A 57,671-nucleotide genomic window follows, 5' to 3' on the forward strand; every position below is an offset into this window, starting at 1 on the left:
CTCTCTATACCGCTGAAGGCTCTCTATACCGCTGAAGGCTCTCTATACCGCTGAAGGCTCTCTATGCCGCTGAAGGCTCTCTATACCGCTGAAGGCTCTTTTTTCGCCAAAAGAGCCATACCATTGTCCCCTTCCGGTAGGACAATTTTCACTTCGTAACCGCTGCCTAATGCCTCTTGCAACGGAGCTCCGTGCATATCCAACATGTGCTCCAGCACGAATTCGCGGTTACCATCGGGTCGAATCACTTCTATTTCATCCCCCAAACACAGTTTGTTTTTAACCGCCACGTGAGCCATTCTGCTGCCGGCGTCGTAATCCAGCACTTCACCCACAAAGCGCTGTTTACCGGTATTGGAGTAATTCTCCAGATAGTTTTGATACTCCTGGTCTGCATGGCGTTGATAGAATCCATCCGTATAGCCCCGGTTAGAAAGATTTTCCAACTGTGACCACAATAGCGGGTTGAAAGGCCGACCGGCCACCGCATCATCTATCGCTTGGCGATACACTTGGGCAGTCCGGGCAACATAATAATGAGACTTGGTCCGTCCTTCGATTTTGAGGCAATCCACACCCATTTCCACCAAACGATGAATATAGTGTACAGCGCGCAGATCTTTTGAATTCATTATATAGGTGCCGTGTTCATCTTCCATGACGGGCATATACTGTCCCGGCCGGTTCGCTTCCTCAATAAGATACGTGGCATCCGCCAAAGGATGACGCGCTTGCGGCTTCTCTTCGAATTGCGGAGCCGGTGCTTGCATCTGTGCCATAAAATCCACATTGAGTTTCTGGACATCATGACAGTCGTCGGTTTCACCGCTATGTAGATTGTACTGCCAACGGCAGGCGTTGGTGCAGGTTCCTTGGTTTGGGTCTCTATGATTAAAATACCCGGATAACAAACAACGCCCCGAATAGGCTACACATAACGCGCCGTGGACAAACACCTCCAATTCCACATCAGGACATAGTTGGCGAATCTCCGCGATCTCATCAAAGGACAACTCTCTGGACAATATGATTCGAGTCAGCCCCAATGACGCCCAGAAACGCACAGCCGCATAGTTCACCGTATTGGCTTGTACAGACAAATGAACAGGCATGTCCGGCCAGGTTTCGCGGATCATTAAAATCAAACCCGGATCGGCCATGATCAAAGCATCCGGTTGCATCGCAATAACCGGCGCCATGTCGCCTAAATAGGTTTTGACTTTGGCATTGTGCGGCATAATATTACTGGCCACATAAAACTTTTTCCCATGGGAATGGGCGTACTCAATACCCAAACCCAGGTTTTCCATGGTAAAACTGTTGTTTCGTACTCGCAAGCTGTAGCGCGGCTGCCCCGCATATACGGCATCGGCACCGAACGTAAAAGCATATTTCATGTGCTTAATGCTGCCCGCAGGGGAAAGAAGTTCTGGAACTTTCATGAGTCTATCTACACAGGAAGGGGTTTGCACCCGAAGGCGCTTAGTTTACCCTAAACAAGGGCGGGGGAGCAAAAGGACTATCCAGCCCGTTTAACCGGGGCTTTATCCATATAATGTAGTGCAAGAAAGTTCTCAAAATCCCTATACGGCAGAGGTTTACTGAACAAAAACCCCTGAACCAAATCACAGTGATTATCCAACAGGAATTTATATTGTTCTATGGTTTCTATGCCTTCGGCGATAATTCTTAAGTTCAGACTTTGTGCCATAGCTATGATGGTTTTTGCTAAAATGCCGCTATGTTCTAAACCATCGATTTCCTTAATAAAGCTACGATCAATTTTTAAGAAATCCACCGGGAGTTTTTGCAGAATACTCAACGAAGAATGCCCGGTCCCAAAATCATCGATATAAGTCAAAACACCCATTTCCCTGGCCTTACCCAACACGGCTAAAGTGTTATCGATGTTTTGCATGGCCAGACTTTCAGTGATTTCCAAACCCAAGGAGCTTGGTGGCAGACCTGTAGCGGCCAGCACTCGTTTTACATCCTCCAGAAAATCTTTCTTATTAAACTGAACCGGCGATACGTTAACACCAATGCGCAAGTGATCATAACCCATCGCATGCAGCTTTCGTGTTTCTTCGCAAGCCGTTTGCAACACAAAGTGGCCCAATGAATGGATCAGGCCGGTTTCTTCCGCCACCGGAATAAATTCCAGAGGTGAGACCAGACCCCGCCGCGGATGCTCCCAACGCAACAAAGCTTCCATACCCGCAATATCTTTGTCTTGTACCCGTATCTTCGGTTGATAGTAAACTTCAAATTCACCGCGCTCCATACCGCGACGCATTTCCGCCTCAATGGACAACCGATTACGCGCCAAGGTGTTCAATCCGGGAGAAAACATCAAACCCATGTTTCCACCCTGACGTTTAGCCTCATGACAAGCAGCCAATGCATCTTTTAACAGGGAATGCGCTGTCGTATCCGCCAGCGGAAACAGACAATGGCCGATGCTAACACTGGCAAAGATGTCAAATCCGTTAACGTAATATTGTTTATGTAACAACCCTAGAATTTGCTCCACATACCCGCTCACCGTATCCACATGGTCTATGTCTTCCAACAACACAGCAAAAGAAGCGCCATCCACATACGCCACTTTCACCCGCTCTGATTGCAATAAGTTTAGGTCTTCCGACACCAGTTTCAAAAGCCTGTCAAATCCCTGATGCCCCAGAACCGCCGTGTGCTCGCGAACGCGATCCAACTCAACAACTAACAGCGCATGCAAGTTTTCATCATCTTCCAGTTGCTCTAACATCATTTGAAAGTGATGACGATTGGGTAACCCGGTTACGCGATCATAGTTGGATTGATAATCGATGGTTTCCTGAGCCCTTCGCCTTTCGGTGATATCTTGTATGACACACGCGACACCTATGATATTGTTATAACTATCGCGCAAAGGCTCACCAAAATGGTGAACATAGCGTGTCTCCGCACCCACTTGCATCTCATGTTCCATGTGAAATTCAGAAGCATTGTGAATGGTCTGGCGCAAATGGGATTTGATACTTCCTGCATCTGACTCAGTAAAAAATGTCAAAAATTTTTCCAACGATTCGCTGTGGTTCAAACCCAGAATTTTTTCCAGGATTTCGGAAAAAACCAACTCATCGGTTTGCAGAAAGTATTCATAGTACCCCAGTTTTGCCAGCTTTTGGGCCCGAAACAACTGTGACTGTTTTTTTATCAGCTCTGCATAGAGCCGCTGCGTGCGTAAGGAATACTTCACCCGTTGGGTCAGTAACGACCAATTAACCGGTTTGGTGATAAAATCTGTTGCGCCGCATTCAAACGCCTTTTCCACTGATTGTACATCATTCAACCCGGTCAACAATAAAATGGGAACATGTTGCGCTCCCAGGGTATCACGAAGCTCTCGACATGCCGTATAACCGTCCATCTCGGGCATCATGACATCCATCAAGACCATGTCCGGTTTAAACTGTTCAAACTGGGACAAAGCTTCCACTCCAGTGGAGGCTTCTATGGTGTTGTAACCAACCTTCCCCAGGGTTTTAGCCAGCGTTTTTCGGGTAATATTGTCATCGTCAACGATTAACAAAGTAACCGCAGTCGGCTCGCTGATAGACTTGTCTAAAGGGGTACTCATCGCCCGGAACTGATTTTCTGCATCGCTTCTTTGGCTTTTTGAAACTCTGTTTCTACACTATGGATCAAGCCATCGAGGTCCTGACCCTGCTCCGCTTTGACCGTATCTTCCAGAACCTGGCAGGCGGCTGCGAAAGAACTGGCTCCCAAATTACCACCACAACCCTTGATTGTGTGGGTCACCATTGCCATTTCCTGCCAACGTTGACTCTTGGCCATTTCATGCAGACTTTCCAATTCCAATTGCACATCAGTTACAAATTCATCGAACAATTCAAAAACTTCATTTTCCAATGCCGCCACGAGCGCATCAATGGTATTGGGATCCAAAACAGGTAATGTGTTTTCACTCGATTGCATACGAGCCTCCGCTAAACTAGAGTTCCGAACGACGCGAGGTCCAAACCCCTAACGTTTGTTTCAGAAGATCCATCCGTACAGGCTTGGCCATATAGTCATCCATGCCTGCATTCAGGCATTTTTCTCTGTCCCCCATCATGGCGTTAGCTGTCAGAGCCACCACCGGAATACTTTGTGCTGTACCCCCTAATTTGCGTATTTGTCGGGTCGCTTCATAGCCGTCCATTTCCGGCATTTGGCAATCCATCAAAACCATCGCATAATCGTTGTTTTGTATTGCAACGACGGCGGCTTTGCCGTTTTCCACCAGATCAGCTTCATAACCCAGCTTTTTCAGCATACCCAGCACGACTTTTTGATTAATTCTATTGTCTTCCGCAACCAGGACTTTGCATGCCTTATCGCTCTTTACGTCACTCATAAATTCCACCAATTGACGCACTAAAACACTCCCACACTTTCCACGAATTACGATGTCGGTTGCACAATATGTTTGTGCTGCCTCTCAACGCTTATCGGTAAACCACCAAACCCTTTTATACTTTATTGAAAACAGTTTGTTAATTCGTGACCGATTGTAACAACAATGCAAAGAGTAGGACTTATCCCGACGTTTGTCGGCTATGTTGATCCAAAATGTGTACCACACAGGCAGTAAGTTTCTTCGCATAAGGGATATGTAAAAACTCATTGGGTCCGTGTGCGTTGCTCTTAGGACCCAGCACCCCGGTGATTAAGAACTGTGCTTCGGGGTAACTCTCCCCCAACATTGACATAAAAGGAATACTGGCACCTAAACCGGTATACGCGGCATCTTGCCCATAAAACAATGTCGACGCTTCAGAGTTGGCCTGCTGCAACCAGGGAGCCAATTCAGGAGCATCCCAGCCTTTACCCCCTTGATCAAATTCCACACTGACACGAGCGCTATAAGGCGAGTCTCGCGACAATTGCTGCTCGATCGCCGTTTTAGCCGTTTCCACAGTAACATTGGGAGGTAATCGAAAGGAAAGTTTAAAACGTGTATACGCCCGCAACACATTGCCTGCATCTTTTACGGCAGGAATACCATCCTGCCCCACCACACACACGGTGGGCTTCCAGGTATTGTTAAGCAACCTTTGCACAGGATCATCACTGACCGGCTCTAAACCGTCTATGCTACTAAACCCACCCAGCGCATCATTGCCGATCAAAGCGGCTGTTTGTTGCGCCTGATGCAATCTCGCCTCAGGTATCGGGCCATGCAACTCGGTGAGCAGTACTTCACCTGTGCGGGTGTCTTCCAATCGCTCCAATAATTCACGCATGATGCGCATGGAACAGGGCACAATGCCACTGGCTATGCCGGAATGGGTAGCCTCCTTCAGCACCTCCACCGTGACATTACAAGCCAACATGCCGCGTAACGATGTGGTAGACCATAAACGCTCATAGTCTCCCGTCCCCGAGTCCAGCGCAATCACCAAAGCCGGCACTCCGATGACGGATTCATAGTGGTGCAAATAGTCCGGCAAATGGGGTGAGCCACTTTCCTCGGAAAACTCTATTAAAATCACGATTCGCGCATGAGACCGCTTTAACCGCCGCAAGGCCTTAACCACCGCAACGGCGGCAAACAAGGCATAACCATCATCGGCGCCACCGCGGCCGTATAAGCGTCCTTGCTCGATAATAGGAATCCAGGGGCCGAAGCCCTCGCGCCAACCTTCCATCTCCGGCTGCTTATCCAAATGGCCGTACAGGAGCACAGTCTCTGTGTTGGCAGGATCACCGGCCGGTGGAATTTCCACCAGGATTAAAGGTGTTTTATTCGGAAGTGTCTCGGCATGCACTGTCCAATCGGCTTCAGCCTGATGTTCTAACCATTGCAGAGCCAAAGACCGCACATCTTCCATGTAGGGATGGCTTCGCCACTGAGGATCAAAGTCTATGGATAAGCAGGGAATTTTAATGTAATCCACCAAAGTGGGAACAATGAACGCATCCCAGAAGGTCTCTACAAAATCCAAAATGGATTCCTCGGGTTTATGGACCATAGCTATCCTTCAATACTGTTTCGGTACACACTTATCCACAGATGGAAAGGAAAAGTATATACCACAAGCGGGCTTGGCGACATTGCCAGTCGTGTAATAGGACAAATCGTGTTCGCTAATATCACAGCATGTGTGGTGATATCGAATCGAGGGCGGTTTGTACTTTTTGCACCGTTTCATAATCCACCGCGTGTTCCTGCGCCAGTTCGTTCCAGGCGGACACCGCCATGCGAACCTGGTCCACCACCTCCACTGCCGCGGCTTTTTTAATTCCATGCTCTTTGGCCAAGGCCAATACTGCCTGTAATTGCGGATGTTTTTCACCGCTAATGTCCATCGTATGCCATCCGGCAGCTCCGGCGGAATACACCACATCGTACGCCGGCGACAAAGACCAGCTACCGTTTGCATCCATAATGTAAGAAAAATTCTTGGCGTGATCGTCGCGATTGTAGGCCAAAATATTGAACACCATACGCCGAAATGCCTCTAACACCTCCTCGTGATTATGAGTCAAATGCTGGGTCACTTTCAGAAAATGTCCATAACTGATCTCCGGCTTGCGAAAATCGGAGTGCAACAAACCCGCCAAGGTATGTGTATGGACCCGCAGGTTACCCTGTCGGTCAAAACGCTTTATTGCAAAAAATTGATCCTGGCCGGAGCGTAACAGACGGGTTTCCGGCATATTGATCCCGGACTTTCTTGCCATGATGGAATATATATATTCCACAATTCCGACGCTTTTCGGTTCGCGAAAACCTCTAAACTTCACCACATAGTGTTCGTAGCCAGGCCCGATATCATAAACACCATACACCGCTGCATCGGTGCTGACATTTAAACCGATGAGCGCCTTAGGCCTGGCTCCACCCGGGGAGCCGCCTGCAACCACCACTTCTTTGACAACATGTTCTGTCTCCCCCTCCAAAATCAATTCCGACTCCCGCGCCAATTCCGCCAGATCCAGAGCCAATGACTGCCCGGGTTCAAACAGATCACTTTGCGGCTTATAAGACAAAGCGCCGATGGCGCGATCCCCCACATAGGCCAAGCGGGACAAAGGCGATATGGAATCGGGATCCAAGCCCTTACTGCGAAACACCCGATCCATCACCAACAAACCCCACCCATCGGGCAAGGAATCGTAAAACACCCCGGGCAAACCAAATAATTCCGATCGGCTGATTTGCTGGAAAAACTTTTGTCGCAGAGGTAATTTAAATGGGGAAATTTCCAAATTTCTTTGCCGAAACGACTCGTCGTATTCAAAGTAAATTTGACCCCGACTTTCCGCAAGCTCTCCCACCGGAAGTGATTCACCCCCCCGGCGCAATACCACACTTAATTTACTTATTTCGGTTTTCTTAGGCATGTTTTAGCCGGGTTTCCTTGGTAATTGCCAGCTCAGTCATTGCCAGGCCTGGATCGCCCCCGTTGCCGTCGCACCGCCCGCTGCTCCAACTCGGCAATTGAGCCTGTTTCAGGTAAAGGAAATAGTTTTAGAAAATCCTGCTGGCATTGCATGGCCATGGCCAGTAACAATATATTTTCAATGGTTATTTGGCCCGTGTTCTCAAATCGTTTGATGGTTGCCTCAGTAACACCGGATTGGTCTGCCAAATACGCACGAGACCAATTGAAGTGATCCAAGCGTAAACGTCGGAAACGTTGCGCCAACAATTGCATCAGTTCTTTATGCGAAATCATACTTACAGGTAATATATTATCCATAACATACCTTTTACTCTATTAATAGATAATATACTATCCATAAAAAAACCTGACGTCAAGTTGGGGAAATGTCCAAAACGCGCATCTGTTCACAAATCTGAAGCAAAACCTTTTGTAGACTTTTGGAAACGCCGTTATAGACGTTAACGGCCAAACCCATTTGTATTGAGAAACGCCATGCAAACGATCCTAGTACTCAACTCCAAAGGTGGCAGCGGTAAATCTACCGTAGCAACCAACCTTGCCAGCTATTATGCCGGCCAGGAATTTAAAACTGCCCTAATGGATTATGACCCTCAAGGTTCCAGCTTGCAGTGGTTAAAACTCAGACCGGTTTCCGCCAACTCGATTCATGGCGCTAATGCCGCCAAACAAAAAACCGGCATAATCCGTAGCTGGAAAATGAATGTCCCGACCGACACAGAAAAACTGATCATTGATGTCCCTGCAGGAGTAGAAGGTCTGTTATTGCAGGAAACGGTTCGCAAAGCGGATTGTATTGTGATCCCTGTGGGACCTTCCAGCATTGACGTTCACGCAACCGCAGATTTTATCCGTGATTTGCTCTTAATTGGCAAAGTCAGACAAACCAAAACCCAGCTGGCCGTATTGGCGAACCGGGTTCGCGCTTCCATGCCCATTTATGAACCTTTAGAACGGTTTTTAACCTCGTTGAAACTGCCGTTTGTTACGCGCTTATCCGATTCCGACAACTATATTCATGCGTACGCGCAAGGATTGGGTATCCATGAGCTAGACCGGGATACGGGCAAAGAACGGGAAGAATTTCAACCACTGATTAATTGGCTGAGCAACCCACTGAATAAATTAGTGTCGCCAAAATTGACCACCGCTCCCCGCAGCATCAACAAAGTGGCTAAAATTCAACCGCTACCGGGTATCCGTCTGTAATTCTGATACGTATTTAGCGCCCGAAAACTTTCTTTAGCAAATCCGTCGTCCGAGCCAAAGGCTCGGTTCGAATTTTTTTCTCCTGAACCGCAATTTTCGTAAACAACCCGTCCAGGGTTTTCTCCGTTACATACGCATCAATATCCGGCAAGTCTTTGGATAGAAAAGGATTGATTTTTTTCGCACGTTTTACCAATTTCTTGTATTTGGCAGTGACACCCGTCTGCCTAGTCGCATTTTGGACGATAGGGGAAATCAGTATGCGTAAACGAGCGCCCTTTTTTTCCCGAAAATACTCTGTGGCTTCATTATCTTTGCCTTTTAAAATACGCAAAGCATCACTCACCGTCATTGCCTGAATGGCATCCGCAAAAACCTTAAACGTGGTTGTCACCGCCGACTCCGCCGCCCGGTTCATGGTTTTCACAAAATCATCCGCCAGTTTTTCCTGCCCCAGCTTGCGCAACAGCTTTTCCGCTTTCTTCAGCTTTTCAGGCATTAAAATTTTCACACTGGCATCAGCAAAAAAACCATTATTTTTGCCCAAAACATCAACGGATTTACGTGCGCCAATATGTAAGGCTTGTTTCAATGCCTGGCTCACTTCTTTTTCACTGAGTGCAGCGGGTTTATTACGAACGGTTTCTTTAACGTCTTTAACTTCCTTTTTTACGCTATCAACCAAATCGCGCCACCCGGCATTGGCATCCATGGCAAACCATATCCCAAAGATCACGAACAACACCCGAACCGACACCATTGAGTCCTCCATTTATCCAGTTAAGCGCAGCACAGACGTCGGGCTGCAATTCGCGGGCCACCCCTACCACACATGAGCGGCTCCCATTCCAACAACAGCAATGGTAAACTGGGTGTTTTCGATGCAACACCAACCCTATGGTCAAACTACTCCGTCTAAAGCATTTTCCGCCCCCGCTATTGGAAAATGCTATCCATGTGTTCACTACCCAGATCACCGATCTGGCGCAGGAACCCCGGTTAAGTCAATACCTCAATGAAACAGAACAACAACGTGCCGCGCGCTTCTTAAATCCGGAACACGGTCGACGTTTTTCGCAGGTACGAGGATTATTACGAATGTGGCTCGGCACTTATTTGCAACAAAGCCCGCAAAGCGTTCAATTTAATTACAACCGCTACGGCCAACCTTCGGTGTCAGACAAGGACCGGCAAACACCCTTGTATTTCAATATTTCCCACTCCGGTGATATGGCAGCGTTTATATTTGGCACTGTAAGAGTCGGTATTGATGTTGAACAGCACAAACCCATGAAAAACCTGAACGGCATGAGCCGTTACATATCCCACCCGAAAGAATTGGCTGAATTTGAACAATTGGATGAGGAAGCCGCGTACACTGCGTTTTTTCGTCTCTGGACCCGCAAGGAGGCTTACATAAAAGCCAACGGACAAGGCCTCAGTATGGGTTTACGTTCCATATATATTGGCACACAGCGCGAGCCGGAAAGCCGGGTTGAATACAAGGACCGCATCCAATCCAATTGGCTTATAAAAGATTTGGCAATTCCCAGCACAAACGGTTTACCCTACCAACTGGCTGTAGCCATAGAACACAACATCTGATCACTTTCCACCCACACTACGGATACTGACAGCTTCACCGTATGCAAAATGTAAACACACAGCACCAAAACGTCTTATGCAAAGTACCGTAAGGATGAAACGCATTAGTGTGACCACCGCTTCCAAGCGATTAAGGTATTTACAGTATTGTTACCGCTCTTACTCTTCCCAATGATACCGTTGTTGAGTTATTGTTGCGCTACATTAGTGAGCATTTGTTTGATATGCATAAGCAGTTAGATCATCCCCAAGCCCTGCCCTCCGGCGTTGCGACTTTAGAGGAACCCGCGTTTACTCCTTCGGCTTTGATTCAGTGTGCCAGGCGTTTTCGACAAAGCTGTTGCGTGTTACAGGACGTACACAGTGGACACATGGGGGCCGCCTTATTGCGCCAATCCAGTGAAACAGGTTTTTCTAACGTGCAGACAGGTGCGCAAGATCGCTTTCAAACCTTGGGGCTTTTACCACCGTTGTATCCGGAATGGCTGGGAGATCGTTCCTTTAACGAGTTTCACAACGTACGTTTCCCCTATATCGCCGGGGAAATGGCCCAAGGTATTGCCTCCACCGATATGGTGATAGCTATGGCGCAGGCCAATATGCTGGCAATACTGGGGTCAGGAGGAATGGAGCTACACAAAATGGAACACAGCATTAAAACTTTAACAACCGCATTGGGCCCGAAAAAACCCTGGGGAGTGAACCTTATTCATTCGCCGCAAGAATCTTACATGGAACAACAAGCGGTTGACTGTTTTCTGACGCATCGGGTCCATACCGTTTCTGCTTCAGCCTTCATGCGTTTGAATGAGCACATTGTACGCTATGCTTGCAGCGGGCTGCACCGCGATCCATCCGGCAAACTGGTAAAACCCAACAAAGTGATCGCCAAAATATCCAGACCGGAAGTCGCATCGCAATTCATGTCTCCCGCACCGGATGTACTGCTTAGTAAATTACTGAAAAAAGGCTTGATCACTCACGCGGAAGCCACCTTAGCTCGAACCATTCCTATCGCCGAAGACATTACGGTGGAAGCCGACTCCGGCGGACACACAGATAATCGGCCCTTGACCAGCCTACTGCCCACAGTAGCCCTACTGCGCGATGAACTGACACAACGTTACGGCTACAGTACAAACATTCGCATCGGTGCAGCCGGCGGTATCGGTACCCCGACCGCAGCTGCCGCTGCATTCAGCCTGGGAGCCGCTTACATTGTAACCGGCTCCATCAATCAATCTTGCCGTGAAGCAGCTCAATCCGATTTGGTTAAACAAATATTGGCCCGGCAAGGCATAGCGGATGTCGCCATGGCACCGGCAGCAGATATGTTTGAAATGGGTGTAAAACTACAGGTGGCGAAGTGCGGCTCTTTATTTGCACCACGGGCCCTAAAGCTGTATGACTTATATCGCAGATACAACAGCCTGGAAGAACTTCCTGAAAAAGCTGTGGTCGACTTAGAGCAAAATATCTTTCGTTGCACGTTACAAGACGTTTGGCAACACACACAAGCATTTTGGCAACAGCGCCATCCCGATACATTAAGCAAAGCGTTACAAGATCCAAAATTTAAAATGGCATTGGTGTTTCGTTGGTACCTCGGTAAAAGCTCCCACTGGGCCAGACGTGGGGATATCAACCGGCAAACAGACTTCCAAATATGGAGCGGTCCTGCCATGGGCGCTTTCAATCAATGGTGTAAGCACTCTTTTCTGGAACACCCGGAGAACCGCACCGTTACACAAGTCGCCTACAACCTGATGGAAGGAGCGGCGGCAATTACCCGAGCCCACCAACTGCGCTGCTATGGGGTCCCCATGCCGGCACAATCCTACCAATCCGATCCCGTAGAATTAAAGTAGTATCGAGAAAATGTAACAGTAGAGCTTACGCATTAGCACATCTGTATAATCCAATAAATGTAGAGAACCGCAGGCACAAACATGTCAGGACGTGACCGTACTCGAACAAATGCAACCCACAAAACATCACCCGCGCAGGAGCCCATAGCGGTTGTAGGGATGGGAGCCCTATTTCCCGGAGCGCAAAACCTGGAGCAATATTGGCAAACCATTTTTTATGGTGAAGACCACATAAAGCGTGTCCCCGAAGAATATTGGCGACCCAGTGACTTTTACTCCAAAGACAGGCGTGATGACCGGGTTTACACCGATCGTGGCGCTTTTATAGACCCGATTGACCTGGACGTCTTGGCCGGTGGCGTCCCCCCCGCCAATCTAAACAGTACCGATGCCAGCCAGCTGTTAGCCTTACATGTGGCGCAGCAGTTAATTAAAAGCGCCCGGCTGTTTGACAAACAACAAGAACTGCGGCAACGCACCAGCGTTATCCTGGGCATATCCGGTGCGACACAGTTAATGAGCGAAATGTCCGGTCGGTTAGGCGAACCTATCTGGCGTAAAGTATTGCTGGAAGCCGGGCTGCAAACAGAACATGCAGAAGAATTAGTACAACGCATGTTAGAGCACTATGTACCGTGGCAGGAAACCACTTTTCCCGGCCTGCTGGGTAATGTGGTTGCCGGGCGCATAGCCAATCGACTGGATTTGCATGGCACCAATTGCGTGGTGGACGCCGCATGTGCTTCCTCATTGTCCGCACTTTCCATGGCCCTAAGCGAGTTGCACTTGGGCCATTCCGACTTGGTCCTGACCGGGGGGGTAGATGCGTTGAATCACCCTCTTATGTACATGTGCTTCTCTCAAACCGGTGCCTTATCCCACAGTGGCGATTGCCGGCCTTTTTCCAACCAAGCCGATGGAACCATGATGGGCGAAGGTGTAGGCTTGCTGGCTCTGCGACGCCTCAGTGATGCACGGCGTGACAATAATGCCATCTACGCGTTAATTAAAGGCTGCGGCTCATCATCTGATGGTTTATCGAAAAGTGTTTATGCACCCAGAGCCGAAGGCCAGAGTCTGGCTCTGCAGCGCGCCTATGATTCGGCCGCTTATGCACCCCGAACAGTGGAGCTGCTGGAAGCTCACGGCACTGCCACAAAAGCCGGGGACGCTGCCGAGTTTACCGCTTTAAAAACCGTATTTACCCAACCCAATAACCATGACCAAAAAGAGAAACGACAGTGGTGTGCGCTAGGCAGCGTCAAATCGCAAATCGGGCACACCAAAGGTGCGGCAGGTGCTGCCGGCTTGATCAAAGTCATCATGGCTTTACACCACAAAACCTTGCCCCTTACTATAAAAGCGCAGCAGGAAAATCCGAAACTCGGATTGGCAAACAGTCCCTTTTACCTTAACACTCGCACACGTCCGTGGATCCGATCCAAACAACACCCACGCCGCGCCTCCGTGAGCGCCTTGGGTTTTGGCGGCAGCAATTTTCACGTCACTTTGGAAGAGTATACCGATCCCAGGCTGCGCCCCCCATTAACACGGCAAAGCCCGGTTGAAGTGGTTCTGTTGGAGGCAAACACTACCACCGATTTAATCAACGAATGCCATACTCTGGCAAAACGATGTCCGGCGGCCACTTCGTTAAGCAGCATAGCCTTTGATACCCAGTTCGCTATTAAGACCGGAGCAGATGCGCCCAAGCTGCGTACCGCCATTGTTGCCGCCGATCTGGAGTCTTTGCAGCACAAGCTGGCACGAGCCGCTGCCTTATTGCAAGACAAAACCGAGTCGGAGTTTGAAATCGAAGTTGATGGTATTTATATCGGCGCAGGAATCGCCCCCCAAAAAACAGCTTTTCTATTCCCCGGCCAAGGCAGTCAGTATGTGAATATGGGAGCGGATCTGGCCATGTTTCATTATGCTGCACGGCAGATCTGGGATAATGCAGCGGACAGCGGCCCCAATGGACAGGGTCCCCACATCAGCACATTTCCCCCGCCGGCATTCGACCCCCAAATTCAGCGCCGACAAGAATCCTATTTACAACAAACCCAGCAAGCGCAACCGGCATTAGCGGCCCATTCGCTGGCACTTCTGGAATTGCTAAATCTGGCGGGTTTAAAAGCAGACGCTGTAGCAGGACACAGCTTTGGAGAAATACCGGCCTTGTGTGCCGCAGGAGTGATGGAACCCGCAACGGCGATTCGTATTGCCTGGCATCGGGGCAGCTTAATGCAACAGTGTGCCGAAAACACCCCCGGTGCCATGACGGCAGTCATGTTGGATGCAAAACAGACCGAAACCATCCTCTCAGACGTTCCAGACTGCAGTATCGCCAACTATAACAGTCCACAACAGACCGTTATCAGCGGTACCGTGGCGGCAATAGAGCAAGCGGAAAAATACTTGGAACAAAATGGAGCTCACTACATACGCTTACCTGTCAGCAGCGCATTCCACTCACCCATTGTTGCCGGGATGGTGGAACCGTTCAGCGAATACCTGCAAGGCATGCGCATATGCAAAGCCAAAATTCCCGTGGTGAGCTGCAGCGATGCGAAAACCTATCCCGTCGGCGCCAACGCCATGCGAAAAAAATTAGCCCAGCAACTGGGCAAAGCCGTTTATTTCGAACAACAAATACAGCACTTATATAAAGAAGGTGTGCGCAACTTTATAGAAGTAGGCCCCGGGAATGTATTGAGCAAATTGACCCACGCCTGCCTGCAAGGAAAACCCCATCGCTGTATACCTTTGGATCAGAAAAAGGAACACGGTGTCACTGCGTTCTTCCAGGCTTTGGCCCGATGCCATGCGGCAGGCTTATTTATCCATTGGCGCCATCTGTGGCAAGGTTATCAACCGCCCGAAGCTATGCAGACCCATACCGCCAAATCCGGCACCCCAAAACTGACACAAAAAGTCAATGGCACCAATATTGGCCGCCCTTACCCATCGTCCAAAACCGCACCCATGCACGAACCACTGATAGAGAAAATTGTGACTGAGGCTGCAACGAAAACTGTATCTGAAACTGTACTTAACGAAAGAGCGACGCAATGCCCGAGCCAATCCAAGGAAACGCCATGGACACACGCCAATGAGATCCCGAGCAATGGCCCCGTGCCGACCCGAAACTTAGACTCGAAGAAGTCAACCCCTAACGACACGACAGCGGCAAACACGCTTCAAGAAATGCTGCAACTGGCCACCCAGGCACAGCAAAGCTACCACGAGTCCATCACCGCATTGCAACAATCCATGAGCCAGGCTCACAACAACTACCTACATACCGTGTCACAATTATTGGGACAAACACCGGCGCCAACTTTCTTAAGCGAGTCGCATCATGGCACCGCTCCACCACAAAGTGAAACCTTGTATTCTTCGACCCTATCACAGGTAAGCAATACGTATGGCCAAACTACACAAGAATTCCAAACGGACGGCGCTAGGGCTCACGGAGCAACGCCCACGTTTACGCAAGCCCTGGAATCGGTTCCCGCACTCGCACCAACCGCACCCGAACCAACACTATCCGCAATGCAGGGGACCTCTGGAGCCGACCTTAACCCTGACCTGATTCCCAATTCCACCACTCAACCAAGACCGGATTTTAGCATTAAAGATTTGTTTTATGATGTTGTCGCGGACAAAACCGGATATCCCCGCGAAGTACTACAGGGCGACATGGAATTGGAAGGGGGGCTGGGCATTGACTCTATCAAGCGGGTGGAGATTCTGTCTGAGATGCAAAGCCGATTACCCGGCCTGGAAGAACTGGACGCCTCCCAGCTGGCTGAGTCACCCACCCTGGAACAGGTATTGAGCAGCATTGAGGCTTTGCTGGAAACGACACAGACGCCACCAGTACACAACATGGACACAGACCAGAAATCCGAACAAGGCATCAGTGAAACTGTATTCCTGCAAGTTGTGGCAGAGAAAACCGGCTACCCTCTGGACGTCTTAAACCTGGATATGGACATGGAAAGCGGTTTGGGCATAGATTCTATAAAGCGAGTGGAAATTCTATCTGAGTTACAAACGTTGGCGCCGCAGCTGGGCCGACTGGAGAGCCATGCGCTGAGTGAAGCCCGTACTTTAGGGCAGGTGTTACAACGGGTTTTGGAGTCAGACAATAGTTCCGAAGCTACGCCATCCATGCCGACAGCCTCCTCCATTTCGGCTGAACCCGCTAAAACTCCGGGACTTACTCCACTTCCTGATCTTGATCTTGATCCTGAACCAGCATCCATCCGGCATCCTGAGATTGATCTTGAAGAACTGTTTTTAATGTCCGTAGCGGAAAAAACCGGATATCCCAGAGAAGTGTTACGCCCTGATATGGACATGGAGAGCGGCTTGGGCATTGATTCCATCAAACGAGTGGAGATTCTGGCGCACATGCAACTACAACGGCCGGAACTGGAACACCTGGATGCTGACAAACTCAGTAACGCAACCTCCTTACAACAACTCATTGACGTAATGAAGTCCACAGAAAATGGATTCAAACAAAAACCGGAACATACAAACCCAATTGAAGCAACAACCGAGTCAACTATTGACTTAACAGAACCGGAACCTGAGTTACCACGCAACATACCCACCCCCATACCTACAGACCCCTGCCATATTGCTGTACCGGGTTTGTTTGCAGAAGGCACCATTCTGATTCGCCCCGGGCTGGGGGACCAGGAGACACGTCTAGGGGAAACTCTCAACCACCTATTGCAGAACCGGGGTTTACGCACACAGTTAGCGCAGAAAAAGCATGACATTCCCGAAGACGTTATCGGTTTGATACACTTGGGCGCTTTACTACCCAGCAACGATGCTCAACACGGAATCGAACAGATTCAAGACGCATTTATGTGGCTGCAAACCTTGGCCGAGCCGTTACGACAAAACCAGGGCTTTGTCGTGCTTGCGCAAGCGTGGCACAACAGCAACAGCAACAACAACAGCAACAACAACAACAACAACAACAACAACAACAGCATACCCTGGTCTTGCGGAATGACGGCATTGAACCGCACCGTGGCCATAGAGTGGCCGGAGGTTTATGTACGCAGCCTTGATATCGCCTGCCAGGGAATGACCGCACAGCACCTTGCTGAACTCATTACCGAAGAATTGCTATCCGGCGGCCCGGAGTCCCATGTCATGCGAGACAGCAGTGGTGGCCGCTACACGCTAATAGATGTTGCCACGCCGGTCACGCAGACCCACACCACACAACCGAACAACAAACCACCCACCCAATCTGTCAAAGACGGCGATGTCATCGTTGTCAGTGGCGGCGCCCGTGGTGTTACCGCCGCCTGCCTGCAAGCCTTAACTCAATCACACAAATTGCGCATTGCCATACTGGGACGAACCCCATTGGCGGAAGAGCCCGTTTACTGTCACCCGTTGGATTCTGAACCCGATTTAATTCAAGCCCTGCTACAACACTGCGACCGGACTGCCCCGGAAAACCTGACACAGGCAAGACAACACGCCAAACATATTCTGGCCACACGCGAAATCCGGCACACACTGAGAACTCTGCAGCATCACGGTTCCGAGGCAACCTACTTCAGCGTGGATATTACCGATACCAACGCCACCCGAGACGTGCTTACAAAGATCCAAAATCAATGGGGATCGATTCAGGGTGTAATACACGCCGCGGGTGTGATTGCGGACAAGGCCATTGAATCCAAAACAGCGCAGCAGTTCACCCATGTTTTAAATACCAAGTTGTTGGGATTGCAAAACCTGATACACAGCTGTGACATGAAAGCCTTGCGAATGCTGTACTTATTCTCCTCTGTGGCATCCCGCTACGGCAATCGTGGACAGTGCGACTACGCAGCAGCTAATGAAGTACTCAACCGTGTGGCGCAACACCTATCGCAACAACACCCCGGGTGCCAAGTCAAATCCTTGATGTGGGGCGCCTGGGATGGCGGCATGGTCAACGCGGCACTGAAGCAACATTTCCACAAAGCCGGAGTGGAACTCATACCCTTGCACAAAGGCGCCCGAGCCTTTGTGCAAGAACTGCACTGTGCTGACCGGCAAAATAATGTCATACTGGCACCCGCGGTTTCCTTACCACCAACCCAAGCGAACCAAAACCAGGATGCCCCACAGCGGCAAAGCGAAAGTAAGCGACTCTATCGGATCGCGCTAAACAGACGCAATTTCCCTCAGTTACGCCATCATGCGATTAATCACAATGTCGTAATTCCAGTCGCCCAAGTGGTGGAATGGTTTTGTCAGATCGCCAGAGAAGAACTACGCTGCCCTATTATGCTGGAGGATGTTGAAGTATTGGCAGGTATAGATCTGCGAGATTTCAAACAAGAGCGTTTTTTCCACATCCAAGCCGGTACCCAAGGCAAGCACTGCGATTTACGTCTGCTTGACGAGCAACACCGGGAACGCTATCGCGCCCACGCATTCGCAGACAGCGCCTTGAAGCTGAAGTCAGGTTTCGGCCGGTTCGACGTCACGCAAACAAAGTGGCCTGTGAGTATAGATAAGATCTATCACGACCGAGCGCTATTCCATGGTAAAGACTTTCAAATCATTGAAACCTTGGAGCAATATGGTGACAATGGCGGTAGCGTAACCGTTAACACTGAACTGGAACGCCATTGGGCCGGCAACAGCCATCGCAATTTGTCCAGCTTACTGGAAGGTTGTTTGCAGTTGACCGTCTTATGGGGCCAGTGCAATAGCCATGACCGCGCCTTACCCACCAGTATAGGTCGAATCCGTTGGCACCGACACCCGGCCCCAGGCGAAACATTTCTCTGCCAAACGGCAATCCGCAGAAGCAAAACGCAAATAATTGCAGACATTGCCGCCTACGACACTCAACAGCGGCTGGTATTGTCATTGGAAGGGACGCGCTGTCATTTTATTCCCTTTCCTGTCAACACCCGCAAGAACCAACCCGCATGATCAATGCTGTTGCCATCGTCGGCCGCGGTTGTGTACTACCGCAAGCCCTGAATGTGGAACAATTCAGGCAGTTTGTATTCGCAGGAGAATCTTCGCTGAGTCCGGCCAGTGCTCAACAATGGGACGCCCTGTTGCATAGAGTGCTACTGCCACTATCGGACTATAGAACCGATGTCACCTATTCCGGCATCGGCTCCCGAGTACAGGGCTTCGACTTTAGCGATCAGGGTTTACTCCTGTCACAACAGCAGTTACAGCAGTGCCTCAGCGCCGACCCGATAAACCACTGGCTTATTGATGCCGGTCGCCAGGCCTTAACCGATTGCGGCTTCAACGACTTCTCCACCCTACCCGCAACCGGCGTGGTGATGGGAAACCTGTCTTACCCAACGCAGGGACATAATTTTTTGTCCATGCAATACTGGCTTAAACAACAAGACCCCTTTTTACAAGAAGCACTTGCCCCGCTGCTGCAACAACCCATGCAGCACCGGGACCGTTTTTCCACCGGCCTACCGATCGCCACCATGGCTAAAGCCCTTGGCTGTACCGGCGGCAGCATGGCCTTGGATGCGGCCTGCGCCTCCAGCCTGTATGCCATCAAATACGCCTGCGATGAATTGCAGTCGGGTAGAAGGGATTTTATGTTGGCCGGGGCGGTGAATCACGCGGACAATTTGTTTCTGCATATCGGTTTTGCCGCTCTGGGTGCTTTGAGTAAAAGCGGCCACAGCCGCCCTTTTCAAACCGAAGCGGATGGACTCATCCCTGCCGAAGGCTGTGTGGTGTTTGCCCTTTGCCGGGTGGAGGAAGCGTTACGCCGTGGTCTGCACATACACGGACTTATCCGCGGCGTGGGGTTGTCTAACGACGGAAATCGCGGTGGTTTTTTGAACCCATCCCGACAAGGCCAACTGGCCGCCATGAAAAACGCGTATCGTATGTCGGGAGTAGATCCGGGTATTGTCTCCCTGCTCGAATGCCACGCCACCGGTACACCCGTCGGTGACACAGTAGAGTTGCAAAGTATCAGACAATTCTTTAAACCTAAAAAACCCATACATATAGGCGCCTTGAAAGCCAATATGGGACACTTAGTCACAGCTGCAGGCGGCGCGGGGCTACTGAAACTGCTCTTTGCCATGGAACAACGTACTATCCCCCCCACACCCGTTAGCGGCACACTGTTGGATGAGCTGCACTCAGGTCACTTATTGCTGAATCAAACCAGTGAGCCATGGGAAAGCGAAACACCATTCACTGCCGCTATCAATGCCTTCGGGTTCGGCGGAAACAATGCGCACTTGCTGTTGCAACAATGGCCCCGGAACCCAGGCAGTGATTCCGGCTTTGCATCCGCGAAACCACCGGCACTTCAAAGGGAAAAAACCGTAGCCATTACCCAAGTCGTTGTTCGTAACGGCACCGCCGGCACATCGGACTTCGTCAAACATCTATTCAACGCCGCAGAACCAGTAACACTCAATCAAAAAGTGGAACAGTTTCAGCTGGACTTGACTCGCCTGGGCACCCCACCCAAAGATTTGCAACAGGCCCTGGGTCAACAATTAATGGTATTGCTCGCCACGCTGGAGGCGGTAGATGGCCTGAACTTAATTCCCGAACGTAGCGCCATCTATGTGGGCATGGGCTGCGATACCGAAGTCAGCCGGCATAACGGCCGCTGGCGACTGCAATCGTATTTGGAAAAACATCTGGACACCGCAGTGGATGAGCACTGGCTGCAGCAGGCATGTGACGCCTTTATGCGACCCTGTGATGCATCACGCGTGGTGGGAGCCATGCCCAACATCAGCGCCAACCGAATCAGCCAATTGCTCGACCTACAGGCTGGCGCTATCACGATAGGCGCCGAGGAAAACTCAGGGCCTGCCGCTCTGCAGCTGGCCCAAAATGCTTTACTCAATCACGAAGTGGATGTAGCGATTGTGGCCGCAGTGGATTTGAGTTGCGAACCCTTGCACCAGGAAACAGCAGCAAAACTGCTGCCGTCCAACCGACAAACCCCGGCGGATGCTGCAGTGGTGTTGGTGTTGCAACGCAGTGAAGACAGTAAATCCGGCATTGCCGTACTCAGTACTTCCGTAGATGCAGACACAACGCAATTGAAATTGGAATTGGGCCCCACCCATCCCGGTTTGAGTGCCCGCTTTGGCCATGCCCACGCCGCTTCGGGATTGTTACATGTAGCGGCCGCAGCCATGGCTCTAAAACATGGTGCCATTCCCAATGTCGATGCCGCTGCCATCCCCTGGTTGCCCGGCCCCAAACCCCGCAGCGCCTTGGTTCGAGTCACCGACCTGGGAGGCGAAACCCGTCAAGTGGTGTTGCGTGAATGGCAAGGACATACCATCACCGGTACATCCACACAAACACAAGGCTACGACCCCAGCCAACTTCAACTACATTACTATGCTGCACAAAACCAAGCGGAGCTCCTGCAGCGACTGAAGCATCGAATCCACGGAGGCCAGGGGCCGGTGAAGCTGGCCTTTTGCAGTGATGCCGGCAATCCCGAATTGACAGCCGAACGACAACACCAACAGCTAACCCAAGCCTTAATCCACGGTGGCATCGAGCAGCTGCCCCACTGTCATTTTTCCACCAAAACCATCCATGGCGAAATTGCCATGGTTTATAATGGCACTGCCGCTGCCTATGCAGGGATGGGCCGGGAATTGTTTTTGGCTGTACCTCAGCTGGCAAGCATGATGGCGCAACGCACACAGTCCTTAAATGCCTACCCACATTGTCTGGACCCGCGCACGCCAATGTCGCAGTTGTCCTCCATGGATCTTATTTTCTCCAGCACGCTGTTCAGTCTACTCCATTCCCACTGGACCATGGGAATCGCTCAAATCCAACCACAGGCAGCTATTGGTATTAGCGCCGGCGAATCCAACGCCTTGTTTGCCTTGGGCGCATGGGACGATCTTGATGTGATATTTCAACGCATTCATGACAGCGATTTTTACGGCTCGGCACTGGGTGCACCGTATCAAATAGTGAGTGACGCATGGCGCCGGGCCGGGTTGAGTCAGGCCGCAGAATCGGTGAGCTTCGGCTCTTGGCGCGTATTGCATTCGGTCGTTGAGTTGGAAAAGTGGATTGCCGATAAAATTCCCTTAATACGCATCACCATTATTCATACCGCAAACGATTGCATTATTTCCGGTGACAAACAAAGCTGCCTGACACTGATTCGCCACCATAAGCTCAATGCGGCACCTTTGGTATTTACCCTGTCAGTACACACACCGGACACTCAATCCTATTACCAGGGCTGGTATGAACTGCATAATCTCAAAACAACACCCGTACCCGGGGTGCGCTTTTATACCCATGCAGGCAATCGCGCCTATAAACCAACCAGAAAAAGCGCGGCCGCAGCCATTGCCCAACAAGGGGTGAACCCGGTAGACTTTCCAGCGACCGTGCATCAAGCCTACAAAGACGGATGCCGAATTTTCATTGAACACGGTCCGCGTAATTTGTGCAGCCAATGGCTGGACACTATCCTGGTAGACAAACCGCATGTTTGCGTTCCACTGGACGTGCCCGGCACCAACTCCCTGTATCAAGCCCTAAGTGCCATTGGGCAGTTATGGAGCATCGGCGTACCGCTGGATATAGAAGCGGTGTGTAATGCGTTACCCACCCCTCTCAAACAACAGGATGACAGCAGCGAGGACCTGCGTACCCGCATTAGTGTTGCGGCACACCCCCCTGCCGTGATACTTCCACCCATGCCTCTGTCGCCCACAACCGCAACAAAACCAACTGCCATTCCTGAATCGGTCAGCGCCCTATTCATGCAACCTGCTCCCATATTACCACCCACGAGCACATACCCGGATTCGGCAATCGCTGCCGCCAGTGCACCCACATCCGCACAAACACAAACACAAACACAAACACAAACACAAACACAAACAGTCGACATAAGAAAAACGCTGCTACAACAAATCAATCACATGCATACTCAATACTTACGTGGGATGCAAGCAGCGGCAACTGACTTAACCCAGTCCACGCGCTCCTATCTTAATCTGCTGCAAACCCAGCCCCGGTCTGGGCAACAGGTGAAGTCTCCAGGCGCAGCAAAGACTATTACCGAACCAACACCAACACCAACACCAACACCAACACCAACACCAACACTGGACGCCACAAAACCCGGAGAATCCGCAACCGGGTCGCGGCCCATAGCGGCGCTACCCGGGCCCAAGTTCAATCGCGAACAATTGGAAATACTGGCCGCGGGGGAAATTTCATCCGTTTTCGGCGAAATATTCCAACAACAGGACTCCTACATGCGCCAGGTGCGCATGCCCATGCCACCTTTATTACTGGCAGATCGTGTAACCGGCATAGACGCCGAAGCCGGAAGCATGAAAACCGGCACCATCTGGACGGAGACTGACATTCACGAGGACTCCTGGTATCTACACCACGGGCGCATCCCCGCCGGTATTATGGTGGAGTCGGGACAGGCTGACCTGTTACTGATCTCCTACCTTGGTGTGGATTTCATTAACCAGGACCAACGGGTATACCGTCTATTGGGCTGCGAACTTACATTTCACGACCGCTTGGGCCAAGCCGGTGAAACCTTACAGTTTGACATTCACATCAACGGCCATGCGGTTCACGCCGGCGTGCGCTTGTTTTTTTTCCACTATGATTGTCACATTAACCAAAGCCTGCACATGAGCGTACGCCATGGTCAGGCCGGTTTTTTTACCGACCGGGAATTGCAAGAATCCGAAGGTGTGTTGTGGTCTCCAAAAGATATACTCTGGGATAAAAACTCAAACCACGATGAAGCCTTGATATCAGACTACAAACACTGTTTAAGCACAGAAGAACTACAACACTTTGCCCAAGGCAAAGTGGCGGAATGTTTTGGTCCAGCCTACGCGCGCGCCAACACACACACTCGCAGCCCTGCAATCCCGTCGGGCAAAATGCGTCTACTGGACCGTGTCACCCATATCGACCACGAAGGAGGCCCCTGTGGCCGCGGCTATTTACGAGCAGAATTGGACTTAAAACCGGACCACTGGTTTTATCAAGGACACTTTAAAAACGATCCTTGCATGCCCGGCACATTGATGGCTGAAGGTTGTTTACAAGCTATGGCGATATACCTCAGCAGTCTGGGTTACACACTGGACAAGGATGGCTGGCGGTTTGAACCACTGCCGGAAAGACCTTTTAAACTGAGCTGCAGAGGCCAGGCAACACCGAGCAGTCGACTGCTAAGTTATGAAATATTTGTCACACGCGCTGACCGTCAGGGCAAGCCTTATCTCATCGCCGATGTACTTTGCAGTGTTGATGGCAAAAAAGCCTTCCATGGGCAAGGCATGGCCCTGGGTCTAAGTCCCGGCTGGCCCATTGAGTCCACCTTAGACCTGAACATGGAAACCAAACTCGAATCCGATTCAAGCACACCCCGCCTCACCGCTGCCCGGAGCGGTGATGTAAGGGCTGACGCAGCCGCCATTCTCAATTGCGCTTTAGGCAAACCTTCCGCTGCCTTCGGGTCCGCTTATGACTATTTCGATGCAACGGGTATACCCGTACCCCGACTACCCGCTCCCCCGTATTTATGTATTACCGAGTTAACCCAAATTCCACCCTCGCCCGGTTCATTGGCAGCCGGTGGTGTCGTTGAAGCGCAATTCCACATTGACCCGCACGCCTGGTATTTTCAGGCCAATCCAGCCGCCGTTATGCCGTACTGCATACTATTGGAAGCGGCCTTGCAGCCCTGTGGCTGGTTGGCCTCTTATTGCATCGCCGGCACTCGAGAAACCGCTCTGTGTTTTCGCAATCTTGATGGTAGCGGTACCGTGTTGGGAGAGGTGCACCAAGATAAAGGCACACTCACAACCCGCGTGAAACAAACACAATACTCAGAATCGTCCGGCATGATTATTGTCGCTTTTGACGTAAAATGTCATCAACAAAATCAGCCCATTTATGAACTGCAAACCGTTTTCGGTTTTTTCCCGCCCCATACCCTGTTAAAACAACAAGGCGTGGGAGAAGACCCCGAGCTTAAACAACTGCTACAGGCCAAGCAAAGCAACTGGGATCCTGTGGACCTGCAATGTGAACCATTACGCTATTTTGACGGCCCATGCGCGCTACCGCGCAAACCCCTGTTGATGCTGGACCGTATCACCGGATTTTGGGACCAAGGTGGTCGCCATGGTTTGGGCGCACTACGCAGCGAAAAACAGGTAAACAGCAGCGAGTGGTTTTTTAAAGCCCATTTCTTTCAAGACCCGGTTCAACCCGGCTCACTGGGACTGGAAGCCATGTTGCAGTTGTTACAGTTTTACATGTTACACACTAAAATGCATCAAGGATTCAAAGCTCCGCGTTTTCAAGCCATTACCTTGAACCAAACCATGTCCTGGAAGTATCGCGGTCAAGTAATACCGGAGAATCAACGAATCCATATTACAATGGAAATCACTGCAAAAAATACCATAGAACAAGGAGTCACTGTCAACGCGGATGCTTCTCTTTGGGTAGACGGACTGCGTATCTATCACGCCACTAACCTGGGCATGAGCATAGTCGAAACCACCACTGCGAACAGTCACCATACAGACTTACCCAAGAAAGAAAAAGCCCAAACAACTGCAGCAAAAGTAACTGACAGCAGCAGCATCACAACGGTGCACACGGTAGTTAACCCGCATCAGGAAACGTGGCTGAAGGACCACAAACCCACCTACTGTGCTTCCACCATGCCCTTAATGAGCATATTGGATCTCATTGGTTCAGCCGCAGCGCAGTGGAAACAACGGCCGCTTGTGGGTGTGGAGGAACTACAGGTTTTTCGCTGGTTGTTGTGTGATCGAGAGCGGCACCTAAGCATTCGATTGCAGCATTCGCAACCCCTATCGTCCGAATCAATGCAACCCAATTTACAACAACAAGATAGCTCCTTCGTGGCTGCAAAGCTTTTCACACTGGACAACGACGACCAGGGCACCGAACTCATCGCCCAGGCCCGATTAAGGTTGGCGCCCCAGTGGCCTCAGGCCCCGGCGGCCTTGCCGCCCCTGTGTGAAACCATACCAAGGAACAATCCCTATGCTGAGGGACACTTGTTCCACGGCCCGGCGTTTCACTACCTCACCGCTTTGTATATTAACTCCGAGGGCAGCAGCGCCCTCATTGATATTGACGCCGGCAATGTATCCTTCGGCAGTTTAAATCAAGGACTCTTGGATACCGCACTGCATTTTATACCAAATGACCGCATCTTTCTTTGGTGCGGCGACCACAGCAAAGAACGTGTGGCTTATCCGGTCCGCCTTAGAGATCTGCAATTTTTCCAAGCCCCACCACGTCACGGGCAATTGCGGGGGGAAGCTCGCTTTGCGGGGTTGAAACAAGCGCTGCTTTGCACTCGAGTACAACTGATCTATAACAACAAGGTATGGATGCAATGCATCATCGAATCGGCTCTGATGCCGATGGAAGCGTTAAATCGGCAAGGACCCGTCAAAAGACGCGAATTCCTCCGCGATCTTACCTTTGTTGAGAATCTACGTTACAGCCATCCAGATAATCATAGCGAGGGATGTAATGACAAAAAGGAAAGTATTAACACACAGTATAGCCACCTGACATGCAGCGAGTTAAAAAACATTACCTGGCTACACGGAACCATCGAAAAAATATTTAACACGCCTGAGTCCCAGCCGCAATTATGTGAAATTGTTACCGCCAAGGAACATATCGCCCATCAAATCAAGATTCATCCGGCCTACATACGCATAGACTTAGAACATTCCCAAGCGCAGTGCCCTCAATACCCCCTCACAACGTTTCCACTACACCTGAAACGCAGGGGTGCTCGGGTCAGCGTGTGTAATGGCGAAGCCATTCAATGGAATCAACAACGTTTAAGCCAATTCTGGCATCAACACTGGCACCTCCAAGACACCGCGGTTGAAAATATCCTGTGGGCATTACTGCAGCAAACTCAAGTCTTTTTGCGCCTAAGTGAAAGCGAACAAAAGTACCGCTGCCCGACTTTATACGTCTGCGACTTCAACGACGCACAGGATAATGTGGCAGCCTTGTGTTTTACCATTGGCATGAACGTGATCAGCGAGACACCCTTGGCGTTCAAAGCCCACCGAAAACACCACATTCATTGGGCCACTAAACTGTTACAGTTATGCTATCAGTATCCGCAAATACAGCTGCCACCGCTACACAGCCACTGCCTTGCAAGAGACAAAGTTGCAATACGACATCACGCAACAACCTTATTCCAACAAGCGACCAGCATAGCCCTGCCGGCCTCTGACCCAGACCTAAACCTGTATTTTAATCTGGCACAAGAGCAGCAATGGGCTGTTGTGCCCGTTAGTTTCACTGCGATGAACCCCCTCAGCAACCTCGCCACCGCTCAGAGCCGTTGGCACTGTTGTGTAGGCAGCCCTACAAACGCCGCAACTGCTACGCTTACAAAAGTATTCAAACAACACTACATTAGCAACTGGGAATACGTCGATAGCCCTGACGGGTTTATTCAACTGGCATCAAAAGCAGACAATTGGGTGAAGCAATACCCGTGTGACCGACCCTATGCCGCACTGGCTGTGACCTTACTGGAAACGGCACCGGGAAAACTGCACCCGCACTTGTTACAATTACTGAACGGTAAGCCGCTAAAACAGATAGCACCCAAGGAGAAGTACTTTTACAACACCCTGCGAGACTTCTTTTTTAAAAGTACCGCCATCGAGCCTGAGTTATCCTAAACAGCCAGGTTACGCGCTGCACACCCTAAAAGCTCTCTACTCAAAAATTGGGGGCGCCCATGTCGGATCATATTCACATTAATACCAAACACCGCCAAGATACAGTTTCCGGATATAACTGCTGACATTCCACTGTATCGCTTCAGTGACTCAATGTTTCCATTTGTCTCAAAGAGATTGAGGCGAGCTAGACTGCTTTCTACCAAATCGAAAAAACAGAATAGTCCTACCGAACAATATCTCCAGACACCGCCGCCACGTATTCACAATTCGCCTTTGAAGAATATTTGTCCGATTCACTAGATGACACAATAAATATGTGCTAAAAATAGATACCATAAACAGCTGTTTCTCGGGCAATTGCAACTGATTTCAGCAGCTGCAGGCGGCCACCAGCATGGACCCGGTCGACAGCTGCTGCGCAACTAAGGCCGCACAGGCCCGTGCGTTATGGGAACGAAAGCCAAACAGGTAGGAATTTATGTATCAAGGCGGGTGTCAATGCAAGCAAGTACGCTATTTGTTTAATGGTAAGCCGCTGACATGCTACGCATGTCACTGCACTGAATGTCAAACATCCTCAGGCTCAGCGTTTACTTTATCGATGATACTTAATCGTAAGGACATAAAAATTATTCACGGTGAAGTCGCTATAAATAGATTCGATCATAATGGCGCCATTATTGACCGGTATCATTGTGGCAATTGCGGAACAGCATTTTGGTACGGCGCTGTCGATTATCCAGACATAATTGCGTTCAAACCCGGCACCTTTGATGATACCAAATGGTTCAAGCCTGTTGCGCATTTATGGCTTCGCAGTGCTCAGCCTTGGGTCAAATTGGACCCTGAAATTGCGCACTATCAAAAGCAACCGGATTTAACCGAGCTTATCCAATTGTGGGGAAATAGTGTATAGTTTTTCCAGTCAAGTCGCTCTTTTTGGCAACCGGATCGCACTTTAAATGCGCGCATTTTTTGTATGAAAGATATTGAACTCGCTACCAATCAGATCGAATCGATTCTCGGGAAAGTGATATCCGATGCGTCCGCAGTGACCCCTTCCCCGGAGAGATACTTTATAATCAATGACCAAAACCGAGATGATCACTGGGTTCTTGGGTTCTCATTTAAAAGCAAAGAGGATCTCCGCTGCGCATTGGAAAATGGAGTTTGTTACCAGATCCACAATTTTGTATTCAATAGGATTTCCCAAACAAATGAACTGGCTGAAGAGAAAGCCTACATTGTATTTGATTATGGCAAGGCACCAAAAACCAAACTCGACTATCGAAACTTACATAACAAATTTATCGAGCAGCTGAGCGCATTGAATAACGAGCAAAATAGTGGAGCGCTTGATACTTGCGGACTCTGTGGGCACAGCGTTGATGAGCACTTATTGATGGGCCCCACAAGGAATGGTGAATCCGCACCAACAAAAGGCTGGATGATTTGCCCAGACAAGGAATGTGTTTGCTTTAGGACCTGGGCTCTGGGAGGCGACGGCACTGACAACGAATCATTCGACACTGACAGACATTAATATGTCTTGGACGACCCTCTCTACTTTGCTGGGAAATATGAACACTTGGCATCACCACAGGCATGCTCGACACCATTTTTACTGAACGGACAATTTCATGCACAGAATAAGATGGCTGTATATTCTCATTGGTTGTTTATTTAGCGGAAAATCAAAAGACCCTCTGGCGGTTGAAACATGCACCTTCTGGATTACTCCTTTTGATGTTGAGTTTGCAAGCGCATTTTCCCATACCTACTTTTCCTTCCAGGCTCTGGGTCGTTGGAAACATATAATTAAGAATTTTCCAATGCGCCGCCTAATTCGGGAAGCATGGTCACCTTACACCTATGCAGAGATCATTCGGTTCCAACGCGCCATGAAATTGTTTTCAAAAGTACAGGTGGTCACCGGATTGTACTATTGGGATGAAAAGATGATTTATTATGAACACAGAACAATCATAAACGGTGAACTTGCTGCCCGTGGATTTTCCAGAGGCGCCATGTGGAGTCGCAAAGGACGTGTCAACCCCTACAATTTAGTAGACTTAGGGCCTTATAAAGGAGACATACCGGAAGTCGTAGTGAATTGGTGTAAAACTGACGATGCTATTAAAGAATAATCAAATCAAGGGACGACCATGAGACAGGGTAATTATTTCAATGTGAATCTTTATCCGGCGGACCCCCGTTTTGTCTCCAATCATTGGATGACCGACTACCGAACGGGTTCAGCAGTAGTTTTCCTTGTTACCCGGCAACACGCACATCGTGCCTATCCTTTTTCACCGCCCTCTTCACTGCATCGCACACATGAGACGCACTACCCCAACATTGAAAGTCATACATTGAAGGATTATAAGTGCAAGCAGGTACATTGATATTGTTTTCGGGTAAAATGGGCGCAGGCAAAACGACCAAGTCGAAGCAGGTTTCCCTGGATCGCAATGCCGTTTTAATCTCTGAAGATGAATGGCTATCCAAGCTTTACCCAAAGCTAATCACGTCATTTTCCGATTACCGTTACTATTCGTCTTTATTGAAGCCGTTAGTAAAATCGCATGTTCTTGACATATTAAGAACCGGTACGAGTGTGGTTATGGATTTTCCTGCAAACACTGTAACTCAACGCAAGTGGTTTAAAGGATTAATTACCGAAGCCAACGCGCCAAACGAGCTTATCTATTTGAAAGTAAGTGATGTTGTTTGCTTGCGACAAATTGAGAAAAGGCGGATAGAACAGCCGGAGAGGGCGATTTTTGATACTGAAGCCATGTTCATTGAAGTCACCAAATATTTTCAAGAACCCGAACAAGGTGAAGGGTTCAATCTACAAGTTGTCGATGAAAACACATAATGTGGCCCGCTTTTTTTGCAACCGACAGAAACTATGAAACCATAACTATTTTTCAGAGGATAAGCCAAGCTGGCAGAGAATGTCGCAACGAACGAATCCGGTACAATTCCGGCAATTTCAGCCTATCCAAACCTCGCTGTGCTGACCCACGTACTCGTTGCTGCGTGAAAGATATTTTGATAAAAGAAGGATACTATTGTCATACCCGCCCGCTTTCAGGCGCTGCAAAAAATCCGGAGCGAGAAAAAGATGGCCGCGGATGGGCTATTGTCGAGTGCGACTGCAACAGACGACAGGCGGCTGGATCGATCGGACCGACGACAGCGGTTTATTTCTACTATAGTTGGTGAAAAGCATGTTTGGGCTACCTAAACCGATAAGATGGATATTCATTTTTCTGGGTGGAGCTATTATTCTTCTCGATATAGTGAATCAAAGGGATATGTTAAGTGACCATCCGGCAGTTGAGAATTTTTTGTTTCCGCATATTTGGGTTGTGGGGTTAGCTCTTATTTTTTTGGGTTATGGTTTTGAGAAAGATAATAACAAGCATAGCGGCAGCGGGGGTGTTGACGGCGCACCCGGAATGGGTGAAAAAAAGAATAGTCCTTTTGGGGATCATTCTTCATCAGATGGAGGGGACTGAAAATCGATCTACACAAACCAAAATCTTCACCCATGGACCATCAGACTGAACGCTTTCGGCAAATAGTATTTACCACACCATCCGGGCGTTCAATATTGGGAGTGAATTGAGTTGACGATCGTCACCAAAGCAGATTTGGTAGATCACCTTAATGGTGGCAATCAAGTAAGGTACCTGTTCTTTTGGGGACACCAGGAACAAAAGAACGAAGTAACCAAAAGCTGCTTGAGTCAGTGGTATGACTCACCGTTTGAAAGCAATGGCGTACATTTCGCAACGGCAGAGCACTATATGATGTACCATAAAGCTATACTGTTTGGTGACGCCCTATCTGCCGACAAGGCTCTCAAAGCGCCAAATCCCGGGAAAGCAAAAGCAATTGGCAGACGCGTTAAGGGCTTCACTGAAAAAACATGGGAAAAAGAACGATTTGAAATTGTGGTGAATGCCAATCTGGCCAAATTCGGCAATAACGGGAAATTGCGACAATTTTTACTGAATACCGGCAATCGCGTACTGGTCGAGGCCAGCCCGGTAGACAAAATTTGGGGAGTGGGCATGTCATCAGATAACCCGGCTATCGAAAACCCCAATTTGTGGAAAGGACTTAACCTTTTGGGCTTTGCACTAATGCTGGTGCGGGACCGGCTGACATGAGGCTAGACATAACCGGATTAATGTCAGCCTTGAGAAGTACCCCCTACCGGCCTGTACCGCCATGACAATCGGTTTACAATTGGGAATTGACGCGGAGAACTGCTGGTGAAGACAATAAGAATCTATCGCCCCTTGGTTCGGGTTCCATGCTATATTCTCGGCTTAGCCGGAGTTTTTTTAACCCTATATGCTCTGTCAGGATATTTATCCAGCACATTGACAAGCCGGGAATCCATCAGCAATGGTGTTATTGGGTTAATATCTACCTTAAGTGCCGGTCTGGGTTTGATTGTCCGTCGTGTTGATATAGATAAAAATAGAAATTTGATTGTTAAGAGTTTCACACTATTTTTTTTACGGTTTTTTTCACGAAGGTATTCCCTGCACAAATATAATACAGTCAGGTTACTCGTAGACACACCGTCTCAGTACACTGAAAATGTACAACCATCAAAGGACTCGCTTAGTTATTTTGTTGTAGTACTTACACACGAAAAAGAACAACATACAATCTATGATATTGCGGGGCTGGACCGGAATAATATTTCTTACCTGGAAATTTTTCGTGACACGGACTATGAAAACGCCAGAAAAATTACCGGCGATGTCGCCTCTGATACGGCGTTTACCAGCCAAGTCGTACAACAATATCTGTAACCGCTGAAGATATGCATTATTGAAACTTGACTTTAACCCTGCGTTCCTCAGTGTTACTATAATCCCAACACCAGGCAACAGGGAAGAGAATACAACCTATAATGTACAAAATTCTTTCGTCATTATTACGTTGGTTTTTATTCGCACTGCTGGTTTCTACCGCGCCTACAGTCTACGCAGCCGCCAACTCGATTGAAGCAAAGCCAGACAATTTCCCGGTCAGCTCAGAGACAGCCCACAAAGATTGGCAAGTCATCAGTCGTAAAAACACAAAAAGGGATAAAAGCCGTCGCATTTTTTCCTTATCTATTACGGCTTTGATAGTTATCAGCATGGTATTGCCGGCGTGGGCTTGTGGTTTTCTATGGACAGGGGAAAAACACCGAGGCGCCATATTGTTGCTCTGGGCCCTAAGTCCTATAGGGGCGCTACTGCTTTGGGGACTCATTGGCGCAATTACTGCGGGCGTCGCAATTTTGGTTATGCTAATCCTAGGTAGCTTACGAAATCGGCGGATGCGAAAATCCTTGCACCCTACACTCCCTCTTCATTCCCCTGGGCAGCGGCGACAATATGCCCAAGCCTCAATTAAGACCCAACCTCAACCAGGACGCAAGGCCCCGGGAATCTTGCAATTCGGAAGCACCGTTGCCATTTTCTCCACTGTTGCGGTAATACTGGCGTGGGAGGTACCCGATCTACTTCTGTGGGACAGACAAAAACAAAGCATCAACACCGAAACCGTCAGTACGCCGGTGAAAAAGTTGCAAAGTCTGCTGTACCCACACCCGCTGGTCACCAAAATTTTAGCCGCGGAGCCATTATTGCAATGGTACACACAACAGTGTGGTGCATTTTTCTCCCGCCCGTTACTGACCGTGGCGGAAAAAAAACGGTACATCCACGATGCTTTTGTCAGCCCATTGCAAATAGACATGACTTGGTACCAAAAATCATCCTACGAAGAATATGACAACGTGAATGAGTGGTTTGCACGAAAAATTAAGCCCGGTTTACGCCCCATCGTCGCAGCGAAGGACCCTACGGTGCTTGTTTCACCTGCAGACGGCAAGCTCTCTTTGGCTTACGATGAGCCCATGAATATTAAAAACCAATCCCTCTCCATCTCTCAACTGCTGGGGGACCCGCTGGTCTATCACCAGATTCCCAACCCACTCGCCATCATTGTACGCTTGTCTCCCCAGGACTATCATCGCTTCCACTATCCTGTTTCAGGAAAAATCATTCAAACACGGCTTATAAAAGCTGACCTGCACTCCGTCACGCGAGATGCGATGACCCAGGACACCAACATCCTGGGGCAAAATACCCGCCACATCACGATCATAGAGAACCCGCAATTTGGCCATATCGCCTATATCGCCGTGGGTGCCGCCTGTGTTGGCTCAATAGAAATTCAAGCGACCGCCGGTGGCTCCACGATCAAAGGTGAAGAACATGGCTTTTTTCAATTTGGTGGTTCCACTGTGGTTTTGGTTGTAGACCAACAACGCATCAGAGTGGATCAAGATTTGAAAAACGCATCCGATATGGGCATAGAAACGATAGTGACCATGGGTAGCCGCATTGCGACGATGCACACCAAATCTCAACGTCAGTAGCTAAGCGTTACTACCGTTGCCCGGTATTTCTGGACTTGAAGGCGCGCCCCAAGCCGCCTATGCAATTTTGCTTTGCAATATGTGCAATGCGTTCATTAATGGCTCTACAGAATCGTAACAACCATGGTGAATGGCAAATTGAATGGCCGTGGAAATTTCACTGATTTCTTTATATCCCATGGTACCGGCCGACCCTTTGAGATTGTGAACCATCACATCCAGCTCCTGCCAATCACCCGCTTTTACATAGGTACTCATGTCGGTCAGACGCTGTGACAGGGATTGCTCAAACTGTGTTTGCATCTGCTTTAAGTTTTGTAGCAGCTTCTCACGTCTCACGGTTTTTTCGTCTTGTATTTTTACCGGCAAATAGATACTCAGAAGTTCGAAAATCCGTTCTCGGCTGACCGGTTTTGGTGTAAATTCGGTACATCCCGCTTGTTTAAAGCGCTCAATGTTTTTTGGTAACACGTCGGCAGACAGGGCAATCACAGGCCCATCGTAATGCTTGGCACGGAGATAGCGCACAGTATCCTCACCATTGAGTATTGGCATTTGCATGTCCAAAAAAATGAGGTCGTAATGTCGCAGCTCTGCTTTGTCCAGCGCCATGCGCCCATCGTTGGCCACATCCAACTCCACACCGGCGCCTTCTAGATAGATTTGCATGAGTTCGCGCAAATCCGGATTATCCTCCGCTAATAACACCGCTCCGGTGAATTGCGAGCCCGAAGAACTTGGTGTTTCCAGCCGCAATTCCTCCGGCCCCACTAACTCTTCACTACTATGCACAAAGTGACAAGATGGAGGCAGATTTGCCGCGACAGTGACCTTAAAAACGCTGCCCGCAGCATCGCTTTTCTCCAAACTGACGGAGCCTCCCATTTTTGTGGCGATCTGACGGGAAATAACCAAACCCAAGCCGCTGCCACCATAGGCTTGGGCAATACGCGAATCCGCCTGTACAAACCGCTGAAACAAGTGCTGCTGTTGCTCTTCGCTAATACCAATTCCTGTATCGGTAATTAAAAAATTCAATTTCTCATCTTCCGGGGTATACGCAATGCTCAACTCAACATATCCCTTGGCGGTGAACTTAACCGCGTTGCCGCATAGATTGATGAGCACTTGCTTTAAGCGAGTGGCATCGCTCAACACAGTCCGCGGCAAAGGGTATTTGTAGTTCACCTCAAACTTGACACCTTTGGTCTCCGCCGGTTTGGCAACAATACTCTGAACTTCCTCAATAAAACTAAAAAAATCCACTTCTTCTTCGTTAAGCTCAAACTGATTTGCCTCTATTTTAGACAAATCCAATATACCATTCACTAAATCCAAAATGTGACTGGCCGTTTTCTGGATCACAGTGGCGTAATTAACCATGGTGTCCCGATCAGTCCTTGCGTCAATGGACCCGGCATAGCCGATAATGGCGCTAAGAGGTGTTCGAATGTCGTGACTCATGTTGGCCAAAAAGTCGCTCTTGGCACGATTCGCCGATTCAGCACTTTCTTTGGCTGTCTCCAGCTCTGTCGTACGCTGTGCCACCAAAAGTTCCAAATCCTGGTTCTGCCTTTCCAGCACTCGATACAACTCGAAATTTTCCACGGTGTTACTGGTGTTGGCTAACACCATAGAAAGCAAACTCAGCGCGGCATCACGTACGTCTAACATTTCTTCCCGCAATATAGCCACGTACATCCCCCGCACCCGCTGGCGGGTGGCTAACACATGAAACAACACTGTGTAGTTCTTATCGCTGGAACGTGCCAACACGGCGCGCGATTGGTTAATGGCCCATGCAAAGGTGCCTTTTTCAATATGAAAATTGATTTGCTCGTGCAAATAGTTTTCGCGCGATTTAGGGTTACAGGTAACGATGGCGAACTCATTGGATTCGGTGACGGTCATAAAGGCACTGGTATCAAACGAAAAAAGCTGATCGATACGTTCTTGCGCTTGAATGTATAGATACTCGGAAGTATTACCGCTATTAACCGGAAAGTCGGCGATCCCTGCACCGAAGTGCAACGCCTTAACATACCAGTCCCGCAGATCTTCCAGGTAACGAATGTAGTCGGAGTCAGCGTCCATCATCCGCCGCCTGTTTGCATCAAAGCTTCCATGGCACTTTCATACTGAATTTCAAATTGCTCCAACAAAGGAGTGAGTATGGCTTCGGGTAATTTTAATTGCTCCCAGGCACCGGCTTGCAGTGGCGGCACATGAGTTTCCCCAGAGCATCCGGCTTGTAAGCCGGTTGCAATCGCATCGGCCACATGTGCTAACGCAGCATCCCTACTGTATTTACCTGCGCCAAGTGGATCATGTGCATATCGAATAGCATTTACCACAGATCCCGGTAATTTCCACTGCTTCAGCAATGAATACCCCACTTCGCTCTGGCTATAGCCCAACAGCTTTTTTTCACTGTCATATAACAAACCACGATTTTGCTTGGCATGGTCAACGATTTCCGCGGCAGTGTCCGGAATGGCCATATAGATGATCAAGCGCCCGATATCGTGCAGCAAACCGATAATGAAAAAACGTTCCGGTGTGTCCAGATGCGCATAGATGGCCAAAATCCTGGCGACGATAGCGCATGCTATACTATGGCGCCAAAAATCATTCATTGACACTAACACGTCCGTTTGGTCATCAAAGGCCTGCATGACCGTGGTCGCCAAGGCCAATTCGTGAACCCCACGCAGACCTATCACCGAAACAGCGTGGATGATGGTGTCGATACGCGAAGGATGACCGTACAATGCGCTGTTGGCTAAACGTAACAAGCGAGCCGCCAACGCCGGATCCTCACTTAAAATCTCCCCCACTTCGCGGCTGGTGGTACGCGGATCATCTATAACACGGGACAAGTTAAGATACGCATTGGGTAGGGACGCAATATTTTCGATACTTGCAAGCAAACCCAAGGGTGAAGGTACCGACATGGCGCCGGCATTACTTGATAGCCTCATCGGCGCGGCCCTGCTTCAAGTCGCGCCCGAAACAAGGCAGCGATCAGCGGATGGTTTCGATCGGTGAACTGAAAAAGTCTTTCAAGCTCCGCTTTCCATTGCGCAGACGCGCTTGTAGGCGGCTCTTGGGTGCTCGGATAACTGGAGTCCACTACGTCAGCCTGTAACAGCCCCCAGGTTTTAAATAATTTTATAGCAGCCGCGTCTAATACGGCTCCCCGTCTGGCCAGCAATCTACCATTGGACAACACAGCATCCGCTGCCAACACCATCCCTGGATTTAAATCTTTCAATTGAGTCTGAGCCATTTCACTTACCGGAAGCCGGAAACCTTCTTTAACTATCGCTCCGGCTCCGTGTCTGCTTTAGCTCAGAGCTTGTTAACTTTTTGTGAAATACTCAGATGAGATCAGATGAGAGTGGAGGCATTAACGGTATTTGTATTTCATATACACAATACCGGCGGATAACACCAGCCGCCAGGATAGCTCTATTTCCGGTGTGTACTCGGGATCCAGCTCCTTAACTGTCTCTAACAGGCAATCGATCCAAATATCATAGAGTTCGTCGGGAATATTTAAGGCGTGCTTACCGTGCTGCTTGGCAATTTTATCAAGGTAGTCGTTGGCATTGCTGGTGGCGTAGAAAATAAATAAGCTGTAAAAGGATTTTTCCAGCATTTCGCGCTGACGTTGCATATCCGTATTGCGAAAATGTTCCGCCACAATATCCGATGCCGTGATAAATTTATCATAAAAGATATCAAAGAATCCTTTCCCATGTTGACGAATTCCTTTTACCCGTTCGTAACTTTGATCAAATAATTCATCGTGGCCCATGGTGGCAACCCGGCTAAGCAATAGAGATGGTCAAATTATGACAAAAGACTATACAAATAGAAAGGGTGTTTTAAACGTTGCCACCAGCGCAATATAGACAAATACGCTGATGGCAGCAGCATAGGCTGTAATTTTGATAGCTCGCGTCTTCCCTAATCGAAATGCAACCATACCCAAACCAATATACAACAACAAGGCTATAATTTTGGCCACCAGCCAGGGGCTACTGATGGGGTACTGCTTTTGGATCACCAAAGCGACGGCCGACACCAGCAATATCGTGTCATTGATGTGGGGTAGGATTCGTACCCATTTGGACTGCAGTAACGCTGAATGACGAATCATCCAAATACCGCGTAGCGTAAATCCGCTGATGGACAGTCCAACTGTTATCACATGTATTAATTTAAGCGGTTCCACAGCTAACACTCAGGCTATTTTTATACGTCAAGTTTGCAATATAAAGGTTACCGGGCCATCATTGATCAGTGCCACTTGCATATCCGCGCCAAAACGACCACTAGCCACATCCTTATGGTGAGCCCTCGCCTGCGTTACCAAGTAGTCAAATCGTTCCCGCCCCAGCTGCGGTGGTGCAGCCGATGAAAAGCTGGGTCGTGCACCTTTGCGCGTATCCGCCGCTAAAGTAAATTGCGGTACTAAAAGTAATCCCCCTGCGGTATCTGCCAGACTGAGATTCATTTTCCCACCCGGATCGGCAAAAATACGATAGCCCAAAACTCTTTGCAGCAAACGGTCAGCGTGGGCTGGAGTATCGTCTTTTTGCACACCAACAAAAACCAAGATACCTGCCCCGATACTACCGACCCGTTCGGCAGAAACTGTAACCGACGCTTCAGTAACCCGTTGTAACAGGGCAATCAAACTCTCACCCTTATCGTACCTCTTAAGCGCCGGCGCGAAATTTTTTGCTGTATTTAATGGTAGCTCTCACCAAAGCATCGGCAATACCACGCTCGGTAGATGCATGCCCGGCATCGGGGATGATATCCAACTCCGCATTGGGCCAGGCTTTGTATAAGTCATGCGCTCCTTTCATGGGGCAAATAACATCATAGCGGCCTTGTACAATAATACCGGGAATATCCGCAATTTTGTCGACATTTGCCAGGATTTGATTTGGTTCCAGAAAAGCAGCATTTGTGAAATAGTGACAGCCAATTTTCGCAAGACCCAGGGCCATATGCGGTTCGGTTAAACTACCCACGGTTGATTTGCTGGGTACCAAAGTGGATGCTTGCGCCTCCCAACGAGACCACGCCTTCGCAGCCCCCATACGGGCCAGCTCGTTATCGCCCAAAAGTCGATCCTTGTAGGCCTGAACCAAATCGCCGTGCTCCGACTCAGGTATGATGGAACAAAACTCTTCCCAATGATCCGGCAATATAGCTGACGCTCCGCCCTCTTGGTAAAACCAGCGAATATCCTCCTCACGCCCCAAAAATACACCGCGCAGTATCAATGCCATCACTTGATCAGGATAAGTTTCCGCATATACCAGACTCAGGGTTGCCCCCCAGGACCCACCGAATACAACCCAGCGGTCTACACCCAGGAATTCACGAATTTTCTCCATATCTTTGACCAGATCCACAGTGGTATTACCTTGTAGTTCACCATGGGGAGTAGATTGTCCACAGCCACGCTGATCAAACAGGATGATGCGATAAGCCTCCGGGTCAAAAAATGTACGCTGCATCGGCAAGGTACCCGCACCCGGGCCACCATGTACCACGACCACCGGGATACCTTTAGGGTCTCCCGATTCTTCAACATACAATACGTGAGGTGAATCTACTTCCAGATGGTGAGTTGCATATGGTTTTATTCTCGGATACAGCCCTGGCACGTTAACAATCCTTTAACATTCTAAGTCTCCACACGGGAGATCAGTTAATCAAAACAACGCTGAACTATTAGCTTAGTCTAGTCTTGTATCGGCTGCCCTTTGTAGCCTATGAATGTCGCAACACCTGCCAGCAACAATCCCAACAAAATCAAAGCCGGTCCAACGCCTGTATTTAATATAGTCGCGGCCCACCCCCATTGAAACATCACCATGAGATACATCACTCCGGAATGCAGTACCGTCCCCACAATAAATATCCAGCTTATAACCTGTTTGAATATTGTGGATATGGCTAAGTATGCCAGAACAATACCAACCGCTATATTCAATAATGATTCTAGATTACCGTGAGCATGTGGACCACCTTTTATCATATCCACTGGCTGTTGTGCGTTAAGCAGTGTGTTCAATGCCAAAATTCCGTCTGTATTGGCCTTAGCAATAGCTTCAGGTGGTAATGCCTCCAGGTCTTCTTCAAAGTCATCCGCTTTTAAAGCCTGCAAACGTCCCACTGAGGATTGTTTTTTAGCTTGGGCTTCACCAACACCTGGCACATATTGAACAATCATATAAGGTCCTAACGCTGCCGTCAGAACCAGAAACAGAAAACCAAAGACGATATTTTTTTTCCCTATCATTGCCGCATCACCTCATATCTTAGATAGCTGCCAGAATAGCAATAGGCCAGGGATTTGTTAAGCACCGCAAGCCTTAACATAGGTATAAAATGCAGGAAAAGTTTCTATGGAGAGATCGGAAAAGACGCAGGGGAACAAGTTCGTCCCCCTGTAAAAACTAAAGTCGCTCAGCTTCCCGTGACAGCCCGAGAGGCGCGTTTACGCTCGTGCTCAAGCAATAGCTTCTTGCGTATACGAATGTTTCGAGGTGTTACTTCAACCAATTCATCGTCATCAATAAACTCTAATGCTTGTTCCAGGGTCAATACAATTGGCGGCGTTAAAATAATATTTTCATCGGTTCCTGCTGCTCGAATATTAGTCAATTGTTTCGCTTTTAATGGATTCACAACCAAGTCGTTGTCACGGGAGTGGATACCGATGATCATGCCTTCGTAAACTTCTGCACCGTGCCCAATGAACAAACGCCCCCGCTCCTGTAAATTGAACAACGCATAACCCAAGGCTTTACCCTGTGAATTGGCAATCAATACCCCGTTAATGCGTTGGCCAATGTTGCCTTTTTTCTGTGGACCGTAATGGTCAAACACGTTATACAACAGTCCTGTACCCTGGGTTGCGGTAAGAAATTCTGTACGAAACCCAATCAAACCCCGACTGGGAATGATATAGTCCAATCGTACGCGACCACGACCATCGGGAACCATGTCTTTGAGTTCACCACCGCGCTCCCCCAGCTTTTCCATTACAGCACCCTGGTGCAACTCTTCTACATCAACGGTTAATTGCTCGTAGGGTTCATGAATCTCTTCACCGACTTGCTTTAAAATAACTTCCGGCCTGGAGACTCCCAGCTCATAACCTTCGCGGCGCATGTTCTCTATCAATATGGACAAATGCAGCTCACCACGACCGGACACTTTAAACTTATCCGGGTCATCGGTACTGTTCACTCGCAAGGCTACATTGTGCACCAATTCCCGATCCAGTCGCTCGCGAATTTGGCGGCTGGTTAGGAATTTACCGTCCTTGCCCGCAAAAGGAGAATTATTTACCTGAAAGGTCATGCTGACGGTAGGCTCATCCACTGTGAGAGGAGGCAAAGCTTCCACTGCGTTAGGACTGCAAAGCGTATCAGAAATACCCAGCCTCTCTATACCGGTAAAAGCGATTATGTCACCACCCTGGGCTTCCGGAATCTCCACCCGCTCCAAACCAAGGAAACCGAATATCTGTAATACTCGACCGTTACGAGTTTTACCGTCCCGATCAATAATGGTGACAGGCGTATTGGTCTTTACTCTACCGCGATTAATGCGACCAATACCGATGACTCCCACATAGCTGTTGTAATCCAGAGAGCTGACCTGTATTTGCAAAGGCCCATCCAGATCCACTTGTGGCGCTTGAACCTTTTGCACAATAGTCTCAAAAATAGGCGTCATATCGCCTTCCTTAACATCGGCATCATAGCCGGCAAAGCCATTGAGACCGGAAGCATACACCACAGGAAAATCCAGCTGATCATCATTGGCCCCTAAGCGATCAAACAGATCAAAGGTCTGATCCAGCACCCAGTCCGGCCGAGCACCGGGACGGTCAATTTTGTTGATCACCACTATGGGTTTAAGGCCGTGTTCCAGTGCTTTTTGGGTAACAAAGCGGGTTTGCGGCATAGGTCCTTCCACCGCATCCACCAATAACAATACGGAATCCACCATGGATAACACCCGTTCCACCTCGCCACCGAAGTCTGCGTGTCCGGGGGTGTCTACAATATTGATGCGATAGTCTCTCCATTTGATAGCAGTGTTCTTGGACAAAATGGTGATACCACGCTCTTTTTCCAGGTCATTGGAATCCATGACCCGTTCCTGAGTTTCACCACGGCTCACCAGTGTCCCGGACTGCTGTAACAGCTTGTCCACTAAGGTGGTTTTTCCATGGTCGACGTGGGCGATAATGGCAATGTTTCTTAAATTCTCAATCACGATACTTTCTCTGTAATAATAACGCTCTGTAATAACACTCTGTAATAATGATGTTCTGTAACGAACACTATCAATAAGGGGCTGAAGGCAAAGGCGCCGATTATACAGCAAATTTCGAGCCGGACAGGTTTTTTCGTACGTGGGAGAGTAAAAATAATGGGCCCTGTAAACCAGGACCCATAAAGAGTTAACTTGTTGAATTAATTAATTTTATTAATTATCTCTAAGTTTCAAATCGGCTTCGGTGGCCTGAACAAAACCGTATTTAGCGTAAATGGCTTGCGCATCCGGTGTTGCCAAATAAGCCAAGAACCGAGCCGCATTGTTGGGATTGCGAATATTAGTCAGCTGGCCAATGGCATAGCCCACTTTATCTTGTTTGTTCAGCGGTGCCGGAATGGCCACACCTTCGATATTTCTACCCTCGGAGATGGCGTGCTGCACTTCTGTAGTCCATACAATGCCCACGTGAGCCTGATTGGTTTCTATCCGGTGTGGAGTTTCCCGATGGTGCCGGGCAGTAAACCAAGTCTTTCCGGGGATGGCCCAACATTCCTTACATTCTTTACCACCGGTGACTTTTTCATACAAACCGGCGTCTTTTAACATTTCTGAACCGTAAAATTTGAAAATACCTTCCGTTAACGGATTGGGATGGGATTGCACCAAATCCGCACGTCCCAAATCCTCTACCCCTTTAATATTCTTAGGATTGCCTTTTTTGACCATCAGCTCCAATTTATTGTGAGTGTAAATCATGAATTTGCGCATTCGATTGAGCTTAATGAGTTTGCGTAAGTGATTTTGGTTAACACTGGCAAACAAATCCGGGTTTTGAGAGGTCATTTGCCCGTCAATTTCTCCCTGTTTCAAAATTTGATTCTTTAAAATTTGTCCCGGCGGTATGGTTTCTACATAGACAGAGCGAACTGACGGGTATTTTTTTTGAAAATCCTGGATTAACTCCTGCATTACCATGAACTGGTTTCCGGCCAAATACATGACTAATTCCGCACTATATGAATCGCCTATGTCCCCGTAATCAATTTTCCCATCAACATGAAATGTTCGATAGTCTTTACTGTGACCGGCGTCCTCTTTTTGCTCTTCAGCTTTGGCAGCCTCCTCCGCTGCCAAGGGCAAGCAGAACAGGGTAAAAATTGAAAAAACTACCGGTAATGTCGTTATACGCATTGATTCACCTCCTGAGTTCCATTTAATAAATGGCCTTTCGGTTTTACATCAAAGGCTTGGCACAGATGTCATCTTACGGGACAAACCCATACACCACAATGCTAAATACCCATTTAACCTTTGCATGCACCGAAAACCTAAAGTAAAAATAGTTCACGCCGACAAATTTATGGACCCAAACACAGCTTTATCATTGATTGCAGGATAATCATACAAACACGGATTTTCCAAATTGATTCCAGCAGAGCATTGAGTTATGAAGAACAATACCGCGCAAAAAATGCAACAGCACTGGAACCCGGAACAAGAAACAGCCCTATTGCTCCGACTCGCAATCGCACAAATCAAAGTCACCATGGAAAGCGGCGATGAATCCATCACGGCATTGGCCAACTCGTTCACCATCATGATGGACAACATGCAGGATATCAGCTTAGCTGCACAGGAACTGGAGAATGATATGACTGCCGATATCATCAAGAACGATTGTGCGATGGTATCCGAACGCATTCAGTCTGCTATTATTGCCTTTCAGTTTTACGACAAATTGTCACAACGCTTGGCCCACTTAAGTTTCAGTCTGGACCGCCTATCTGAACTGGTCAGCAACGAAGAACAGTTGCAAGACCCATCCCATTGGAAGGCGCTTCAAGACGCCATACGGGACAAGTACACCTTGGAATCGGACCGCCATTTATTCAATGCAATCGTATCCGGTATAAGCTTGGAAGACGCCGTCAATATGAGCCATGAAGAACCGGAAAAACCGGATGATGATATCGAATTGTTCTAGAGAACTTCTGGAAAAACCTAAAGAAACTTACTGGCCTTGGTAGAAAAAAACAGCGCCGGCAAAGAGACGGGACCGGCGCAACCCTCCATTACCAAAGGAAAGAAAAATTGACGGAAACGGACATCTATGCCGCTTCCGTGTCGAATTGGGTAATTTGCTGCAGCTCACTCGCCACACCCAACCCCGCACTCGTTCCCATACCCGCCACAGGGGTTCCTGTGGCAAAAACAAACACGGGTTTTACAGGGGTGGTCGTCCCGGCCTGCGTTACTTTTTCTATAGAAGTAGTTTGCGGAGCAGCCTCATCATAGGTTGAAATCCCCAGAAAATCGTAAAAAGGGTCCCATGACAACAGGGCTGTGGTATAGAAAAAGATAGACAGTAACGCGAACGAGCCGGGATGATCCACATGGGAGTTAACCGTCAAGGTGAGCAATATGAGTGCACAGCAGATCAGCAGACGACTTACCCGGTCGGCATGACTCAGGTTTGGGCTGGTCTTCATAGGCATCAAAATTTTTACCAAATCAATCATATTGTTCCCATTGTTTCGTTCTAGGCAGCAAAGCCTGGACTTCCCATCGAATACTCCATGTCGTACTGCGTGTGTCCCACGCTCGAAAGAGTTTCAATACACCCTCGTAACCCCAACTCTTTACAACGCAAGCGCGTGAACGGGTGGGAGAGTAGTCTGGCGTCCCGATAGGAAGTCGCTACTAACCGGCTGCCCTCAATCCCTATATAGCAATCCTTATGCCAACTTTATTTTTTGTTAATTATCAATTAGATAGAGCGATATTTGAGTTGAATAACAGGAAAGATCCGAGGTAACTGTCGCCAGATTGCGACAGCCATACAAGAAAGCCAGCCAAGCAAATGATTTTATTGAATTAATTCCTGTCGCTGAGGCGCGACAGATGATATCTACTCATTTTCCATGGTGTCTGTGCGTTTAAAGAAAGCGGGATCGATATTATGGCGATTCAGTAGGCGATAAAACTCGGTACGATTGCGCTTGGCCAATCGTGCAGCCTGGCTCACTTTACCCGAAGTGATTTGCAGTAACTGACACAAATACTGTCGCTCAAAACGACCTCGCGCTTCGGCATAGGACATAATTTCGTGACTGGGATTTTTTAAAGCCCGCTGCACCAACGAAGCAGGAATAATAGGGGTTGTGGTCAAAACGCACACCTGCTCCACCACATTGAGTAACTGCCTTACGTTTCCCGGCCAGGGTGCAGCCACCAGCAGCTCCATTGCTTCGGGGGAAAAAGCGGTGATTTTTTTCTTGGTTTTACTCACCACATTTTTCAAAAAATGCTGCGCTAACAATGGGATATCTTCCCGACGCATATTGAGAGCCGGCAAATCGATGGCTACAACGTTGAGTCGATAATACAAATCCTGACGAAATAAACCGTCCTCCATGGCTTTTTCCAAATCCTTATGGGTTGCGGAAATAACTCTTACATCCACTTCCACATCTTCGCTGCCACCGATGGGACGAACCCGGTTCTCCTGCAATACACGCAATAATTTTGCCTGCAAGGCCAAAGGCATATCGCCTATTTCATCCAGAAGTAAGGTGCCGCCATGGGCCGATAAAAACAAACCTTTATTATCTTTAATAGCGCCGGTAAAGGAGCCTTTACGATGCCCGAACAACTCTGACTCCAACAAAGCCTCGGGGATGGCACTGCAGTTTATTGCCACAAAGGGCTGATTGCGCCTCGGACTGGCCTTATGCAACGCATCGGCGATTAATTCTTTACCGGATCCACTGGGACCGTTAATAAATACACTGATGTTCTCCTGTGCAATCATACGCACTTGGCGCAGTATGTCCTCCATCGCCGGACTGCGGGTAACAATAGCATCGCGCCAGGAAGTATCACCGTCTTCTTCATCGGGCTTGATCACCGCAGACAGCTGTAAAGCCTTGTCGACTTTTTCAATGAGTTCCTTGCCGTCAAAAGGCTTGGAAAGAAAACTAAACACACCCCGGTTAGTAGCTTCCACCGCCTCGGGAATGGTGCCGTGCGCAGTTAATATGATGACAGGCAAGGAAGGATTCATTTCATGGATCACATCAAACAACTCCAAGCCGTCCATACCATCCATGCGCAAATCGGTAATCACCACATCGGGACGCACCACTGCCAATTTGGCGATGGCCTTCTCCGCACTCTCAACCGCATTGACTTCGTAACCGGCCGACTGCATTCTGATGGACATTAACCGCAACAAATCCGGGTCGTCGTCCACTAATAGGGTTTTGCCTCGAATCACTGTGCTGCTTCCTCTGGTTGATTTTGGCGTTGACTGATACTCTCCTCAATGGATTTCAAAGCCTCGAGTTTTTGTTCCAATTGCAACCTGAGCTGCTGTTCGTGACGCAATTTACGTCGTAAGTTGGTGGACTCCAGCTGGAATTTGGCTTTCTTGTCAATATCTTCCAGTAACACAAAAGCATATTCCCGCAGCGTTGGAGCATGTTCTTCACTCTCTTCGATAAATTCAATAAGAATGTTTTTGGCTTTCCTGGCGTCATGAAAATGTGCCGTGGGTAAACTCAAGAGCATGGCGAGTTTAAAGCGGCTGCGCACCGTAGGCTCGCTGACATTGAGTCCACTGATTTTTTCATGCTCCCGGGTTATTTCCGGCTTGGTCAACTCGGCAATAAAGCGCGAATAACGCATCAAGGTTAACAGGGTTTCTTCATCCGAAGGATTGACGACCGCCATACTGCTTTTGGCTTCTTCCCGCGCCAATCGTTCACTTTCCTTTAGTTGCTGTTCATATGAAAACTCAGCCACTGGAGCCGGTCGCTCCAACATGGATTGATTGAGCACCTCGCAAGCAGCTAGAAATATAACGACAGTAACACTTATAATTATTTTCAAATACATATACAACGTCATGCAGCCCCCTGAGCCACGTCCAACGGCAATCGCAAGGATACATGCGCTCCCTTTATATTCTTCTCATTGACAGCGATCTGACCACCGTGCGCTTGCACATAGTCCCTGGCAATTGACAGTCCCAATCCCGTTCCCTTGATGTGCCCTTCAGCAACCGATTCACCTTGGTAGAACGCCTCAAAAACCCGCTCTTTTTCCCAGGAATGAATCCCCGGCCCGGCATCGCGAATGTCTACCGCCACGCTGTTTTCCAATTTTCTCACCGCAATCTCAACTTTTCCTTGTCGAGGAGAAAATTTTACGGCATTTGAAAGCAGGTTATCAAACACCACTCGCAATTTTTCTTTGTCACCGCGGATAGAAACCGGGTCAAATCGTACATTTAACCGCAGTTGCTTCGACATTATGGCTAATTTCTGATCGGCTATCACCCGACGCATGAGTTTGTCCAAAGGCACTCTATCCTGGTGTAAATCCGGTTTTTTCAGATGCGCCACGCTAAAATTCAGTAGATCTTCAATTAAATGCTGCAATTGTGCCGTATTAGAACCTAAAATTTGCACCACCTCCTTTTGTTGCGGTTTCAACTGACCCACCAACCCATCCGCCAATAAATCCGTACCTTCACGCAAAGCGGTTAAAGGCGTTTTCAACTCGTGCGACACATGGCGCAAAAACTTCACTTTCTCTTCTTCCACCTCTGCCAAACGTTGGCGTAACCAGTTTAAACGCTCTCCCAAAGACTCCAAATCTTGCGGTCCCGCCACCTGGATGGGGGTAGAAAGTTCCCCATCGCCGAGCTTGCGTATGGCCTGGTCAATTTGTGCAATCGGCCGAGAAATCAAAATGGTAAACCCCAGCACAATCAGCACCACAGCCGGAATCACTGTTAAGCCAAACCAGAAAATGAGTTTTTGGGCTTTACCTGCCAAATCGTACATCTCTTGCACTTCCCTATCGATGACGGTTTGACTGCCGTTCAATATTTCCCGTGATCCCGAAGCCAGTTGCTCAAACCCGGCAATTTCCGCCTTGCTCTTTTCACTGTTGTAGGGATTGTTTTCCATCACCCGCAGAATTCGCGACTCTATACTGTTTAACTGCGTCAGTTGAAATCGAACTGTTTCCTCCAAGGGAAACGTTAACAAAGTGGCCACCGTCTGCTGAAATTTGTCATGCGCTTCTCGATACGCCTTAAACAATGCCACATCCCCCAGCACTTGATATTGCCGGGCCGCGCGTTCCATAACCGTTACCTGCTCCACTAACATACGGCTACTTTGAGTCGCAACAGCGGCTTGATACACTGCCCGCTGACTTTGATCCGCCATCTGGTCCGCATACCAGGCGGCCAGACCCAATGCCACCAACAGGGGTAACACCACAAAGGCAAAACCGAGCAGAATCAGTTTTAGAAACGACTTTGGGCGGGGTAGACTAAAATTTAACTTGCGGTTCATAGGCTCAAACCAGAAAATTAGCAGTGTCTCTCCACTGATTGGCGCTGACAGCGAGCGGTTGGGAATGTACATCACACTCTGTTTTTAACCCACCTATTCTACCGTGTCTCCCTACTAATTAACCACTATACTTTAATTTTTAATATCAATCACTTAACTTTCAAGCTCGAAACTCGTTCGAAATACGGCCCAGAAAAACCGACTCCATCTTGAGGAAAAAAGTCCAGTGGATGCGAATAACCCACCTGGATTAAACAAGGTGTCCCTTTATTATTATACAATTAAACTTTTCAGGACGTACTGAAACCCATGGAACAGACGCTCGAAGTCAAAAACCTGCACAAAAACTTTAAGAAACTCAATGCTGTAAACGGAATATCCTTTTCTATTCCCGCCGGCAGCTGTTTTGGCTTACTTGGACCCAACGGCGCAGGCAAAACCACTACCATAGAAATGCTGGAAGGCATTCAGCAAGCCAACAGCGGAGAAATCCTCTATAAAGGGCAATCTCTTGGGGATCGCTTCCGTGCCGAAGCCGGCATCATGTTCCAATCGACCGCCTTACCTGAATTTATTACTGTACAGGAAACTCTCGATTTATTTTCCAGCTTGTATGAAAAAACGGCTGCCATCGACACCTTGATCGATAAATGCGCACTATCCGAGTTTTTACAGCAGGACACCCAAAGCCTGTCCGGAGGACAAAGACAACGGGTATTGTTAGCCATTGCTCTGATTAATGACCCGGAAATCATATTTTTGGATGAACCCACCACCGGACTTGATCCTCAGTCCAGACGTAATTTCTGGGATTTAATCAATCAAATCAAACAGGACAACAAAACCATTCTGATTACCACCCACTATATGGAAGAAGCCCACGCCCTATGCGATGAAATCGCCATTATGGATCATGGTAAAATCATCGCCCGTGGCTCTCCCAAGGAACTGTTAACCAGCCACTTTAGTGACACTGTATTGGAATTCCACAACCGGGACGCCGAAGCCGCCTGCAAAAGCTTAGGACTGCACCCCATAGCCCATGGCGAGCACTTTTCCGTGACCACTCCCGATGTTAACCATACCCTGGAACAACTGATGCAAAAAGGCGTTTCCCTGAACCAAATGAATGTACGCCACGCAACCCTGGAAGACTTGTTCATTGAATTGACGGGCAAGGAGTTGCGATCATGAATCTAAGACGCTTTAATGCGGTGTTCATCGCCCGTAATTTGGAATTTTACCGCGATCGTTCAGCCTTAGCCTGGAACATTCTTTTCCCGGTATTGCTGGTATTCGGCTTTGCCTTCGCCTTTTCCAACAAGTCTATGGATGTCTACAAGGTAGGGCTCATGGGTGAAAGCGCCACCATCGCCAAACCGCATTTTTTGGAGGCCAAGTATATACAGTTTATACCTGTGAGTGACCAGGAAACCGCTCTTCACAAGGTAGCGCGCCACCAACTCGATATGCTGCTAAACACAGACACCCGGCAATACTGGATTAACCCCGAGTCACCCAAAGGCTATGTCCTGGAGCGCATGTTCCACGGTACTGAATTGCTGGCACGAAACAAGGATACAGCGTACAAAAAAGGCGAAATCAGCGGCAAGCAAGTACGCTACATCGATTGGCTGGTTCCCGGGATTCTCGGCATGAACATTATGTTCAGCGCCTTATTTGGTATCGGCTATGTCATAGTGCGCTACCGAAAGAACGGAGTTTTAAAACGTCTTAGCGCCACGCCCTTAACTGCACTGGAGTTTCTAAGCGCCCAAATCGCTTCACGCTTGGCACTCATCACCGTGATCACCATGGGTGTCTATGCAGGAGTGGATTTTTTCCTGGATTTCAGCATGGCAGGCTCCTATGGCACCTTGTTCCTACTGTTTTTGCTGGGCACGGCCAGCATGGTCGCCATGGGCCTCATTGTAGCCGCCCGGGTCAGTAACGAGGAATTAGCCGGTGGTATATTGAATATGATCAGTTGGCCGATGATGTTTCTTTCCGGCGTTTGGTTCTCTTTGGAAAATCTGGACCCAGTGGTTAAGCAGTTGGCGCAGGTCTTTCCTCTGACCCATATGATTGACGGCGTCAGAGCGGTGATGATCGACGGAAAAACTTTACCGCAGCTCATTCCTGAAATTGCGACTCTGAGCATCATGACCCTGGTATTTTTGCTGATAGGTGCTGTGGCTTTCCGTTGGAAGTAATCCCTAACTATGACTTCAAACTCTATGACTCCAAACTCGCTTCAGCCTGCTTCACCAATGCCTGCAATCGAGTTTGAGCCAGCAACCGCGCCTCTTCCAGCTCTTCTTTAGAAGATCTTTTTGCCACATAAACCGGCTCACCTACTACAATTTGCACGCGCGCAAACGGTTTGGGGATCAGAAACTGATCCCATGAGGAAAGTTTCCAGTAGCGATCAGCAGCAAAGGCAATGGGTAAAATAGGCGCTCCTGTGATTTGCGACAACAGGACCACGCCGGCTTTGAAATGGAAAACAGGTCCGGTAGGACCATCCGGCGTATGTATTGGAGACACCTTATCCTGGGTAACTAAGCGATACAAATCCCGGATTGCTGCAGCTCCGGTACGTGTTGCCGAACCCCGTACTACGCCAACCCCCCAAGATTGTACCAAGCGCGCCGGAAGTTCCCCGTCCACTGAAGGACTAATTAATACGCCGACACCCAAACCTCGTCGCACCAGTTGTACCATGTAGTAGAAACAAAAAAGAATTTGCTGGTGCCAATAACAAGGGATAACCGCTTGGCCTTGCTGCAGAAACGGCCTTACATGCTCGTCACCCTGCACGGCCTGTACACGGCAACTAAACCATATGAACCGTATGATGGCAGATAACACCGGCTTGGCGAACCAATATGCCAAACGCCGGCCTGTGGTCATTTTTCTCACATTAATCCTCTAGCAATGCAAAAACATACCAACTGAACCCACCTCAACTGGATTTTGGTCCACTTTGCAGCCCAAAACTCCGTTTTCAAGATAAATCCAGGTAATTGACATTTTTTCCCGAAGCGTGCGCCGGGGCCGCCATTTTAACCGAACTTGGGTTATAATACCCCGCCATTTGAGCGGCCTACTTACAATACTTTGGACATCCTATGACTTTCCCCACAACCTTGATAGAAGCGATACAACAGAACAAAACCGAACAAAATAAAATCACTTTTATTCACGGTTTCAATTCGGAAACTCACTTGTCTTATCCCCAACTGTATGAGAAAGCATTGCAACGGCTGTGGGTATTTCAAAGCCGAGGCATTCAGGAGGATCATCATGTCATTATTCACAGCAATGATTTGCAGGAATTTCTGATCAGCTTCTGGGCCTGTATTTTGGGCGGTATTGTTGCTGTTCCCGTTGCTGTGGGTATTAGCGACGAGCACCGGGGAAAACTGGTGCGTATTTTCAAAAGACTCAATCACGCACAATTAGTCACCAACGAAAAACAAATAGACATGTTATTGAAGTTCCTGGACGCCAAACCCGATCTGGATCTAAGCCCAAAACAATTACGCGACGCCGCCATACTGCTGGAGCAACTCCCCGCCGAGGGTGACAAAGCCGAACCCGCGGCAATTACGCCGGATCGCATTGCGTTTATCCAGTTTTCCTCCGGCTCTACCCGGGAACCCAAAGGCATCATGCTAAGCCATGCCAATCTCTTGGCCTGCACTAAAGCCTCCGGGGACCGCAATGGTTATAGCGACAAGGAGACTTTTCTCAGCTGGATGCCTCTAACTCACGACATGGGTTTGATAGGGTTTCACCTGTTCCCAACTGCCTATGGCATGTCCCATTACCTGATCCCCACGGATTTGTTTAGCCGGCGCCCGCTAATTTGGCTGAAAAAAGCCAGCGAGCACCGCGCCACTGTTATTAACTCACCCAACTTCGGCTATAAGCACTACCTGAAAGCCTATCGCAACAAGCCGGATACCACCCTGGACCTCTCCAATGTGCGTTACATCTATAACGGTGCCGAACCCATCTCTGTGGATTTATGTGAAGATTTTATGCAAACCATGCAAGCCAGCGGCCTGGCAGAACAAAGTATGCAACCGGTATACGGCCTGGCAGAAGCCACTTTAACCGTAACCATGCCTGAGCCGGACACCGGATTAAAATATGTTTGCGTCGACCGACACCAATTGAAAATCGGCGACCGCATTAAACCTGCAGAACGTAGCGACCCGGACAGCTTGGCCTTTGTTATTGAAGGACCAAATATCGATTCCTGCGAAATCAAAATTACCGATGAAGACAATAACCGCCTCGACGAAAATCACGTAGGTGAAATCCAAATCCGTGGTGCTTCAGTGACCCGTGGCTTTTATCGAGATGAGGCCGGTACGGCCGAGGCCTTCACCGGAGATGGCTGGCTCGACACCGGCGATGTGGGCTTTATCCAAAACGGTGAACTGATTATTACCGGACGCACTAAAGACATAATATTCGTCAATGGCCAAAACTATTATCCCCATGACTTGGAAACCATTGCCCTGAATGCGGATCCCTATCTGGAGTTGGGAAAAATCGTCGCTTATGGCCTGACTCAGGACGTTGCCAAAGACAGCGAATTGATATTTTTTGTAGTGTTCCGCAACGATTTGAAAATGTTCGTCCCTCTGGTAAGAAATATCAGCCGTACCATTAATGAGCAAACGGGTTTAGTCGTCTCCAAAGTCATTCCTGTCAACCGAGTCCCCAAAACCACCAGCGGTAAAATTCAAAGGCATCACCTGGGAGCCGCTTATATCAACGGTGACTTCAACGAGCCGCTGGAACAGCTACAGACCCTAATGGCACCCTTCCGGCAAGATGCCATTGACAACGCAAACAACACTGAAACCGTGGACGTAAACTCCACAGAAGCGTATCTGCTGAAGATCTTCAATGAAGCTATGGAGAGCAAAACCTTAGGAAAGAACGATAATTTATTCGAAATTGGTATCAGCTCCCTGGCACTGACGGAGTTGCATGAAAAAATTGATGTTGAATATCCTGGACGTTTGGATTTGACCGATCTATTCGATCTACCCACCATAACAGAAATCGCCAAACGGATAGACACAAACACCTGACAAACGCACAACGCAGGGTAAAACCGTGTGCAATAGCAACAACGGATATTTAGCACCGCACCGCAAGGTTATGCATCAAGCGGTGCCATCTCAAAATCCGACTTTGATACCCCACAATCGGGACACATCCAATCGTCCGGAATATCGCCCCACAATGTTCCGGGCTCGATTCCTTCTTCCGGCAGCCCTTCCGTTTCATCATAAATAAATCCACAAACCTGACATTGCCACCGCTTCATAAGACTCTGCTCCCATTACGCATCAGTAAGCAGTGTAGATCCATTCCTCACTGCTGACAATTACTGAACCGTTTTTGCAACAATTGCTGCTACAAAAATAGCCGTAACAATTTTGTAACTAAATAATATCACACCCCATTTTTAGGATATAGTTAGATAACATTACCACGCATCATTTTAGTGTAAATCTTTAACCAACAGTCGGTTTCCACGACTGTAAGAAACCAACACCGAATACCAAAATAAAACAGGTGAAAACATGAAATACTTCCATATGCCCAACATAAAAACCTATGCCAGCGGTTTACCCGTGCTGATTCTTTTCGCCGCCATTGCAGGATTTTCTGCACCGGTGCTGGGGGATAACAGCAGCACATTAATATTTGGCGTATTGGCCGGCTTGCTCATTGGTCACTTAGTGGGAGTGACGGTTCCAGGTCGCCCCAGCGATGGCCTCCAAGAAAACGTAAAAACCATCTATGTAGGCAATCTCTCCTTTAACGCCAACCGCCATGATCTGACCAATCTGTTCAAACCCTATGGAGCGGTACATTCATCCCGTATCATGATTGATCGCGCCACCCGAAAATCTCGCGGCTTTGGTTTTGTGGAAATGAGCGCCACCAATGCAGACGCCGCCATCGCAGCACTGGATGGCATCGACTTCAGTGGGCGTAATATCCGAGTCAATGAAGCCACGCAACAAACACCGCATCACCGCCGCTAAGCAATAGGCAGATACCAAATAAAAACCCCCCGGTAGCTATGCTGCCGGGGGGCTTTTCGCTTTAACAACAATCTTGAATTACAGATCTTTAACCGTTAACTCTTCAGCGGTCGCGTTAAGAAAGCCGTATTTGGCGTAAATACCCTGCGCGGCCTCGGTAGCCAGATACTGCAAATAGCGGTTGGCATTTTCTGCGTTTCGAGCTTCGTTCAAAGCACCGATAGCATAAGCCACTTCTTCCTGCTTGTTGTAGGGAGCCGGGATGCTGACACCATCAATTTTTCGGCCTTCGGCTTTAGCGTGTACCACTTCGGTGGTCCATACAATGCCTACATCGGCTTCGCCGTTTTCAATGCGATGAGGAGTTTCGCGGTGATGGCGCGAGGTAAACCAGGTTTTGCCGGCAACCGCCCAACAGCTCTTACATTTAGCACCCGCGGTTACTTTGTCATACAAATTGAGATCTTTGAGCATGGCTGAACCGTAGAACTTGAAGATACCTTCGGTTAAAGGGTTTGGATGCGATTGAACCAGATCATCCCGCCCCAAGTCCTCTGGACCTTTAATACCTTTGGGATTGCCTTCAGCCACCATCAACTCCAACTTATTGTGAGTGTAAACGATGTGCTGGCTCATACGGCCTTTTTTCTTCAGCTTTTTAAGATGGTTGATATTTACGCTGGCGAACAGATCCGGATTTTGGTTGGTGTCCTGACCATCAATCTGACCTTGCGCCAAAATCTGTTTTTTCAAAATTTGGCCTGGGGGAATGGTTTCTACATAAACGGTTTTGATATCCGGGTTTTTACTTTGGAAGTCTTTGATCAGCTCTTCCATAACCATGAACTGGTTTCCAGCCAAATACATAACCAGATCCGCGGTATAAGAATCACCAATTTTGCCGTAATCGATCTTACCATCGGTGTGGAAAGTGCGGTAGTCGTGCCCGTGACCGGCATCTTTCTCTTCCGCTTTTGCGTGGCCATCGTGGCCGGCCATTTTTCCGCCCCCGGTGGAAGCACACCCGACAACCAAGCCGGCAGTAAACAACGCCGTTGTTATGGATTTTGCAATTGTATTCATTACCTCTCCCTTACGTGAGTTATAAACAAATATATAGTTATAGACATACTTTAAGTTTGATCCCCTAAACTTGCATCCTGGGTTTCAAACAATGGAAACTCAGGAATTATGGCACGTCATGATACCAACAAGTCCAACTTTCACAGCATGTATGGACCGCAGTGTAATGCATCCCTCTCTGTAAAAACACACTTGTATGACAAACCACTAAATCAGCCGGCCGTATGAACAAGGTGTGTGGACGATCCTGATATTAATCTTAATACAAAGAAAGGAAAATAAATCTAGGGCAAACCCTAGAACGGTAACTATAGGAGAGTTTTCCAGTCCCGCAATACGGGACTGGAGGGTTATATTAGTTTATTAAAATATTATCGATCTGGTCCATGTCGTTAGTGACTTTCCATTTTCCACCACCCGACTCCACTCTGATCTGCCATTCCTGTAAACGATCCAGGTACTCTTGAGGATTGAAATTATCCGTACGCAGTTTCGTTACGTTTAAAGCAATAACATCATAACCTTTGAGTTTAAATTGGATGTCACGATTATAGCGTTTATCCAATTCTTCCTTTAAGTCAGAAAAAATCAAAATGGTCTTTTGTCCCGGATTTTTTTCATTTAAATATTCCGCCGCCTGCAAAATACCTCCGGTGATATCGGTGTAAGAAGCCGGTTTAACGCTTTTCACAAACTTGTTAATTTCTTCTTTGAATATACGTTTTTGTTGATTGGCTTTACTGGGCCGGTCATCAAAGGTCACCTTAGCCACAATGTCCTTCTCGCTGAAACTGCCCGTATCGATTCTGGCCACGGCAAAAGAATCACCGGGATACAGCTTTGACAACAAGACATTGATAATCTGCTGCGCCTTGCGCAACTCTCTGGTATACGTCCCGGAGGTATCTATTAACATATATACGCCACGTGCATGAGAGGTAGGGCCGGTGGACGCCTTTTCCTTTTCGTCCTCACCCGAACACCCACTGAGAACACCTATCAATACCAGCAGAAAAGCCCAAAAAACTTTAGCCATAACATTAGGCATCAGGACGCCTCCTTCATAACGGCCTGTTCCAACTTCCTTTGTCGCGGCCCTGAGGCAGCCACCGGCCGGGGTTTGTTTTTAACCATTTTCTCCAGCCACAGAGGCATAAATACCAGCAGATCAAACAAGTGCACCATCAAATTACCCAAATGCAAGAACCCGTTACCCGTGATTCGTAAACCAAAGGCGCCGACGCGAATCAAGGCCACCGTTACCCCCCCCATCACGGAACGCAAGGAAGAAACAAAGGTTTCCAATGGGATTGCCACAAAAGTCAAAGCAAAAGGTAAAACAAAACCCATACCCATTTGCGCCACGGTGGTTATCCATAAATAACCATTATCCACAGCTTCTGCTGCTCCCCCTCT

At 48.7% G+C, this 57,671-nt stretch carries 44 protein-coding genes (1 of these 44 running past the window's edge); 17 read left to right on the forward strand and 27 right to left on the reverse strand.

The window, feature by feature from the left end:
* Positions 1–80: 80 nt before the first annotated feature.
* The 7 genes from yegQ to OEY58_14480 all read right to left on the reverse strand — a co-directional run bounded on the left by yegQ (position 81) and on the right by OEY58_14480 (position 7,757).
* Positions 81–1,442 (reverse strand): tRNA 5-hydroxyuridine modification protein YegQ, encoded by a 1,362-nt coding sequence (gene yegQ / locus OEY58_14450; GenBank protein ID MDH5326653.1) that lies wholly within the window; start codon positions 1,440–1,442, stop codon positions 81–83.
* 77 nt (positions 1,443–1,519) lie between these two features.
* Positions 1,520–3,625, reverse strand: coding sequence for an EAL domain-containing protein (locus OEY58_14455; protein MDH5326654.1), 2,106 nt, complete (start codon positions 3,623–3,625; stop codon positions 1,520–1,522).
* Positions 3,622–3,984 carry an Hpt domain-containing protein gene (locus OEY58_14460; GenBank protein MDH5326655.1) on the reverse strand — a complete coding sequence of 121 codons (363 nt, stop codon included), beginning with the start codon at positions 3,982–3,984 and terminating at the stop codon, positions 3,622–3,624. Before OEY58_14460 ends, OEY58_14455 begins: the two co-directional genes overlap by 4 nt.
* Before the next feature lie 16 nt (positions 3,985–4,000).
* Positions 4,001–4,405 carry a response regulator gene (locus OEY58_14465; GenBank protein MDH5326656.1) on the reverse strand — a complete coding sequence of 135 codons (405 nt, stop codon included), beginning with the start codon at positions 4,403–4,405 and terminating at the stop codon, positions 4,001–4,003.
* A 181-nt stretch (positions 4,406–4,586) separates the two neighbouring features.
* On the reverse strand, positions 4,587–6,023 hold the full coding sequence (locus tag OEY58_14470; GenBank protein MDH5326657.1) for a M20/M25/M40 family metallo-hydrolase: 1,437 nt from the start codon (positions 6,021–6,023) through the stop codon (positions 4,587–4,589).
* 121 nt (positions 6,024–6,144) lie between these two features.
* Positions 6,145–7,398, reverse strand: a complete 1,254-nt coding sequence (locus OEY58_14475; GenBank protein MDH5326658.1) for a type II toxin-antitoxin system HipA family toxin — start codon at positions 7,396–7,398, stop codon at positions 6,145–6,147.
* A gap of 32 nt (positions 7,399–7,430) precedes the next feature.
* The gene (locus OEY58_14480; protein ID MDH5326659.1) at positions 7,431–7,757 is read right to left on the reverse strand and encodes a helix-turn-helix domain-containing protein; all 327 of its coding nucleotides are present in this window, start codon (positions 7,755–7,757) and stop codon (positions 7,431–7,433) included.
* A 177-nt stretch (positions 7,758–7,934) separates the two neighbouring features.
* Here OEY58_14480 and OEY58_14485 point away from each other — a divergent pair, with 177 nt between their 5' ends.
* Positions 7,935–8,669: a ParA family protein gene (locus tag OEY58_14485; GenBank protein ID MDH5326660.1), complete on the forward strand. Its 735-nt coding sequence runs from the start codon at positions 7,935–7,937 to the stop codon at positions 8,667–8,669.
* A 13-nt stretch (positions 8,670–8,682) separates the two neighbouring features.
* Here the strand turns inward: OEY58_14485 and OEY58_14490 are convergent, their stop codons facing one another.
* A complete protein-coding gene (locus OEY58_14490; GenBank protein MDH5326661.1) occupies positions 8,683–9,429 on the reverse strand; it encodes a DUF4197 domain-containing protein in 747 nt (248 codons plus the stop codon).
* 137 nt (positions 9,430–9,566) lie between these two features.
* On the opposite strand from OEY58_14490, the gene OEY58_14495 reads away from it, so the two are divergent.
* The 11 genes from OEY58_14495 to OEY58_14545 all read left to right on the forward strand — a co-directional run bounded on the left by OEY58_14495 (position 9,567) and on the right by OEY58_14545 (position 34,402).
* The gene (locus OEY58_14495) at positions 9,567–10,274 is read left to right on the forward strand and encodes a 4'-phosphopantetheinyl transferase superfamily protein (GenBank protein MDH5326662.1); all 708 of its coding nucleotides are present in this window, start codon (positions 9,567–9,569) and stop codon (positions 10,272–10,274) included.
* Positions 10,275–10,498: 224 nt separating this feature from the next.
* Complete coding sequence (locus tag OEY58_14500) at positions 10,499–12,142, forward strand: PfaD family polyunsaturated fatty acid/polyketide biosynthesis protein (protein ID MDH5326663.1); 1,644 nt, start codon at positions 10,499–10,501, stop codon at positions 12,140–12,142.
* Between the two features lie 81 nt (positions 12,143–12,223).
* Positions 12,224–19,114, forward strand: coding sequence for an SDR family NAD(P)-dependent oxidoreductase (locus OEY58_14505; protein MDH5326664.1), 6,891 nt, complete (start codon positions 12,224–12,226; stop codon positions 19,112–19,114).
* The gene (locus OEY58_14510; protein ID MDH5326665.1) at positions 19,111–27,936 is read left to right on the forward strand and encodes a hypothetical protein; all 8,826 of its coding nucleotides are present in this window, start codon (positions 19,111–19,113) and stop codon (positions 27,934–27,936) included. Before OEY58_14505 ends, OEY58_14510 begins: the two co-directional genes overlap by 4 nt.
* Before the next feature lie 982 nt (positions 27,937–28,918).
* Positions 28,919–29,482, forward strand: coding sequence for a hypothetical protein (locus tag OEY58_14515; GenBank protein MDH5326666.1), 564 nt, complete (start codon positions 28,919–28,921; stop codon positions 29,480–29,482).
* Positions 29,483–29,579: 97 nt separating this feature from the next.
* Positions 29,580–30,086: a thioesterase family protein gene (locus OEY58_14520; protein ID MDH5326667.1), complete on the forward strand. Its 507-nt coding sequence runs from the start codon at positions 29,580–29,582 to the stop codon at positions 30,084–30,086.
* 239 nt (positions 30,087–30,325) lie between these two features.
* On the forward strand, positions 30,326–30,820 hold the full coding sequence (locus OEY58_14525; GenBank protein ID MDH5326668.1) for an ATP-binding protein: 495 nt from the start codon (positions 30,326–30,328) through the stop codon (positions 30,818–30,820).
* A 355-nt stretch (positions 30,821–31,175) separates the two neighbouring features.
* A complete protein-coding gene (locus tag OEY58_14530; protein ID MDH5326669.1) occupies positions 31,176–31,466 on the forward strand; it encodes a hypothetical protein in 291 nt (96 codons plus the stop codon).
* A 111-nt stretch (positions 31,467–31,577) separates the two neighbouring features.
* Positions 31,578–32,123, forward strand: coding sequence for an NADAR family protein (locus tag OEY58_14535; protein ID MDH5326670.1), 546 nt, complete (start codon positions 31,578–31,580; stop codon positions 32,121–32,123).
* Between the two features lie 105 nt (positions 32,124–32,228).
* On the forward strand, positions 32,229–32,780 hold the full coding sequence (locus OEY58_14540) for a solute carrier family 23 protein (protein ID MDH5326671.1): 552 nt from the start codon (positions 32,229–32,231) through the stop codon (positions 32,778–32,780).
* A 101-nt stretch (positions 32,781–32,881) separates the two neighbouring features.
* Positions 32,882–34,402 (forward strand): phosphatidylserine decarboxylase, encoded by a 1,521-nt coding sequence (locus tag OEY58_14545; GenBank protein MDH5326672.1) that lies wholly within the window; start codon positions 32,882–32,884, stop codon positions 34,400–34,402.
* 57 nt (positions 34,403–34,459) lie between these two features.
* Here OEY58_14545 and OEY58_14550 read toward each other — a convergent pair whose 3' ends face one another.
* From OEY58_14550 to OEY58_14595, 10 genes are all read right to left on the reverse strand, one after another.
* Positions 34,460–36,499 (reverse strand): ATP-binding protein, encoded by a 2,040-nt coding sequence (locus OEY58_14550; GenBank protein MDH5326673.1) that lies wholly within the window; start codon positions 36,497–36,499, stop codon positions 34,460–34,462.
* A complete protein-coding gene (locus OEY58_14555) occupies positions 36,496–37,383 on the reverse strand; it encodes an HDOD domain-containing protein (protein ID MDH5326674.1) in 888 nt (295 codons plus the stop codon). Before OEY58_14555 ends, OEY58_14550 begins: the two co-directional genes overlap by 4 nt.
* A complete protein-coding gene (locus OEY58_14560) occupies positions 37,380–37,691 on the reverse strand; it encodes a hypothetical protein (protein ID MDH5326675.1) in 312 nt (103 codons plus the stop codon). The genes OEY58_14555 and OEY58_14560 overlap by 4 nt, the downstream gene beginning before the upstream one ends.
* A gap of 120 nt (positions 37,692–37,811) precedes the next feature.
* Positions 37,812–38,222, reverse strand: coding sequence for a globin (locus OEY58_14565; GenBank protein MDH5326676.1), 411 nt, complete (start codon positions 38,220–38,222; stop codon positions 37,812–37,814).
* 48 nt (positions 38,223–38,270) lie between these two features.
* The gene (locus tag OEY58_14570; GenBank protein MDH5326677.1) at positions 38,271–38,642 is read right to left on the reverse strand and encodes a SirB2 family protein; all 372 of its coding nucleotides are present in this window, start codon (positions 38,640–38,642) and stop codon (positions 38,271–38,273) included.
* Positions 38,643–38,669: 27 nt separating this feature from the next.
* Positions 38,670–39,107 (reverse strand): D-aminoacyl-tRNA deacylase, encoded by a 438-nt coding sequence (gene dtd, locus OEY58_14575; GenBank protein ID MDH5326678.1) that lies wholly within the window; start codon positions 39,105–39,107, stop codon positions 38,670–38,672.
* 22 nt (positions 39,108–39,129) lie between these two features.
* Positions 39,130–40,092, reverse strand: coding sequence for a prolyl aminopeptidase (gene pip / locus OEY58_14580; protein ID MDH5326679.1), 963 nt, complete (start codon positions 40,090–40,092; stop codon positions 39,130–39,132).
* Positions 40,093–40,169: 77 nt separating this feature from the next.
* Positions 40,170–40,730: a hypothetical protein gene (locus OEY58_14585; protein MDH5326680.1), complete on the reverse strand. Its 561-nt coding sequence runs from the start codon at positions 40,728–40,730 to the stop codon at positions 40,170–40,172.
* 167 nt (positions 40,731–40,897) lie between these two features.
* On the reverse strand, positions 40,898–42,721 hold the full coding sequence (gene typA / locus OEY58_14590) for a translational GTPase TypA (GenBank protein MDH5326681.1): 1,824 nt from the start codon (positions 42,719–42,721) through the stop codon (positions 40,898–40,900).
* A 213-nt stretch (positions 42,722–42,934) separates the two neighbouring features.
* On the reverse strand, positions 42,935–43,915 hold the full coding sequence (locus tag OEY58_14595) for a substrate-binding domain-containing protein (GenBank protein ID MDH5326682.1): 981 nt from the start codon (positions 43,913–43,915) through the stop codon (positions 42,935–42,937).
* Between the two features lie 256 nt (positions 43,916–44,171).
* Between OEY58_14595 and OEY58_14600 the strand changes: the two genes are divergently transcribed.
* Positions 44,172–44,708, forward strand: coding sequence for a hypothetical protein (locus tag OEY58_14600; protein ID MDH5326683.1), 537 nt, complete (start codon positions 44,172–44,174; stop codon positions 44,706–44,708).
* A 124-nt stretch (positions 44,709–44,832) separates the two neighbouring features.
* Here the strand turns inward: OEY58_14600 and OEY58_14605 are convergent, their stop codons facing one another.
* The 4 genes from OEY58_14605 to OEY58_14620 form a co-directional block, all read right to left on the reverse strand.
* Positions 44,833–45,243, reverse strand: coding sequence for a DUF2892 domain-containing protein (locus OEY58_14605; GenBank protein ID MDH5326684.1), 411 nt, complete (start codon positions 45,241–45,243; stop codon positions 44,833–44,835).
* Positions 45,244–45,632: 389 nt separating this feature from the next.
* The gene (locus tag OEY58_14610) at positions 45,633–47,000 is read right to left on the reverse strand and encodes a sigma 54-interacting transcriptional regulator (protein ID MDH5326685.1); all 1,368 of its coding nucleotides are present in this window, start codon (positions 46,998–47,000) and stop codon (positions 45,633–45,635) included.
* A complete protein-coding gene (locus tag OEY58_14615; protein MDH5326686.1) occupies positions 46,997–47,632 on the reverse strand; it encodes a hypothetical protein in 636 nt (211 codons plus the stop codon). The genes OEY58_14610 and OEY58_14615 overlap by 4 nt, the downstream gene beginning before the upstream one ends.
* Positions 47,629–49,092: a HAMP domain-containing histidine kinase gene (locus OEY58_14620; GenBank protein MDH5326687.1), complete on the reverse strand. Its 1,464-nt coding sequence runs from the start codon at positions 49,090–49,092 to the stop codon at positions 47,629–47,631. The genes OEY58_14615 and OEY58_14620 overlap by 4 nt, the downstream gene beginning before the upstream one ends.
* 309 nt (positions 49,093–49,401) lie before the next feature.
* On the opposite strand from OEY58_14620, the gene OEY58_14625 reads away from it, so the two are divergent.
* A complete protein-coding gene (locus OEY58_14625; GenBank protein MDH5326688.1) occupies positions 49,402–50,286 on the forward strand; it encodes an ABC transporter ATP-binding protein in 885 nt (294 codons plus the stop codon).
* Positions 50,283–51,305, forward strand: coding sequence for an ABC transporter permease (locus OEY58_14630; GenBank protein ID MDH5326689.1), 1,023 nt, complete (start codon positions 50,283–50,285; stop codon positions 51,303–51,305). The genes OEY58_14625 and OEY58_14630 overlap by 4 nt, the downstream gene beginning before the upstream one ends.
* A 22-nt stretch (positions 51,306–51,327) precedes the next feature.
* On the opposite strand, the gene OEY58_14635 is transcribed toward OEY58_14630, so the two are convergent.
* Positions 51,328–52,005: a lysophospholipid acyltransferase family protein gene (locus OEY58_14635; protein ID MDH5326690.1), complete on the reverse strand. Its 678-nt coding sequence runs from the start codon at positions 52,003–52,005 to the stop codon at positions 51,328–51,330.
* A gap of 218 nt (positions 52,006–52,223) precedes the next feature.
* Between OEY58_14635 and OEY58_14640 the strand changes: the two genes are divergently transcribed.
* Positions 52,224–54,206, forward strand: coding sequence for a non-ribosomal peptide synthetase (locus tag OEY58_14640; protein ID MDH5326691.1), 1,983 nt, complete (start codon positions 52,224–52,226; stop codon positions 54,204–54,206).
* A 68-nt stretch (positions 54,207–54,274) separates the two neighbouring features.
* Here OEY58_14640 and OEY58_14645 read toward each other — a convergent pair whose 3' ends face one another.
* Entirely contained in the window at positions 54,275–54,445 is a 171-nt protein-coding gene (locus OEY58_14645; GenBank protein MDH5326692.1) for a rubredoxin, read from the reverse strand.
* A gap of 424 nt (positions 54,446–54,869) precedes the next feature.
* On the opposite strand from OEY58_14645, the gene OEY58_14650 reads away from it, so the two are divergent.
* Complete coding sequence (locus OEY58_14650; GenBank protein MDH5326693.1) at positions 54,870–55,172, forward strand: RNA-binding protein; 303 nt, start codon at positions 54,870–54,872, stop codon at positions 55,170–55,172.
* 78 nt (positions 55,173–55,250) lie between these two features.
* On the opposite strand, the gene OEY58_14655 is transcribed toward OEY58_14650, so the two are convergent.
* From OEY58_14655 to OEY58_14665, 3 genes are all read right to left on the reverse strand, one after another.
* Positions 55,251–56,255: a substrate-binding domain-containing protein gene (locus tag OEY58_14655; protein ID MDH5326694.1), complete on the reverse strand. Its 1,005-nt coding sequence runs from the start codon at positions 56,253–56,255 to the stop codon at positions 55,251–55,253.
* A gap of 355 nt (positions 56,256–56,610) precedes the next feature.
* Positions 56,611–57,171: a VWA domain-containing protein gene (locus OEY58_14660; protein ID MDH5326695.1), complete on the reverse strand. Its 561-nt coding sequence runs from the start codon at positions 57,169–57,171 to the stop codon at positions 56,611–56,613.
* A gap of 131 nt (positions 57,172–57,302) precedes the next feature.
* Positions 57,303–57,671: the final stretch of a hypothetical protein gene (locus OEY58_14665; protein ID MDH5326696.1), read on the reverse strand. The gene runs 1,086 nt beyond the window's last position; 369 of the gene's 1,455 nt are visible here — the last part of the coding sequence; its start codon lies beyond the right edge, outside the window; the stop codon is at positions 57,303–57,305.

This window comes from Gammaproteobacteria bacterium (assembly GCA_029882975.1).
GTDB lineage: Bacteria > Pseudomonadota > Gammaproteobacteria > SZUA-152 > SZUA-152 > JAJDNG01.

Bases quoted from the DNA above. Each gene is read 5' to 3' on its own strand.
- OEY58_14515 (MDH5326666.1), top strand. From the start codon at position 28,919: ATGAAAGATATTGAACTCGCTACCAATCAGATCGAATCGATTCTCGGG.
- OEY58_14595 (MDH5326682.1), bottom strand. From the start codon at position 43,915: ATGCGTATAACGACATTACCGGTAGTTTTTTCAATTTTTACCCTGTTC.
- OEY58_14640 (MDH5326691.1), top strand. From the start codon at position 52,224: ATGACTTTCCCCACAACCTTGATAGAAGCGATACAACAGAACAAAACC.
- OEY58_14620 (MDH5326687.1), bottom strand. From the start codon at position 49,092: ATGAACCGCAAGTTAAATTTTAGTCTACCCCGCCCAAAGTCGTTTCTA.
- OEY58_14460 (MDH5326655.1), bottom strand. From the start codon at position 3,984: ATGCAATCGAGTGAAAACACATTACCTGTTTTGGATCCCAATACCATT.
- OEY58_14615 (MDH5326686.1), bottom strand. From the start codon at position 47,632: ATGACGTTGTATATGTATTTGAAAATAATTATAAGTGTTACTGTCGTT.
- OEY58_14490 (MDH5326661.1), bottom strand. From the start codon at position 9,429: ATGGTGTCGGTTCGGGTGTTGTTCGTGATCTTTGGGATATGGTTTGCC.
- OEY58_14585 (MDH5326680.1), bottom strand. From the start codon at position 40,730: ATGATAGGGAAAAAAAATATCGTCTTTGGTTTTCTGTTTCTGGTTCTG.
- OEY58_14655 (MDH5326694.1), bottom strand. From the start codon at position 56,255: ATGAATACAATTGCAAAATCCATAACAACGGCGTTGTTTACTGCCGGC.
- OEY58_14465 (MDH5326656.1), bottom strand. From the start codon at position 4,405: ATGAGTGACGTAAAGAGCGATAAGGCATGCAAAGTCCTGGTTGCGGAA.
- OEY58_14605 (MDH5326684.1), bottom strand. From the start codon at position 45,243: ATGATTGATTTGGTAAAAATTTTGATGCCTATGAAGACCAGCCCAAAC.
- OEY58_14470 (MDH5326657.1), bottom strand. From the start codon at position 6,023: ATGGTCCATAAACCCGAGGAATCCATTTTGGATTTTGTAGAGACCTTC.
- OEY58_14545 (MDH5326672.1), top strand. From the start codon at position 32,882: ATGTACAAAATTCTTTCGTCATTATTACGTTGGTTTTTATTCGCACTG.
- OEY58_14520 (MDH5326667.1), top strand. From the start codon at position 29,580: ATGCACAGAATAAGATGGCTGTATATTCTCATTGGTTGTTTATTTAGC.
- OEY58_14560 (MDH5326675.1), bottom strand. From the start codon at position 37,691: ATGGCTCAGACTCAATTGAAAGATTTAAATCCAGGGATGGTGTTGGCA.
- OEY58_14565 (MDH5326676.1), bottom strand. From the start codon at position 38,222: ATGGGCCACGATGAATTATTTGATCAAAGTTACGAACGGGTAAAAGGA.
- OEY58_14510 (MDH5326665.1), top strand. From the start codon at position 19,111: ATGATCAATGCTGTTGCCATCGTCGGCCGCGGTTGTGTACTACCGCAA.
- OEY58_14455 (MDH5326654.1), bottom strand. From the start codon at position 3,625: ATGAGTACCCCTTTAGACAAGTCTATCAGCGAGCCGACTGCGGTTACT.
- OEY58_14660 (MDH5326695.1), bottom strand. From the start codon at position 57,171: ATGTTAATAGATACCTCCGGGACGTATACCAGAGAGTTGCGCAAGGCG.
- OEY58_14600 (MDH5326683.1), top strand. From the start codon at position 44,172: ATGAAGAACAATACCGCGCAAAAAATGCAACAGCACTGGAACCCGGAA.
- OEY58_14475 (MDH5326658.1), bottom strand. From the start codon at position 7,398: ATGCCTAAGAAAACCGAAATAAGTAAATTAAGTGTGGTATTGCGCCGG.
- OEY58_14625 (MDH5326688.1), top strand. From the start codon at position 49,402: ATGGAACAGACGCTCGAAGTCAAAAACCTGCACAAAAACTTTAAGAAA.
- OEY58_14635 (MDH5326690.1), bottom strand. From the start codon at position 52,005: ATGACCACAGGCCGGCGTTTGGCATATTGGTTCGCCAAGCCGGTGTTA.
- OEY58_14505 (MDH5326664.1), top strand. From the start codon at position 12,224: ATGTCAGGACGTGACCGTACTCGAACAAATGCAACCCACAAAACATCA.
- OEY58_14480 (MDH5326659.1), bottom strand. From the start codon at position 7,757: ATGGATAATATATTACCTGTAAGTATGATTTCGCATAAAGAACTGATG.
- OEY58_14495 (MDH5326662.1), top strand. From the start codon at position 9,567: ATGGTCAAACTACTCCGTCTAAAGCATTTTCCGCCCCCGCTATTGGAA.
- OEY58_14550 (MDH5326673.1), bottom strand. From the start codon at position 36,499: ATGATGGACGCTGACTCCGACTACATTCGTTACCTGGAAGATCTGCGG.
- yegQ (MDH5326653.1), bottom strand. From the start codon at position 1,442: ATGAAAGTTCCAGAACTTCTTTCCCCTGCGGGCAGCATTAAGCACATG.
- OEY58_14530 (MDH5326669.1), top strand. From the start codon at position 31,176: ATGTTTGGGCTACCTAAACCGATAAGATGGATATTCATTTTTCTGGGT.
- OEY58_14630 (MDH5326689.1), top strand. From the start codon at position 50,283: ATGAATCTAAGACGCTTTAATGCGGTGTTCATCGCCCGTAATTTGGAA.
- OEY58_14645 (MDH5326692.1), bottom strand. From the start codon at position 54,445: ATGAAGCGGTGGCAATGTCAGGTTTGTGGATTTATTTATGATGAAACG.
- OEY58_14555 (MDH5326674.1), bottom strand. From the start codon at position 37,383: ATGAGGCTATCAAGTAATGCCGGCGCCATGTCGGTACCTTCACCCTTG.
- OEY58_14500 (MDH5326663.1), top strand. From the start codon at position 10,499: ATGCATAAGCAGTTAGATCATCCCCAAGCCCTGCCCTCCGGCGTTGCG.
- OEY58_14485 (MDH5326660.1), top strand. From the start codon at position 7,935: ATGCAAACGATCCTAGTACTCAACTCCAAAGGTGGCAGCGGTAAATCT.